51 protein-coding genes and 1 tRNA gene (2 of these 52 only partly in view) are annotated in these 57,671 nt (G+C 35.2%); 46 read left to right on the top strand and 6 right to left on the bottom strand.

The genetic code is table 11. The features are described from left to right. From mraZ to BXY82_RS01530, 15 genes are all read left to right on the top strand, one after another. Positions 1 to 70, top strand: the 3' end of a protein-coding gene (mraZ, locus tag BXY82_RS01600; protein ID WP_133756434.1) for a division/cell wall cluster transcriptional repressor MraZ. 401 nt of this gene lie to the left of the window's left edge; the window shows 70 of its 471 coding nt (coding positions 402–471); its start codon lies off the left edge, out of view; it ends in the stop codon at positions 68 to 70. Then, positions 57 to 953 (top strand): 16S rRNA (cytosine(1402)-N(4))-methyltransferase RsmH, encoded by an 897-nt coding sequence (rsmH, locus tag BXY82_RS01595; RefSeq protein WP_133756433.1) that lies wholly within the window; start codon positions 57 to 59, stop codon positions 951 to 953. Before mraZ ends, rsmH begins: the two co-directional genes overlap by 14 nt. A 55-nt stretch (positions 954 to 1,008) precedes the next feature. Continuing rightward, entirely contained in the window at positions 1,009 to 1,329 is a 321-nt protein-coding gene (locus BXY82_RS01590) for an FtsL-like putative cell division protein (RefSeq protein WP_133756432.1), read from the top strand. Between the two features lie 53 nt (positions 1,330 to 1,382). Then, entirely contained in the window at positions 1,383 to 3,329 is a 1,947-nt protein-coding gene (locus BXY82_RS01585; RefSeq protein ID WP_133757386.1) for a penicillin-binding protein, read from the top strand. Next, positions 3,329 to 4,792, top strand: coding sequence for a UDP-N-acetylmuramoyl-L-alanyl-D-glutamate--2,6-diaminopimelate ligase (locus tag BXY82_RS01580; RefSeq protein ID WP_133756431.1), 1,464 nt, complete (start codon positions 3,329 to 3,331; stop codon positions 4,790 to 4,792). Before BXY82_RS01585 ends, BXY82_RS01580 begins: the two co-directional genes overlap by 1 nt. Before the next feature lie 186 nt (positions 4,793 to 4,978). Beyond that, the gene (gene mraY, locus BXY82_RS01575) at positions 4,979 to 6,220 is read left to right on the top strand and encodes a phospho-N-acetylmuramoyl-pentapeptide-transferase (RefSeq protein WP_133756430.1); all 1,242 of its coding nucleotides are present in this window, start codon (positions 4,979 to 4,981) and stop codon (positions 6,218 to 6,220) included. A gap of 279 nt (positions 6,221 to 6,499) precedes the next feature. Continuing rightward, complete coding sequence (murD, locus tag BXY82_RS01570; RefSeq protein ID WP_133756429.1) at positions 6,500 to 7,831, top strand: UDP-N-acetylmuramoyl-L-alanine--D-glutamate ligase; 1,332 nt, start codon at positions 6,500 to 6,502, stop codon at positions 7,829 to 7,831. 33 nt (positions 7,832 to 7,864) lie between these two features. Continuing rightward, positions 7,865 to 9,058, top strand: a complete 1,194-nt coding sequence (locus tag BXY82_RS01565; protein ID WP_133756428.1) for an FtsW/RodA/SpoVE family cell cycle protein — start codon at positions 7,865 to 7,867, stop codon at positions 9,056 to 9,058. 69 nt (positions 9,059 to 9,127) lie between these two features. Beyond that, positions 9,128 to 10,243, top strand: coding sequence for an undecaprenyldiphospho-muramoylpentapeptide beta-N-acetylglucosaminyltransferase (murG, locus tag BXY82_RS01560; RefSeq protein ID WP_133756427.1), 1,116 nt, complete (start codon positions 9,128 to 9,130; stop codon positions 10,241 to 10,243). An 80-nt stretch (positions 10,244 to 10,323) separates the two neighbouring features. Continuing rightward, complete coding sequence (gene murC, locus BXY82_RS01555; RefSeq protein ID WP_133756426.1) at positions 10,324 to 11,676, top strand: UDP-N-acetylmuramate--L-alanine ligase; 1,353 nt, start codon at positions 10,324 to 10,326, stop codon at positions 11,674 to 11,676. Then, the gene (locus BXY82_RS01550) at positions 11,666 to 12,385 is read left to right on the top strand and encodes a cell division protein FtsQ/DivIB (protein WP_133756425.1); all 720 of its coding nucleotides are present in this window, start codon (positions 11,666 to 11,668) and stop codon (positions 12,383 to 12,385) included. Before murC ends, BXY82_RS01550 begins: the two co-directional genes overlap by 11 nt. A 3-nt stretch (positions 12,386 to 12,388) precedes the next feature. Then, positions 12,389 to 13,732, top strand: coding sequence for a cell division protein FtsA (gene ftsA, locus BXY82_RS01545; RefSeq protein WP_133756424.1), 1,344 nt, complete (start codon positions 12,389 to 12,391; stop codon positions 13,730 to 13,732). Between the two features lie 133 nt (positions 13,733 to 13,865). After that, positions 13,866 to 15,788, top strand: a complete 1,923-nt coding sequence (gene ftsZ, locus BXY82_RS01540) for a cell division protein FtsZ (protein ID WP_133756423.1) — start codon at positions 13,866 to 13,868, stop codon at positions 15,786 to 15,788. Between the two features lie 220 nt (positions 15,789 to 16,008). Continuing rightward, positions 16,009 to 16,458, top strand: coding sequence for a GatB/YqeY domain-containing protein (locus BXY82_RS01535; RefSeq protein WP_133756422.1), 450 nt, complete (start codon positions 16,009 to 16,011; stop codon positions 16,456 to 16,458). Between the two features lie 129 nt (positions 16,459 to 16,587). Next, a tRNA-Arg gene (locus BXY82_RS01530) sits at positions 16,588 to 16,661 on the top strand. 658 nt (positions 16,662 to 17,319) lie between these two features. On the opposite strand, the gene BXY82_RS01525 is transcribed toward BXY82_RS01530, so the two are convergent. The 6 genes from BXY82_RS01525 to BXY82_RS01500 all read right to left on the bottom strand — a co-directional run bounded on the left by BXY82_RS01525 (position 17,320) and on the right by BXY82_RS01500 (position 24,308). Next, complete coding sequence (locus BXY82_RS01525) at positions 17,320 to 17,850, bottom strand: hypothetical protein (RefSeq protein ID WP_133756421.1); 531 nt, start codon at positions 17,848 to 17,850, stop codon at positions 17,320 to 17,322. A gap of 111 nt (positions 17,851 to 17,961) precedes the next feature. Continuing rightward, positions 17,962 to 19,002, bottom strand: a complete 1,041-nt coding sequence (locus tag BXY82_RS01520; protein ID WP_133756420.1) for a nucleotidyltransferase family protein — start codon at positions 19,000 to 19,002, stop codon at positions 17,962 to 17,964. Positions 19,003 to 19,055: 53 nt separating this feature from the next. Next, on the bottom strand, positions 19,056 to 20,210 hold the full coding sequence (locus BXY82_RS01515) for a hypothetical protein (RefSeq protein ID WP_133756419.1): 1,155 nt from the start codon (positions 20,208 to 20,210) through the stop codon (positions 19,056 to 19,058). A gap of 55 nt (positions 20,211 to 20,265) precedes the next feature. Continuing rightward, positions 20,266 to 20,445 carry a hypothetical protein gene (locus tag BXY82_RS01510; protein WP_133756418.1) on the bottom strand — a complete coding sequence of 60 codons (180 nt, stop codon included), beginning with the start codon at positions 20,443 to 20,445 and terminating at the stop codon, positions 20,266 to 20,268. A 387-nt stretch (positions 20,446 to 20,832) separates the two neighbouring features. Continuing rightward, a complete protein-coding gene (locus BXY82_RS01505) occupies positions 20,833 to 23,097 on the bottom strand; it encodes a T9SS type A sorting domain-containing protein (RefSeq protein ID WP_133756417.1) in 2,265 nt (754 codons plus the stop codon). Positions 23,098 to 23,429: 332 nt separating this feature from the next. Further along, positions 23,430 to 24,308, bottom strand: coding sequence for a T9SS type A sorting domain-containing protein (locus BXY82_RS01500; RefSeq protein ID WP_133756416.1), 879 nt, complete (start codon positions 24,306 to 24,308; stop codon positions 23,430 to 23,432). A 944-nt stretch (positions 24,309 to 25,252) separates the two neighbouring features. Between BXY82_RS01500 and BXY82_RS01495 the strand changes: the two genes are divergently transcribed. The 31 genes from BXY82_RS01495 to BXY82_RS01350 all read left to right on the top strand — a co-directional run. After that, positions 25,253 to 26,650: a UDP-glucose 6-dehydrogenase gene (locus BXY82_RS01495; protein ID WP_133756415.1), complete on the top strand. Its 1,398-nt coding sequence runs from the start codon at positions 25,253 to 25,255 to the stop codon at positions 26,648 to 26,650. Next, a complete protein-coding gene (locus BXY82_RS01490) occupies positions 26,634 to 27,677 on the top strand; it encodes an NAD-dependent epimerase/dehydratase family protein (protein ID WP_133756414.1) in 1,044 nt (347 codons plus the stop codon). The genes BXY82_RS01495 and BXY82_RS01490 overlap by 17 nt, the downstream gene beginning before the upstream one ends. 208 nt (positions 27,678 to 27,885) lie before the next feature. Then, complete coding sequence (locus tag BXY82_RS01485) at positions 27,886 to 28,839, top strand: Gfo/Idh/MocA family oxidoreductase (protein ID WP_133756413.1); 954 nt, start codon at positions 27,886 to 27,888, stop codon at positions 28,837 to 28,839. 172 nt (positions 28,840 to 29,011) lie between these two features. Beyond that, entirely contained in the window at positions 29,012 to 29,584 is a 573-nt protein-coding gene (locus BXY82_RS01480; RefSeq protein ID WP_133756412.1) for an acyltransferase, read from the top strand. A gap of 318 nt (positions 29,585 to 29,902) precedes the next feature. After that, positions 29,903 to 30,952, top strand: a complete 1,050-nt coding sequence (rfbB, locus tag BXY82_RS01475; protein ID WP_133756411.1) for a dTDP-glucose 4,6-dehydratase — start codon at positions 29,903 to 29,905, stop codon at positions 30,950 to 30,952. Between the two features lie 38 nt (positions 30,953 to 30,990). Beyond that, the gene (locus BXY82_RS01470) at positions 30,991 to 31,224 is read left to right on the top strand and encodes a four helix bundle protein (protein WP_262711360.1); all 234 of its coding nucleotides are present in this window, start codon (positions 30,991 to 30,993) and stop codon (positions 31,222 to 31,224) included. Positions 31,225 to 31,419: 195 nt separating this feature from the next. Beyond that, positions 31,420 to 32,292 (top strand): glucose-1-phosphate thymidylyltransferase RfbA, encoded by an 873-nt coding sequence (rfbA, locus tag BXY82_RS01465; RefSeq protein WP_133756409.1) that lies wholly within the window; start codon positions 31,420 to 31,422, stop codon positions 32,290 to 32,292. 597 nt (positions 32,293 to 32,889) lie between these two features. Further along, positions 32,890 to 33,861, top strand: a complete 972-nt coding sequence (locus tag BXY82_RS01460; RefSeq protein WP_133756408.1) for an SDR family oxidoreductase — start codon at positions 32,890 to 32,892, stop codon at positions 33,859 to 33,861. Between the two features lie 54 nt (positions 33,862 to 33,915). Continuing rightward, positions 33,916 to 35,211 (top strand): nucleotide sugar dehydrogenase, encoded by a 1,296-nt coding sequence (locus BXY82_RS01455; protein ID WP_133756407.1) that lies wholly within the window; start codon positions 33,916 to 33,918, stop codon positions 35,209 to 35,211. Positions 35,212 to 35,468: 257 nt separating this feature from the next. Next, on the top strand, positions 35,469 to 36,524 hold the full coding sequence (rfbB, locus tag BXY82_RS01450; RefSeq protein WP_133756406.1) for a dTDP-glucose 4,6-dehydratase: 1,056 nt from the start codon (positions 35,469 to 35,471) through the stop codon (positions 36,522 to 36,524). 98 nt (positions 36,525 to 36,622) lie between these two features. After that, positions 36,623 to 36,859, top strand: coding sequence for a four helix bundle protein (locus BXY82_RS01445; RefSeq protein ID WP_243835647.1), 237 nt, complete (start codon positions 36,623 to 36,625; stop codon positions 36,857 to 36,859). 13 nt (positions 36,860 to 36,872) lie between these two features. Next, positions 36,873 to 36,986, top strand: a complete 114-nt coding sequence (locus tag BXY82_RS15560) for a hypothetical protein (RefSeq protein ID WP_317128571.1) — start codon at positions 36,873 to 36,875, stop codon at positions 36,984 to 36,986. A 44-nt stretch (positions 36,987 to 37,030) separates the two neighbouring features. Then, positions 37,031 to 37,903 carry a glucose-1-phosphate thymidylyltransferase RfbA gene (gene rfbA, locus BXY82_RS01440; RefSeq protein ID WP_133756405.1) on the top strand — a complete coding sequence of 291 codons (873 nt, stop codon included), beginning with the start codon at positions 37,031 to 37,033 and terminating at the stop codon, positions 37,901 to 37,903. Further along, a complete protein-coding gene (locus BXY82_RS01435) occupies positions 37,904 to 39,343 on the top strand; it encodes a lipopolysaccharide biosynthesis protein (protein ID WP_133756404.1) in 1,440 nt (479 codons plus the stop codon). Then, the gene (locus BXY82_RS01430; protein WP_133756403.1) at positions 39,340 to 40,422 is read left to right on the top strand and encodes a DegT/DnrJ/EryC1/StrS family aminotransferase; all 1,083 of its coding nucleotides are present in this window, start codon (positions 39,340 to 39,342) and stop codon (positions 40,420 to 40,422) included. The genes BXY82_RS01435 and BXY82_RS01430 overlap by 4 nt, the downstream gene beginning before the upstream one ends. Position 40,423: 1 nt before the next feature. After that, a complete protein-coding gene (locus BXY82_RS01425; protein ID WP_133756402.1) occupies positions 40,424 to 41,251 on the top strand; it encodes an aldolase/citrate lyase family protein in 828 nt (275 codons plus the stop codon). After that, positions 41,241 to 41,693 (top strand): MaoC family dehydratase, encoded by a 453-nt coding sequence (locus BXY82_RS01420; protein WP_133756401.1) that lies wholly within the window; start codon positions 41,241 to 41,243, stop codon positions 41,691 to 41,693. Before BXY82_RS01425 ends, BXY82_RS01420 begins: the two co-directional genes overlap by 11 nt. A 2-nt stretch (positions 41,694 to 41,695) precedes the next feature. Then, the gene (locus BXY82_RS01415; RefSeq protein WP_133756400.1) at positions 41,696 to 42,580 is read left to right on the top strand and encodes an HpcH/HpaI aldolase/citrate lyase family protein; all 885 of its coding nucleotides are present in this window, start codon (positions 41,696 to 41,698) and stop codon (positions 42,578 to 42,580) included. Beyond that, entirely contained in the window at positions 42,577 to 43,230 is a 654-nt protein-coding gene (locus tag BXY82_RS01410) for a NeuD/PglB/VioB family sugar acetyltransferase (protein WP_133756399.1), read from the top strand. Before BXY82_RS01415 ends, BXY82_RS01410 begins: the two co-directional genes overlap by 4 nt. 172 nt (positions 43,231 to 43,402) lie before the next feature. Continuing rightward, positions 43,403 to 44,536: a glycosyltransferase family protein gene (locus BXY82_RS01405; protein WP_133756398.1), complete on the top strand. Its 1,134-nt coding sequence runs from the start codon at positions 43,403 to 43,405 to the stop codon at positions 44,534 to 44,536. Beyond that, a complete protein-coding gene (locus BXY82_RS01400) occupies positions 44,520 to 45,950 on the top strand; it encodes an MOP flippase family protein (RefSeq protein ID WP_133756397.1) in 1,431 nt (476 codons plus the stop codon). Before BXY82_RS01405 ends, BXY82_RS01400 begins: the two co-directional genes overlap by 17 nt. Before the next feature lie 4 nt (positions 45,951 to 45,954). Further along, the gene (locus tag BXY82_RS01395; protein WP_133756396.1) at positions 45,955 to 46,788 is read left to right on the top strand and encodes a nucleotidyltransferase domain-containing protein; all 834 of its coding nucleotides are present in this window, start codon (positions 45,955 to 45,957) and stop codon (positions 46,786 to 46,788) included. Next, a complete protein-coding gene (locus BXY82_RS01390; protein WP_133756395.1) occupies positions 46,785 to 47,747 on the top strand; it encodes a hypothetical protein in 963 nt (320 codons plus the stop codon). The genes BXY82_RS01395 and BXY82_RS01390 overlap by 4 nt, the downstream gene beginning before the upstream one ends. 61 nt (positions 47,748 to 47,808) lie before the next feature. Continuing rightward, positions 47,809 to 48,894: a glycosyltransferase gene (locus BXY82_RS01385; RefSeq protein WP_133756394.1), complete on the top strand. Its 1,086-nt coding sequence runs from the start codon at positions 47,809 to 47,811 to the stop codon at positions 48,892 to 48,894. Next, on the top strand, positions 48,894 to 50,792 hold the full coding sequence (gene asnB / locus BXY82_RS01380; protein WP_133756393.1) for an asparagine synthase (glutamine-hydrolyzing): 1,899 nt from the start codon (positions 48,894 to 48,896) through the stop codon (positions 50,790 to 50,792). The genes BXY82_RS01385 and asnB overlap by 1 nt, the downstream gene beginning before the upstream one ends. Before the next feature lie 10 nt (positions 50,793 to 50,802). Beyond that, positions 50,803 to 52,074, top strand: coding sequence for an O-antigen ligase family protein (locus tag BXY82_RS01375; protein WP_133756392.1), 1,272 nt, complete (start codon positions 50,803 to 50,805; stop codon positions 52,072 to 52,074). Continuing rightward, complete coding sequence (locus BXY82_RS01370) at positions 52,071 to 53,165, top strand: glycosyltransferase family 4 protein (protein ID WP_133756391.1); 1,095 nt, start codon at positions 52,071 to 52,073, stop codon at positions 53,163 to 53,165. The genes BXY82_RS01375 and BXY82_RS01370 overlap by 4 nt, the downstream gene beginning before the upstream one ends. Beyond that, positions 53,158 to 54,324: a glycosyltransferase family 4 protein gene (locus BXY82_RS01365; protein ID WP_133756390.1), complete on the top strand. Its 1,167-nt coding sequence runs from the start codon at positions 53,158 to 53,160 to the stop codon at positions 54,322 to 54,324. The genes BXY82_RS01370 and BXY82_RS01365 overlap by 8 nt, the downstream gene beginning before the upstream one ends. Then, positions 54,321 to 54,779, top strand: coding sequence for an acyltransferase (locus tag BXY82_RS01360; RefSeq protein WP_133756389.1), 459 nt, complete (start codon positions 54,321 to 54,323; stop codon positions 54,777 to 54,779). The genes BXY82_RS01365 and BXY82_RS01360 overlap by 4 nt, the downstream gene beginning before the upstream one ends. Positions 54,780 to 54,782: 3 nt before the next feature. Beyond that, positions 54,783 to 56,921: a bi-domain-containing oxidoreductase gene (locus tag BXY82_RS01355; RefSeq protein ID WP_133756388.1), complete on the top strand. Its 2,139-nt coding sequence runs from the start codon at positions 54,783 to 54,785 to the stop codon at positions 56,919 to 56,921. Further along, positions 56,896 to 57,671 carry the 5' portion of a delta-aminolevulinic acid dehydratase gene (locus tag BXY82_RS01350; protein WP_208293680.1) on the top strand. 433 nt of this gene lie beyond the right edge of the window, so only the first 776 of its 1,209 coding nucleotides appear in the window; its start codon is at positions 56,896 to 56,898; its stop codon lies off the right edge, out of view. The genes BXY82_RS01355 and BXY82_RS01350 overlap by 26 nt, the downstream gene beginning before the upstream one ends.

Here is a 57,671-nt window from a genome sequence, read left to right as displayed (position 1 = left end):
GGCTGACGATTTTGCAGATTTGGCCGAAGAAGTTATGGGACAAGATGATGACACAGATGGAATATCATAATCCAGTTTTGCTTACTGAAACAGTGGATGGCTTAAATATTAAGCCCGATGGTGTGTATGTAGATGTCACATTTGGTGGTGGAGGTCATAGTAAGGAAATCTTACGACGCCTTGGACCAAATGGTAAATTGTTCGCATTTGATCAAGATAAAGATGCGCTCCAGAATACGATTGACGATGCGCGTTTTACGCTGATTAATGAGAATTTTAGATTCCTAAAACGGTTTTTGCGCTTTTATGGTGCGAAAGAAGTGGACGGGATTTTGGCTGATTTTGGAGTCTCTTCACATCAATTTGATGTGGCAGAGCGCGGATTTTCAACACGTTTTGAAGCAGATTTAGACATGCGTATGAATCAGGATAACAAACTGTCAGCTTACCATGTGATCAATAAATATGATGAAGCGCAAATTGCCGATGTGCTGTTGCAATATGGCGAATTACGTCAAGCTCCAGCAATGGCTCGAAAAATTGTGGAGGAGCGTACGCAAGAGACAATCAAATCTAGTGCGCAATTAAAAGAGGTTTTAAAAGCCTTTGTAAAACATAAAAACGAAAACAAAGTCTTGGCACAAATTTATCAAGCCATACGTATAGAGGTCAACCAAGAAATTGAAGTCTTAAAGGAGTTTTTGCTTCAAGCGCCAGAAGTTTTAAAAACAGACGGTCGTTTGTGCTGTATTTCATACCACTCTTTAGAGGATAGATTGGTTAAACGCTTTATCAGAAATGGATTGTTTGAAGGTGAGCCTGAACGGGATGTATTTGGGAATTTTGAAGTGCCTTTAAAAAAAGTTGGCGGATTAATTGTGCCATCAAAAACTGAAGTAAAACAAAATAGTAGAGCACGTAGTGCAAAATTGCGTATTGCTAAGAAATTATAAGTACAATACAAGTAAAGTGTAATTAATTGATATTCCTGCTTTCGCAGGTACTGCGATGAAAAACAACATTTATCACATACTAAGAGGCAAGTTTTTGGTCAGCGATGATTCCTTCAAAAATTGGAGAATCATCCTTTTTATTTCCTTTTTGGCTATTGTGATGATTGCAAGCTCCCATAGTGCCGATCAAAAAGTTCATGACATTGCACGGCTAAATAATGAAGTTAAAGAATGGCGCTCAGCTTTTGTAGATGGGAGATCAAAATTGATGCGTCTTAAAATGGAATCAGGTATCGTGCAAAAAATGGCAGAAAAAGGTATTGCGCCCTCCTCAAATCCACCTAAGAAAATAAAAGTGAAATCAGAAGATAACTAGTGGCAGATCCAGAAAAAAACATATTGAACCGATTGTATTTTGTTGCAGGCGTTATGTTTGTAATTGCCTTGGCGGTGGTGTTTAAATTGTTCACCATCCAAATGGTGCAGGGAGACAAATACCGCGAGTTAGCTGAGAAACGTACCGTTCAAAATGTGACTATTCCTGCCAATCGTGGAAATGTGTATGCTTCTGATGGTAGTTTATTGGCAACTTCAATCCCAAAATATGACATTCGGTTTGATGCCTTAACGCCAACGAACAAAACCTTCGAAAAATATCTGAAACCATTAAGTGATTCTTTATCTCGCTATACTGGAAAATCTTCTAGTTATTATCAAAAAGAACTTCGCAAAGCACGAGTGAACAGAAATAGGTATTTTTTACTGGCACGCAATATCAACTATACGGATTATACACGGCTACGAAATTTCCCATTGTTAAATCTTGGCGCTTATAGAGGCGGACTTATTGTTGAGCAAACTACCAAGCGTGAGCACCCAATGGGGGGTATTGCACAGCGATCTATTGGATATGAACGTATTGATGAAGATGGGTATGTTACCCGGGCAGGTATTGATGGCGCTTTTGGAGAAAAATATTTGAGAGGTACTAATGGACATCGCATGAAGCAAAAAATTGGTAAAGGCCAATGGAAGCCTATTGCAGATTACAATGAAATTGAGCCTAAAGATGGTTATGATGTTTATACGACCATTGATGTTAATATTCAAGACATTGCCCATCATGCCTTATTGGAGCAGCTCGAAAAGTATAAGGCTGATCATGGTAGTGTGATTGTTATGGAAACTAAAACAGGCGAAATCAAAGCAATCTCCAATTTGGGCCGGAATGCCAATGGACATTATTATGAACGGTTAAACTATGCGGTAGGGGAAAGTAATGAGCCTGGGTCAACTTTCAAGATTATGGCTATAACTGCCGCATTGGAAGATAAGGTTATAGATACTAGTGATGTGGTGGATACCCAAAAAGGTGTGTTAAGCTTTTACGGAAAAAAAGTAAGAGATTCCAAACATGGTGGTTATGGAAAAATATCTGTGGCTAGAGGGATTGAAGTGTCCTCCAACACCGCAATTGTGGCGGCCATAGATAGAGCATATAAGGATAATCCGAGCAAATTTATTGATCGGCTTTATGCAATGAATTTAAATAATAGTTTAGACCTGGCCATTGTTGGAGAGCCTGAACCTATCATTCCAGATCCGAGAATTAAGAATGGGCGGTGGAGTGGTATTGCGTTACAATGGATGGCGTATGGTTATGGAGTGTCATTCACACCTTTGCAAACATTAACATTCTACAACGCTATTGCTAACAATGGCGAAATGGTTAAACCACAATTTTTGCGTGAAGTACGTGAGTTTGATCAAACCATTGTACCATTTAAAAAGGAAGTTATAAATCCGAGAATCTGTTCTCAAGAAACGGTAGATAAAGTAAAGAAATTGTTAGAAAATGTAGTGGAACGTGGTACTGGCAGCAAGCTGTACTCGCCTAATTTCTCAATGGCGGGTAAAACCGGTACATGTCAAAAAGATTATGCCAATAAAGATAAGTTAAGTTACATCTCCTCTTTTGCAGGGTTTTTTCCGGCTGATAACCCCAAGTACTCTTGCATCGTGGTCATCCATGAGCCAGATAAAAGCGTAGGCTATTATGGTGCAGATGTATCTGGACCTGTATTTAAGAAAATTGCTCAAAAAATATTTACGGACACCCCAATTACTGATGAAGTTGAAACCTTAAAAATTCAGAACACCATTGTTGAAAAGGATTTTGAAGCATACTATGACGTCGCTCAAACCTATAAGACCATCATGCCAGATGTTACAGGAATGCCAACCATGGATGCTGTAGCCTTATTGGAAAATATGGGTCTAACGGTAAAACTTGAAGGGGTGGGCGTCGTTAAAAAACAATCCATAGAAAAAGGAAATAAAATAAAAAGAAATCAAGAAGTTTTTCTCAATATCTAATGGCGCAGTTAAAGGACATATTATATAAGGTAACCATCAATGTCGTTGTTGGGGATACGGGTGTAGAAGTCAATGCTATCCATTTCGATTCGCGCAACATATCTCAAGGTGACGTATTTGTGGCCATCAAGGGCAGTGTTACAGATGGACATCAATATATAGACTTGGCTATCCAAAAAGGTGCTATAGCGGTAGTTTGTGAAAATTTACCAGAGCAAACGCAAAATGGTATAACGTATATCGCTGTAGAAAGTGCCAGTAGGGCTTTGGCATTTATGGCGGCTAACTATTATCAGAATCCTTCAGAAAATTTAAAGCTGGTAGGTGTAACAGGAACCAATGGTAAAACAACGGTGGCAACACTCTTGTACCATTTGTTTAAAAAAGCGGGATTTAAGGTGGGTTTACTCTCTACAGTAAAAGTGATGGTAGACGTTACTGAGCATAAGGCGACACATACCACGCCAGATTCGTTAACCATTAATAGATATTTAAGGTTGATGAGTGAGGCGGGTGTAGAATATTGTTTTATGGAGGTGAGTTCGCATGGCATCCATCAATATAGAACGGAAGGCTTGCACTTTGAAGGTGGTATTTTTACCAACTTGTCTCATGATCATTTAGACTATCATGCTTCGTTTGCGGAATACCGGGATGTGAAAAAATCATTTTTTGACAATCTTCCAAAAAGCGCATTTGCCTTGGTCAATATTGATGACAAGAATGGCTTGGTCATGCTTCAAAATACAAAAGCTAAGAAATATACATATGCTTTAAAAACTTATGCAGACTATAAAGCGCAGATTTTAGAAAATCAACTGACAGGACTATTGTTGAAAATCAATGATCAAGAGGTGTGGACCCGATTGATTGGCAATTTTAATGCCTATAATATGTTGGCCATATACGCTACCGCAGAATTGTTGGGACTAGAAAAAACAGAAAATTTACGGTTAATAAGCGAGTTGGAAAGTGTTTCAGGACGTTTTCAATATTTGATATCTGACGAAAAGATTACCGCTATTGTAGATTATGCACATACTCCAGATGCCTTGCAAAATGTATTGGAAACGATAAATGCGATTCGTACAAAAAACGAAGAATTGATAACGGTTGTAGGCTGTGGTGGAGATAGAGATAAAACGAAGCGTCCTAAAATGGGGCATATTGCTTCTGCCCTAAGTACTAAAGTGATTTTTACTAGTGATAACCCCAGAAGTGAAGTTCCTGAAACCATCATAGAAGATATTGAGAAAGGCGTAGAACCTCAAAATTATAGAAAGATAGTATCTATTACAGATAGAAAGCAGGCTATTAAAACGGCTTGCCAAATGGCCCGGCCTAATGATATTATCCTTATTGCCGGTAAAGGGCATGAAACCTATCAAGAAATAAAGGGGGTTCGAACGGATTTTGATGATTACAAAATTGTCCATGAAGTGCTAAAGCAATTGGGGAAATAGAATAGCGAACAGCGAATAAAGAATAAAGAATAAAGAATAAAGAATAAAGAATAAAGAATAAAGAATAAAGAATAAAGAATAAAGAATAAAGAATAAAGAATAAAGAATAAACTGTTCTTAACCAACAAATTACCTCTCCTAGATTAACGTCCGGGCGAGTCAATAACCAACCATTAAAACTAAAAAATGCTTTTTTACCTCTTTGAATTTTTAAAACAACACTTTGATTTTCCTGGTTCTTCCCTGCTCGGGTTTATCACCTTTAGAGCGGCCATGACCATCATTTTGTCGTTACTAATTTCATTGATATATGGAAAGCGCATTATTAGATTTTTACAAAAACAGCAAGTAGGAGAAACCATTAGAGATTTAGGGTTGGAAGGTCAAGTGGAAAAGGCGGGAACGCCAACCATGGGCGGAATCATTATAATAATTGCGACCCTTATTCCTGTTTTGCTATTTGCTAAAATTGATAATATCTATATCATCTTATTGGTAGTGACCACGCTTTGGATGGGAACCATCGGTTTTATTGATGATTACATAAAGAAATTTAAACAGGATAAAGAAGGATTAAAAGGGAAGTTTAAGGTATTGGGGCAAGTTGGTTTGGGAATTATAGTGGGTGCAACCTTGTATTTTAATGATAATGTCACCATAAAAGAAAAACTGCCAATTGCGCAGCAAAAAGTAATCTTAGCCGAGAATCCTAATGTGGAACCTTCAAAACTGTTTATGGCAGAAGAAAAATCGACTAAAACTACCATTCCTTTTGTTAAGGAAAATGAGTTTGACTATGCGAATTTAATTACCTGGATTCATTCTGGTCTAGAAAAATACGCCTGGGTCATTTTTATTTTGGTCACCATTTTTATCATCACGGCCGTTTCGAATGGCGCGAATCTGACGGATGGCATTGATGGTTTAGCCGCAGGGACATCGGCCATCATTGTGCTCACGCTGGGCATATTTGCTTGGCTTTCAGGGAATATTATCTTTTCTGAATATCTGAATATAATGTTTATCCCCAGGGTGGAAGAAATTACCATATATATAGCGGCTTTTGTGGGTGCATTGATTGGATTTTTATGGTATAATACTTATCCGGCCCAAGTTTTTATGGGAGATACGGGTAGTTTAACCATTGGAGGAATTATTGCTGTAATTGCTATTGCAGTTCGTAAAGAATGGTTGATTCCTGTATTGTGTGGAATTTTCTTAGCTGAAAATTTATCAGTGGTCATGCAGGTGAGTTGGTTTAAATATACCAAACGGAAATATGGAGAAGGAAGACGGATTTTTAAAATGTCGCCCTTGCATCATCATTATCAAAAATCGGGGTATCATGAAAGTAAAATTGTAACCCGATTCTGGATTATTGGAATTTTACTGGCTATTGTGTCCATAGTAACCTTGAAAATTAGATAGAGTGAATTTACGAAGTATATATTAAAAATTGGGATTGTCATTGTAGCGTAAAAAGTAATGCAAACTTTATTAATAAGTTAAAAATTGTAGAGGACGAAACTGATGAGAGTAAGTTTTTTTGAAGTTGTTTTTAGATGTTTCTGAAAAAGAGGGTGCAGAGTTAAAACAATTGCATGCAGAAGCAAATGAGATTTTGTCAATTATAGTTACCTCTATCAAAACAATCCGAAATCGTAAATCGTAAATCAAAAGTCGTATATCTAAAATCGTAAATCGAAAATGAAAAGGCTGGTAATTCTAGGAGGAGGAGAAAGTGGAGTAGGAACTGCGCTTTTAGGGAAAGCAAAGGGTTACGACGTGTTTCTTTCAGATAAGGGAAAAATTAAAGAAAAGTACAAAGACGTTCTTAAACATAATGAGATTGAATTTGAAGATGGGTCGCATACGGAATCAAAAATTCTGAGTGCTGACCTCGTGATGAAAAGTCCGGGTATTCCTGATAAAGCGCCGTTGGTAAAGCAGATCAGGGAAAACGGAATTTTAGTCGTTTCTGAAATTGAGTTTGCAGCAAATTACACTAACGCTACTATTGTTGGGGTAACGGGTAGTAATGGAAAAACAACTACAGCAAGCTTGATTTATCATATTTTAAAACAGGAATTGGAAGTTGGCTTGTCCGGAAATATCGGGAAAAGTTTCGCCCAACAGGTGCTGGAGCAGGATTACCCCAACTACGTACTCGAAATCAGTAGTTTTCAATTGGATGATATCGTCAATTTCAAACCGCATATCGCCATTTTATTGAACATCACGCCAGACCATTTAGACAGATATGATTATAAGTTTGAAAACTACATCGCCTCAAAATTTAGAATCGCTTTAAACCAAACCAAAGATGATTACCTGATTTACGATGCAGATGATGAGGTCATTTCAGAATGGCTTAAATCAAATAAAGTTCAGTCCACATTATTGCCGTTTTCATTAACTAAAATCATTGAAAATGGTGCCTATTTAGATAAAGAAGAAATAAAAATAACGATAGATAATAATCAAATAATTATGCCAACAAACAATTTAACCTTAGAGGGTAAGCACAACATTAAAAACCAAATGGCAGCATCAACAGTTGCACATCTATTAAAAATTAGAAAGCAGACCATTAGAGAAAGCTTAGAAAATTTTCAGGGTGTAGAGCACCGATTGGAGCATGTCTTAAAAATTAATAAAGTTCAATACATCAATGATAGCAAGGCAACCAATGTAAACGCTACGTATTATGCTTTAGAGTCTATGGAGTCTCCAACAATTTGGATTGTAGGCGGAGTTGACAAAGGCAATAATTATAAAGAATTGTTTCAGTTTGTAAATGAAAAGGTAAAAGCGATTATCTGTCTTGGCGTAGATAATGCGAAATTGATGGAAACCTTTGGAGGTATGGTAGATACTATTGTGGAAACTCAATATATGAGTGAAGCCGTGAAAATTGCCTACAAATTGGCTGAAACAGGTGATGCGGTATTGTTGTCTCCAGCATGTGCAAGCTTTGATTTGTTTGAGAGTTATGAGGATAGAGGACGTCAATTTAAAGATGCCGTAAGAAGTTTGTAAAATTGATAGTACCCCTTAGGTGGAAGTTAAACTATGAGTAATTTGTTATCACATATAAAAGGAGATCGATTGATTTGGGCAATTGTTGCATTGTTGGCAATATTCTCATTTCTTCCGGTGTACAGTGCCTCTAGTAATTTGGCATATACTACGAGTTCTGGCAGTACCTTTTCTTTTTTTGTAAAGCATTTTATGCATTTAATTCTCGGGTTTGCAATTATGTACGGTGTGCATCGCGTGCCGTATCGTTATTTTAAAGGCTTGTCTATTGTAATGTTGCCTATAGTGTTCATTCTTTTGGTGCTTACCATGTTTCAAGGCACAACCATTGATGGCGCTAATGCCAGTAGATGGATTCAAATACCCATTGTAGGGATGTCATTTCAAACATCCACATTGGCCGCTGTAGTACTCATGGTTTATGTGGCACGCTACCTGTCAAAAATTCATGGTAAGCCTATCACATTTAAGGAATCTATATTGCCGTTATGGCTCCCGGTATTTTTTGTCCTGATCTTAATTTTGCCTGCTAATTTTTCAACAGCTGCCATCATGTTCGCCATGGTAATGATGCTGACTTTTATTGGCGGTTACCCTATTCGTTACTTGGCGGTAATCATTGGTACTGGTATGGTGGTCTTGGCATTGTTTGTGTTGACAGCAAAAGCCTTTCCTGAAGTTATGCCCAACCGTGTTGATACGTGGATGAGTCGTATTGAGAACTTTTCGAATGGTGAAGATACTGAAGCCGATTATCAAATTGAAAAAGCAAAAATTGCCATTGCAACAGGAGAAATTACAGGATTGGGACCGGGAAAGAGTATGCAGAAAAACTTTTTGCCACAATCGTCGTCTGATTTCATATTCGCCATAATCGTTGAAGAATATGGTCTTATTGGTGGTTTGGTTATTTTGACGGTTTATTGTTGGATGTTATTCAGAATTGTTATTATTTCTCAAAAATCAGAAACGGTATTTGGCAAATTAGTGGTCTTAGGTGTTGGGTTGCCCATCGTGTTTCAAGCCTTTATCAATATGGCAGTTGCGGTGGAGCTGTTTCCAGTTACAGGTCAAACCTTACCGCTAATTAGTAGTGGAGGAACCTCCATTTGGATGACTTGTTTGGCAATTGGCATCATTTTAAGTGTAAGTGCGAAACGAGAGGAGTTAAAAGAACAAGAAGAAGGATTGGACAATCCGTTGGAAATATTGAGTGAAGCGATTTAAGGTGTTGAATTGAGAAGAGAGAAGAGAGAATAGAGAAAAGAGATTATTTGTAAAAGATTAAAAACAGAAGTGACAGAAAAGAAACCATATCATATCATTCTCTCAGGAGGCGGCACAGGAGGTCATATCTATCCTGCAATTGCTATAGCTAACGAGTTGAAATCGCGTTTTCCGGAAGCGAAGTTTCTTTTTGTGGGCGCTCTAGACCGGATGGAAATGGAAAAGGTACCACAAGCCGGATATGAGATAGAGGGATTATGGATTTCTGGCATTCAGCGTAAATTAACCTTAAAGAATTTGGCTTTTCCAGCGAAATTGGTGGTGAGTTTGCTTCGCGCGAGAAAAATCATAATGAAGTTTAAGCCTGATGTGGCTATAGGTACGGGGGGCTTTGCTAGCGGTCCTTTATTACAAATGGCGGTTTCAAAAGGAATTCCAAGCTTGATACAAGAACAGAATTCATTTCCAGGCATAACTAATAAATTGTTGGGAAAAAAAGTAGATAGAATTTGTGTGGCCTATGATGGCTTGGAACGTTTTTTTCCTAAGGATAAACTGATTAAGACAGGAAATCCAATCCGCCAAGATTTGTTGCAAATTGATGCAAAATTAGTTTTAGGAAAGGAAACCTTTAATCAAAAGCATGGGAAATACACCCTATTGGTTTTAGGTGGAAGTTTGGGAGCCAGACGAATCAATCAATTAATTGAGCAGGAATTGGAATTTTTTCAATCCCAAAATGTTCAGGTTATTTGGCAATGTGGCAAGTTGTATTTTGACACTTATAAAAAGTATAATGGTTATGAAAATGTACAAGTGCATGCTTTTTTAAATAACATGGATTTGGCCTATGCTGCGGCAGATTTTATAATTTCTAGAGCAGGGGCAAGTTCAGTTTCAGAATTATGTGTGGTTGGGAAACCCGTTATTTTTATTCCGTCACCAAATGTGGCCGAAGATCATCAAACTAAAAATGCTATGGCTGTAGTTGAAAAAGATGCAGCACTAATGATAAAAGAAGCCGATTTGGAAGTCGATTTCAAAAATAAGTTTTCCCAATTGGTGGCCTCTTCAGAAAAGCAACAGCAATTACGTGCCAATATAAAAAAATTGGCATTGGTAAATGCGACCAAAGATATTGTTGATGAGGTGGAGAAGTTGTTGAGGACGGGGAATGGAGCGTAGGGAGGATAGAGTGAAGAGAATAGAGAGAAGAGAATAGAGAGAAGATTATAGAGAGAAGATAAAAAGAATAGAGAAGAAACTTGGATTTAAAAGCAGTACATAACGTTTATTTCATCGGCATCGGAGGCATCGGGATGAGTGCGCTTGCGCGTTATTTTGTAGCGGAAGGCAAATTGGTGGCGGGTTATGATAGAACTAAAACTGAAATTAGTGAGGCTTTGGAGAATCTTGGGGTGGAGGTTCATTTTGAAGATTCTGTGAGTAAGATTCCGTCAGTATTTTTTGATAAACACGATACATTAATCGTATATACGCCAGCAATTCCTAAAAACCATACACAATATAATTATTTTAAGAATCAAGGTTTTGAGGTGTGTAAACGTTCTGCTGTACTTGGAGAAATCACCAATAACACATTTTGTTTGGCGGTGGCGGGCACGCACGGAAAAACCACCACTACGAGTATATTAGGACATCTGTTATATGCATGTAATGTTCCAGTTACTGCTTTTTTGGGCGGTGTCAGTGAGAATTATAATTCAAATTTCATATCAAATGGTACTGAGGTTACCGTAGTAGAGGCTGATGAATTTGACCGTTCTTTCTTAACGCTTTCTCCAGATATGGCGGGCATTACCTCTATGGATGCTGATCATCTTGATATCTATGGGGAAGCAGAGGAGTTAACCAAATCTTTTATAGAATTTACCAAGAAATTAAAACCTACTGGAAAACTCTTTGTTAAAAATGGATTGCCCTTAGAAGGTATTACTTACGGAATTGAAGATGATGCGGACTATTCCGCTCAAAATATAGAGATTACCAATGGCAGTTATGTGTTTGACGTGAAAACGCCAACCGGAACACTGCACAACTTTACATTTAACCTACCTGGAAGACATAACCTGTCGAATGCTATAATGGCCTTGGCGATGACTGTAGAATACGGTATCCCTCACCATCAGCTCGCCAACGCTTTAGCATCTTTTAAAGGGGTAAAAAGGCGCTTTACCTATCATATTAAAACTGACCATTTGGTGTATATAGATGATTATGCCCATCATCCAGAAGAAATTAACGCAGTGCATCACGCGGTTAGAGAAATGTATCCAGGAAAAAAGGTTTTGGCGGTATTTCAGCCACATCTGTTTAGTAGAACTCGAGATTTTGCTGATGATTTTGCCAAAAGCTTGTCGCAGTTTGATGACGTTAAGTTGCTCGATATTTATCCGGCAAGAGAATTGCCTATGGAAGGAATTAGCTCAGAATGGTTATTGAACAAGATAGAAAATAGTACTAAAAAATTAGTCCAGAAATCAGCGTTGATTTCAGAAATTGTGGCTTCAGATGCATTCGTGATTCTGACCATTGGAGCCGGAGATATAGGTGAACAAGTCAAACATATTAAACAGGCGTTGCAACTTGAAAATTAATTATAACTATATAAAAGTCATAGGATTGCTTGTATTGGTAGCATTTCTCTTTGCGTTTTCCTCTATCAGGAATTCTGCAAGAAAGGTGAGTGAGCCAAACATAAAATTTTTGGGCGATGAAAATTTATTTGTAACTCATGAAACTGTTAGTAAGTTGTTAATACAAAATCATGAGAGTGTTTCTAATATGCCCAAAGAAATTATAGATTTGAACGACTTGGAATCTGCCCTGAACGCCAATGTCATGATTAAGCAGGCACAAGTGTACATCAATGTTGACGGCACATTGACTGCAGAAATAGAACAAAAGAAACCCATTGCAAGAGTCAGCACAAATGCCTCTTACTACATTGATGATGAAGGTTCCTACATGCCGTTATCAACAAATTACAGTTCTAGAGTACCTTTGGTTACAGGTTATGTGACCAAAAATGAGCTGTACAATGTGTTTCATGTGGCTAAAAAAGTTCAAAGTGACGACTTTTTAAGAAAACACGTTACAGAAATTCATCAGAATGAAAATAAAAGTATTGATCTACAATTTAGATTGAATGACTTTAAAGTGCAGTTAGGATCGACAGATAAACTGGATAAAAAGATAAATAATCTTAAGGCTTTCTATCAAAAGGCATTGAAAGATGGAACGTTAAATAATTACAGCGCCGTCAATCTCAGATTTGATAAACAGGTGATATGTACCAAAAAGTAAAGGATGGAGAATAATAAAATTTCAGTAGGATTAGACGTAGGAACAACAAAGATTGTTGCTATGATCGGTCGTAAAAATGACTATGGCAAAGCCGAAATTTTAGGGATTGGTAGAGCTAAAAGTTTAGGCGTACATAGAGGGGTGGTTAATAATATAACCCAGACTATTCAATCTATTCAACAGGCTATTCAAGAAGCTGAAGCTGAAAGTGGGCAGAAAATTGAAGAAGTAACTGTTGGCATAGCGGGACAGCACATCAGAAGTTTGCAGCATAGTGATTATATCACTCGCGCCAATTCTGAATTAGTTATTGATGAAGAAGATATTGACCGCCTTATCAATCAAGTGCATAAATTGGTGATGCTTCCAGGAGAAGAAATTATTCATGTGTTACCGCAAGAATACAAGATTGATGGACAGGCCGAAATTAAGGAACCAATTGGAATGTATGGCGGACGTTTGGAAGCTAATTTCCATGTGGTGGTTGGCCAGGTATCATCCATCAGAAATATTGGACGTTGTGTAAAAAGCTCCGGATTAGAACTTGAAGGCATCACCCTAGAACCTTTGGCATCAGCCAACGCGGTATTGAGTCAAGAAGAAAAAGAAGCGGGTGTGGCTTTAATTGACATAGGTGGAGGAACGACAGACTTAGCGGTATTTAAAGACGGCATCATCCGTCATACAGCAGTCATTCCATTTGGCGGGAACGTCATCACTGAAGACATCAAAGAAGGTTGTTCAATAATTGAAAAGCAGGCGGAATTATTAAAAATTAAATTTGGATCAGCGTGGCCAGGAGAAAACAAGGATAATGAGATTGTTTCCATTCCAGGATTGCGAGGCAGAGAACCTAAGGAAATCACTCTTAAAAATCTGTCCAAAATCATTCACGCCCGTGTGGTGGAGATTGTTGAGCAGGTGTATGTAGAAATAAAGAACTACGGTCATGAAGAGCAAAAGAAGAAATTAATTGCAGGTATCGTATTGACTGGTGGTGGCGCACAACTTAAACATTTAAAGCAGTTGGTAGAATACATTACCGGTATGGACACCAGAATAGGTTTCCCTAATGAGCATCTGGCAGGAGATAGTGATGAAGAAATCGCGAGTCCACTTTATGCCACTGCAGTAGGCTTGGTAATGGACGGCCTAAAGCGTCAGGAACGCAAACGAATAGAAAAGGCTGCGGCTGAAGTAGAAGAGGAGAACCTTGAGAATATGGAAGCGCCTGATCCAACAATTGAAGAAGAGCCAGGGTTGACGCCTCCATTAAAAAAAGAGCGTCGCACATTTTTAGACAAATTAACTGAGCGTGTTAAAGATTTTTTAGATAACGCCGAATAGAGGCAGATAATTATCTGTCTTAAGTGTAGGATGATTAGCGGTCTCAACAGAAAAATAAAAAAAGCGGCAGATAGTAATCTGCGAAAAAGGAATTACAATTATTAATTAAGAATCCAGAAAAACCCAAAACATTATGAGCAATAAAAATGAATTTGGAAATATCGCATTCGACTTGCCAAAAAACCAATCCAACGTCATCAAAGTGATAGGAGTTGGTGGTGGCGGAAGCAATGCAATAAACCATATGTTTCAACAAGGAATCAAAGGCGTTGATTTCGTGATCTGTAATACAGATTCCCAAGCACTTCACAATAGTGGGGTTCCAAATAAAATTCAATTAGGTGTTAATTTAACTGAAGGTCTAGGTGCTGGTGCCAATCCAGAAGTGGGTGAGCAGGCAGCGCTAGAAAGTTTGGAAGATATTCGTCGCATGTTGGATACCAATACTAAAATGGTATTTATTACGGCCGGTATGGGTGGAGGTACCGGTACTGGAGCCGCTCCCGTTATTGCAAAAATGGCTAAAGAGTTGGAAATCTTAACTGTTGGAATCGTTACTATGCCATTCCAATTTGAAGGTAAGACCAGAAATGAACAAGCACAAAAAGGTATCGAAACCTTGAGAAGTCATTGTGATTCATTGGTGGTAATCAACAATAACAAACTTCGTGAAGTATATGGTAATTTAGGTTTTAAAGCAGGCTTCTCTAAAGCTGATGAAGTACTTTCCACCGCATCTCGAGGTATTGCTGAAGTGATTACCCACCACTACACGCAAAATATCGATTTGCGCGATGCTAAGACCGTTTTAAGTAATAGTGGAACCGCAATTATGGGCTCTGCAACAGCATCTGGTAAAACACGTGCACAGGAAGCTATAATGAAAGCCTTAGATTCTCCATTATTAAATGATAATAAGATTACTGGAGCCAAAAACGTATTATTGCTCATCGTTTCTGGTGCTCAGGAAATTACTATTGATGAAATTGGCGAGATCAACGATCACATTCAAAATGAAGCAGGACATGGTGCCAATATCATCATGGGTGTAGGAGAAGACGAATCATTGCAAGAATCAATTTCTGTAACTATCATTGCTACGGGATTCGACATTGAACAGCAAGATGAGATTTCAAACACAGAAGCCAAGAAAGTCATTCACGCCTTAGAAGACGACAGTAACGATGTTAAAGTTAAGGAACGTGAGCCAGCTATCATTAAGCCAGAAATTGTTTTGGAGAAGGAAGTAGAGAAGGTTGTGGTTCATAAATTAGTCGAGGAAGATAAGATTGAAGAGGAAAAAAAGGAAAATTTAAATATGAGCCTCATTCCTACCACTGAGTTTATCAAAAACCTTAATGTGGTTTATGACGAAGTTTTGGATCGTACAGAGGAAGAAGACGAAGATGATTTTATTATCACACCTATTGAACCCGTTAAAGCCGAGGCTCCAAAGGAAAGCTTTGAAGAAGAGCAGCAAATTACTTTAACGTTCGACTTGCCACTCTTTAACCAAAATATTGAAGAAACGCCGAAAGAAGAGAAAAAGGTTTTATTTGATTTAGACGAGACGACAAAAGATATTAATGTGAATGATCATGTGGAAATTATTCCTGTAACAAGAGCCGATGAAAATGGTGAAAAACGTTATGCGCTAGAAGATTTTACCACATATGAATCCTCATTGAACAAAACGAGAACCAAGCAAAAACCTGAGGTTGAAGAAGACATCGTTTTTGAAAGAAAAGTGATTAAAAATGATGAAGAAACGTCTGCTCCTGAAGAAATTGATCCAATGAACAGTCCAATTTCAGACATGTTAAAAGATCGCGCTGATGAACGAAGACGTAAAATGAAAGATTTCAACTATAAATTCAATTCTGCAAAGGTTGAGGAAATAGAGAAGGAACCAGCCTATAAAAGACAGGGCGTACATTTGGATGAGCGAAGACATTCAACAGAGCTCAATGCTTCAAGAATGTCGGTTGGCACTGATGATAATGACGATATTCAATTAAGAAGTAACAATTCTTTTTTGCATGATAACGTAGATTAATAGCAATCTTGTTTTCAAATTAAGAACCCGAAAAGCAATATGTTTTTCGGGTTTTTTTCATAATATATTTATGGTCTGCTACTGATCTGATTCTCACAAAGCCGTGTAGTAACATTGCAATTGAATTTTTTTTTTGCTATAAATTGAAATTATCCCATCCCGCTTAGTCTAAAGACTACATAGTTTTTATTATCTTCGCAGCATTAAAAGTTGATCAACTATGAGTTTACAAGAAGATTTAATGACAGCAATGAAAGCGGCGATGAAGAGTAAGGACCAAGAGGCATTGGCGGCTCTAAGAGCAGTTAAATCTGAAATTTTATTGGCTCAAACCGAGTCGGGATCTAAAGAGGGGATCTCTGAGGAACAGGAAATCAAAATTTTGTCAAAGTTGGTAAAGCAACGTAAGGATAGTGCTGCTATATTTACAGAGCAAAATAGATCAGATTTGGCAGAACCTGAATTGGCTCAAGCTGAGATCATCAGTCAGTTTTTACCAGCACAATTAAGTGAAGCTGAGATTGAAGAAGTGGTTGTGGCTACTATTGCTAGCACAGGTGCTGAAGGAATGAAAGATATGGGAAAAGTGATGGGCATTGTCAACCAGAAATTAGCTGGTCAAGCTGATGGAAAGACAATATCTAATATCGTAAGAGCCAAATTGGCTTAGATTAACAGTTTACTGTGTATTCTATCGGAATATCAGAAGTAGAAGTTTAGGTCAGCAAAGACGAAAATATAATATAAAAGTTTAAGCTGGTTAGCTTTAAAGAGATCCCCGCTTTCGCGGGGATATATTGGCCACGTAGCTCAGCTGAATAGAGCACTGGATTTCGGCTCCAGCGGTCGTGGGTTTGAATCCCTCCGTGGTCACGAATAAGTAGTTTAATAAGAAAAAACGCCAAGCTTGCTTGAGCGTTTTTTCGTTTAAACTACTTTCAAAGCGGAACGCTTTGGGATCTACAATCCCTTGCCAAGCTTGCTTGAGCGTTTTTTCGTTTAAACTACTTTCAAAGCGGAACGCTTTGGGATCTACAATCCCTTGCCAAGCTTGCTTGAGCGTTTTTTCGTTTAAACTACTTTCAAAGCGGAACGCTTTGGGATCTACAATCCCTTGCCAAGCTTGCTTGAGCGTTTTTTCGTTTGAACTACTTTCATCCCGATAGCCATCGGGAGGAACGCTTTGGGATCTACAATCCCTTGCCAAGTTTACTTGAGCGTTTTTTGTTTTATTAGTAGTAGCTTATGGCGTCTATAAGCTCTTTTATGTTAGTTTCATAGCCAACATCTTTAAATGCAATCAAGAAGCTATACAAAAGCATAGCTATCTAAAGTCACATATAAGTTAAGCATAAAAAAATAGAGAACGAATAGCTTTATAAACCTAAAAGTCTTAATCAGAATCTAATTTATATAATAAGTTAATTTTTGTTATACAAAGTGGAATAGTATTAAAAAAAACGGGCCTTAGAATTTTTTTCTAAGGCCCGTTTAACTTTAAATAGTCTAAGCTTAAAATATACTTATGTAATTATAAACGGAATACTGCTGCAAGCACATATTGAAAGTGATTATTAGCATAGCGGTGATTCTTTGGGTTGGCTGCAAATTTTCCAGTTGATTGAAGTTTTACTCCAAAATTTTGGTTGAACCAATATTGAGCACCTGCACTTAGATTTGCAGAGGTATTAAAATCATCCATATAAAAGAGACCGACACCGCCACCTACATATAAATCTAGCCATTCTGCATCAAATAGATAATCCGTAAAATACCATTTAAGAGTTGTGTTAGTTGAAAAATAAGCTATTTTTTTATCGGATGCTACATTGTCGAATATTTGTCCAGATTTAAATCCGTTAAATGTTATGTCTTGTTCCAAGGCCAATTCTTTTGACCATTGACGCTCAACAGCAAAAGCTAATGGAAATCGAAATCCAAATTCGTCAAGTCTCTCTACAGGATTTCTAGTACCTAAACTACCAACTGCATTTAAACCTGCACTTATCTTCCAATTATTCTCATAACTGTTGAATCTCTGAGCCTGAACTGTATACGCCATTATCGAAATGAGTAAACATATAAATACCTTTTTCATAAAAAAAATCTTTGGGGACAAAAGTAATCCATTACTTCCAAAATACCAAGTAGGACATGTAAGTTTTTAAGATTATTAATTTTCCCTCACAAGAAATAATTTTAGAACGTAGCTTCTATAACTTTTATTCGTCAAAAATCGCAATAGACTTGCAGTATAGGTGTTATAAGTTTTTAAGATATGGTTAATTCTATAACCTAATTTAGGTCGCTGAAGTTTGAAACGGAAGTATCCTCTTAAAAATTTTGAAGTATAAAATGGCCTTCTGGCGTATAGTTCTTTAAAAAACAGGTTAGAAATATGTAGAAAGGAATTGGCATGTTTTTCTTTTGATAGGATATGAAGTAATTTTTTGTTTTGAGGAAGTTTTAAATTTATACAGTCAAATATAGATTTGAGATGCATATTTCCTAAATAATGAGCATTATCATTAACTTGGAGTGCAAGGATGCTAATTTTTATTGAGTCGTCAATAGAGGGCACGGAAATGCCATTAATAATACGTTTGTTTTTTAGGACCTCAACGGGATTAATAAGATGTTTAAATTTAAATCTAAGAATTTCTCGATGTAGTTCGATGGCCCCAAAATTATGTTCAGAAATCTGTCTTGGTAAATGACGTAAATTTTTGTTGTCGTAATTGTAGGTGATGGTTTTTGTATACCCAAGCTTATTAATCAAGTCAAATGCATGTTCTATGTGATTGTCAGCGACAAGAATGTCAATATCGCCAATCATACGTTCTCCCATATCTTCATAAGTTGAACTGGCAATTAAGGCAATGCCTTTGATGAAAACGTGGTCTATATTTTCCTTGCTAAGGATATCTGAAATTATATAAGTTTCCTTTAATAGTTTTTCATTTCTAGCTCTATTGATATCAGTAATTTCTTCTAAATAATTTTGAAGATCTGTTGGAATATATGGGAGTAGACCTTTAGATTTTAGTCTACAATAGAGGGCTGGAAGCATCAAGTGATTACTGCTGATAACCACTACGGCGTCCCAATTGATCTTGGTATTTTGTAACTGTTCTGAGAGTATCTGCTGAGGAGTATTAAAACTTAAAATATCTGCAATAATCTGTAACGTAGTAAAAGGAGTTGATCTTGCCAATTGTGTATAATTATTCTTGTTTCAAAGATAGAAGAATTCACGTTAATTGGTGTTTAAGAACCGAATAACTCATTAAATTTAGAAACCGCCATCTCATTATCTGAATAGATAAGCTCATAGCATTGTAAATCCTTAATCCAGTCCAAAAAGAGTTCCACGTTTGAAGTCAATGGGGACAGCCATGATTCGGTAATTAGGGTTTCCAGGATTCTCGCTGTGCTAATTTTTTCCATGCTGGAAATTGCGGTAGGGTTATAATGTACGTATACAATTTTTTTACAAGGTAGGTGGCTAGTGCCAGACTCAAGGTTTTTTATGGGAGGAATATATCGTATAGGTACATTTTTAGAAGTACTTACATCCAATGGGTACTCCTCAAAATCTGGATAGAGCTCTTTTAACATGTTAAATGCGCCTACTTTAACTGAAATTCCTGACGGAAACCGATAGACTTCTTTGTTCTCAGCTAAAAGTGGCGTAAAATCATCAGCTAAAACATCTATTCCAGACGCCATAAGTACTGCTGAAAGTGTACTCTTTCCATTGCCTGATGCGCCTATTATCATGATAGCTTCCTGGTCATTACAAACCGTTGAGGCATGAAAGGTGGCCATCCAGTCTGATTCTTCTTTAGCATATAAGGCATTTATAATTTGTAAATTAATTTGCCCAGCTAAAACATGCGATTCATTTGCATGGTAATGCTTAATATATTTTTTATTGACAAAAAGAAAATTGTGGTCTTGTACTTTAAACACATCAAAAGTAGTAGTATGATCACAATTTTTCTTTTTAGTTAATGCATGCGCCCATTGCGGATGTATAAATTTTTCGAGCTCTAATGTTCCGTAGTTTATGATGACTGAAGAAGTTTTTAAAAGATATTGTTTTATAACAATAGGCGTAGCAATCTTTGGTATGAGGACACTTGCTGAGTTCTGATCTGCAGATGTATTGGCTTGTTTGATGAGCTTATGTATATCATCGTAGATAGTATGGGCCTCCTCTAGCGAGATATTTTGATCAATACATGCCGTTAAAAAAGAAGATTTGTTAGTAGTTTCAAAGAACAAGCCTAACAAATCATTTATAGTTTTAGAAACAACGAGGTATTGATTAGATCTTTCAAACCAAAATATAAAACTGTCGTTAATTTGGACAATAAATCTCGGAGAACAAATTTCGCTCAATGTATTTTCTTTAAACATTGATTAACCCAATAGGCTTCTCAGGTCAACCCAGTGTACTAGATTATATATTTACTCACGGTGTATCTATAGGAAAAGTATCATCACCTGTTCCGCCTGGTGGTAATGATGTCTCTTGAGCTTTTAAAGGTTGTAGAATCGCAAACGTGCCTATGGCTGTTAATGCCGCATATTTGCCCATGCGAGACAACGCTTCCTTCCTTGTGATTTCGTTTTTAATAGGTTCCTTTTTCATACTATAAATATATACTGCAAATATAAGCATGTTTATGAATTATAACAATTTTACACTAAGATTTAGTACCCATGATGTGATAACATTATAATTTATTGACTAGATTCTCAGTAATATACAAAATTAATAGTTTAACATTAAGAAATGTATATTGATGTTGTGCTTTAGAGTGCATAGCGCAAAAATCGTCTGTAATTTTTCATACGATAACTCTTTGTTGAAAAATCTTATGTTAATACACCACTTCTAATTCTAAAAAGAAGCATATATTGTTAATTGCAGAAAAAATTTTAAACTAATAGGTGTGGGGCAAAATTTATTCAAAAAAAAGTCCAATCTACATTTTATGTAAATTGGACTTTTTTAGAATATTAGTAAATAAGTATCTTATTTTATGATCACTTTCTGTGATTTTTCTTGACTCTTACTTGTTAATTTCACGATATAAACACCAGATGTAACTTGAGGTAAATTTATTTGATTATCATTTGAACCAGCTTTTAAAGTTGTAGAACTTATTACTCTGCCTTGAATGTCATAGATGGTTGCATTAGTTGGCTCTAATAATACGCCTTTAATGTAAACCGTCTTCAATTTAGAATAAATCTGTAAGCCGTTACTCATAAACGTTTCCTCCTCACTTAAGGTTCTATTTGATATTCTTAGAAAGAAACGCCCCGTACCTTTAAGAGTAGAATTCACTGTAAATTTATAATCTGAATTCGTTAATAATGTGAATGTATCAGTTACGTTGTCCTCTAAATACACTTCGGTTCCTTCTGGAAAAACTGTTTCTTGTAAGCTTACTGTAACCTGTTGTCCTTTTGTAGCATTGATGCCGATTGGAATCACTATTTCATTGGACAAATCTTCATAAGCCAAAGACTGAATTGTCATATCCAAACCTTTATTGTCTTCTACAAGGTGGGAGTAAATTGAGAAACTTGGTGCCTTCTCTCCAAAAATTACAGCATCATACCCGACATCCATAGCTTTAGTGGATTTATCGTTAAAATAAAGTTCAGTCTTGAATGAGTTGGTACCATTACTGATCTTTAGCTCCGTATGTGCAAGCTTTGAGTTTCCTGGTCTACCTAATATAAAATCGTCATCTTTACCATCTGTATAACCCTCTGCGGTACGTCTCCAAGCTGCCATAAAATCGACTGTTCCGCCATTAGATTGTGCAGCCACATAAAAAGCTTGACCTGGAGTTAAGGAAGGGTTCCCTTTTATTGGTAAGTTGGCCAAATTCCAGACAGTCCAAGTATTAGTAGTGGCGGTACCAGCATTATATCCATAGATTGCCGCCACATCCGGATCCAATTGATCAAGATTGTGATCTAAAAATTCATAAGCCTTTAAATAGGACGGAAATGGATTCCCAATTAAGTTCCATCTCGAAGAAGCTGAACCTGCACTATAAAGTATAGGTCTTGGAAGGTCTCCTGTATTAACTGTACCCTTGAAGGTAAAAGTGCCGTTGTCTGTTGATCCCGCTCTATAGCCCTGAGCTGATAGTAGCTGAGTTTTAGTGGTTGGGGTCCAAAACTCATATGTGCCAGGATTTTTTTTGTAAGGCCCGAAAAGTAATAATGAACCATCGGTTGAGCTTTTTATGTTCGTATTTACCTCTACAAACTTATCGAAACGTTGTCCAACGACAGGTGCAGAAATTAAATCGTTCCCTGAACTATTTACATGTCTTTTATAGGTTACTTCGCCATCAACCCCGTCTTCTACAATAAGGCTAGAATACTTTGTAGAGGAAGAATTAAGTATAAATTCACCGCCTTGGAGGTATAGACTTTCATTTACTATAACACTTGCAGTATCTGGTACAATAACCTGAGTGCCTGGAAACAACCTCATGTTTTTAACTTGAATATCTTTATTGATACCTGTTAATCCCCCTACAATATAAGTACCTGATTTGATGATTACATTTTTATCGCCTGTTGAACTGCTTGGTCCATTTGAAGTAAGTGGCGTCCAAACCCCATCATTATATTCCAAGCCATCAAAATTGACTGTGCCCCTCATTAAAATGCCTGGGTTTTGCATTAAATTATTAGTGTCAAATAAAGTATTAAGTTTTCCAATACCGTAAGGGCCATCCTCTCCATTGCCTTTCTGTTCATCATAAGCATATAAACGAAAATGAACTGTTCCACCAAAAGTAGATGTTATGGATGTGCTGAATATAAATCTTTCATTTGTTAGTTGAGACCCATGCGATCCATTACCAAGAAGATTCCAGGTTGACTGATTATCGGTGCTGTATTCGATTGTGAAATTGGTTGCGACATCTGTATTGCCTCTCGTTAGGGCCAATCTAATATCAGAAATAGTTATCGAATAATCAGCAGCTGTCGCTCCCACCGACCATTTAATAAATTTATTTTGAGCAATAGTTGGTGACAATCCCTTTTTGTCAAAGCCTTTGGACATAAAACCATCATGTGAACCATCAGTTGTACGTGTAACGCCTGAGCCGCGCTGAAATCCGGTTGCAGTTACATTACCTGCTGTGTTAGTAGATGTTGGGCCTATAATGTTAATGGCCTCTATCGCTGCAAGATCGACAGGTATTTGAGCGTATCCTAAATTTACAGTTAATAACGCTAATAAAATGAAGTAGAGTTTTTTCATAGTAGGTATTTTAATTTGTTAATGTATTTATTGTTTATTGAGCAACTCATCGGTATAACATTGATCAGTGAAAAAGATTTTAATTTGAGGGATAATAATCCAATCGGTTGTGTTGAAGGGATTTGGGGTTTCTTTTAAGTTGTTTATTGTAACACGATGTCAAATGCTCACAACAAAAGTACTAACACATATAAATCTAATGAACTATTAAAGTCCTACGGAATAAATACTCGTTGAAATACATTTTTTTATAAAATACAGACTGTTTTAAACGAAAAATCCAGTCATTTATAACAAAATGACTGGATTTTTGAATGGATAAATTGGTGGGCTTAATTTAGAATTACTTTTTTGGTAATTCTATTAGAATTTTCCTGAAGTATAATAATATAAATGCCAGGTTTTAAATTTGATACATTGATTCTATTCATTTTCTTACCCTGCAATACAGCATCTAAGACAGGTCTGCCCTGTAGGTCAGTAAGCTTTAGAGTTGTATTTTGTACAACGTCTCCTTTTATAGTTATTGCTTTCTCATTTTTCGAAAGAAATATTTTAAGTGCTGTTAAAGAGTTTTCAGGGTCAGGTACTAGTTCTTCTTCGGTGGGAGTCGTTTCTTCTTCAACTGTTGTAGTGTTTCGGATTATAATATTAAAGCGACCTACACCTAACAGTGCAGTATCAGCAGTAAATGTATAAGAACCTTCAGTAAGCAGCGTTTGGGTGTTCAGTTGTGTGTCTTCCAATATAATTTCAATTTCAGATTGAATATATTGGTTAGAAATTTTAATACTTGCAGAGAGGCCTTGAGCCATATTAACGCCTAATGGAATAATAGTTTCTTCACTTAAACATTTAAAAGGTAATGATTGAATAGCAAGATCAACATGGGCATAGTCTCCAGGATCCAATAGCTTTGAATAGATGGCGAAAGAAGACGCCGCTTTGCCCATCACTCCGGCATCATAACCAGGATCTAAACCGTAAGTTGATTGTTCATAAAAGTAGAATTCCGTAACGTCACGCTTAGCATCACTTTCTAAGGTCAATTCAAAGTACCCGAAATTAATTGGGTCTTCACTATTAAATGTTGTGTTTGATGTACTAAGGTTGTCATCAAAAGTGTTTGCACGTAATGCATTTTCTGGGTTTTTGCCATAGCTAGTTGCCACAACAAAACACGCCGCAATTTGTAGGTAGAATTGCTTCATAATGTAGGTTTTAGGGTTAAAAAAATAGTAAATTTGGTCTTCAAATATAGAAATCTGTTTGTATTTTTTACCTTAAACTATTGAATAATAATGTTAAAGTTTAATGCTGTTTATCGAACGAAAATGTAACTTTCTAGGAGTAAAAGATTTATAAAATTTAAATTTCAGAAATGCGACTAGTTTTAAGCTATTTATTATTTAAAACGTAATATAAACCTTACATTATTATGTCGATTAACAATTTTCTGACGCTGTTTACAGACAGGAGGACGTCTTATACCTTTTTTTTTAGGGAAATTTTCCAAATGTTTTTATCCGATTTGACTCCGGAGATAAATGTGTCTAAAATGAAAATGGATATCTAAACATAGTATCGTACAAAAAATCTAAAAATAACATTTAACACTTAGTTATAGACTCAAATTGTTTTGTGGGATGTAACTATGATATAATATAGGTTTGGCCTTTATATCACACAACTTTGAAATGTTTTATCCAAAATTTTACTAATGGCTTCTATAAGATGATTACCGTAAAGTTGTTTTTCGCATAATTCGTGTTGCCACGTATCACTATTACAAATCTTTCGAGTTATTAATTACTATTAATATAATTGACCATAACAGTGTTATTAAATGTGATTTGTTATATTTCACCTGTCAAAACCTAGATGTCCAATGGGTCCTAATAGTGTTTATAGTTAACATTCCTTGTAAACAGTCAATACGTTTTTTTAATTCTTCGTACTTTTGCTCCCTTTTAATGGAAGCCTATAATGTTGGATAATAATTTTTACATATAAATATTAACGCATAAGAATCAGTCTATTTGATTATTTTGCGTTAGTAATAGTGGAATAGAAAATCTAATAGTGTTTAAGGAAGATATCATAATACATTGTAATTTTCAGTATTTTAATATTAATAAAAGAGTTTAATCATATTATGAAAACTAAAGTAAAAAACATTTGTTGTATTGGCGCTGGTTACGTTGGTGGGCCAACTATGGCCGTCATTGCGCAAAAGAATCCGGACATAAAAGTGACGGTGGTAGATATTAATGCTGAGCGTATTGCCGCGTGGAATCATAATGATTTGGATCAATTGCCTATTTATGAGCCTGGTTTGGATGATGTGGTTTTAGAAGCTCGCAACCGAAATTTGTTCTTCAGTACAGATGTTGATGCTGCTATTGATGCTGCTGATATGATTTTTATTTCAGTCAACACCCCTACCAAAACTTATGGAAAAGGAAAAGGAATGGCCGCTGATCTAAAGTATATAGAGTTGTGTGCACGGCAGATTGCGAAAGTAGCAAAGACTGATAAAATTGTTGTAGAAAAATCAACCCTTCCTGTAAGAACTGCGCAGACCATTAAGAGTATTTTACAGAATACAGGCAATGGTGTTAAATTTCAAATTCTTTCCAATCCTGAGTTTTTGGCAGAAGGAACTGCAGTTCAGGATTTAATGGCCCCTGACCGTGTGCTCATAGGAGGCGAGCAAACCGAACTAGGAATGAAGGCCATTGCAGCATTAGTGGATGTATATTCAAGTTGGGTGCCCATTGAAAATATATTGACAACTAATTTATGGTCTTCAGAATTATCAAAATTAACAGCTAATGCTTTTTTGGCGCAGCGTGTTTCTTCTATCAATGCGCTTTCTGAACTTTGTGAAGTTACTGGGGCTGATGTTGATGAAGTTGCAAATGCCATTGGAAAAGATAGCAGAATAGGACCTAAATTTTTAAAATCGTCTGTCGGTTTTGGGGGATCATGTTTCCAGAAGGATATATTAAATTTGGTTTATATCGCTAAATCATATGGTTTAAATGAGGTAGCCGACTATTGGGAGCAGGTCATCATTATGAATGATTATCAAAAACACCGTTTTGCGGCAAAAATCATTCAGACCTTATATAATACCATTTCAGGTAAGAAAATTGCATTTTTAGGATGGGCTTTTAAAAAGGATACCAATGATACTCGAGAATCGGCTGCTATATATGTTGCAGATCAACTTATAGAAGAACAGGCTAATATTGTTGTCTATGACCCTAAAGTGACGGCGCAACAAATGCAAAGTGACCTTAATTACCTCAATACGCGTTCAGAAACAGAAAATGAAACGTTTTTAACTACAATAGTAGATCCTTACGAAACATGTAAAGACGCCCATGCCATTGCTGTGTTAACAGAATGGGATGAATTTAAGGCCTATGATTGGCAGCGTATTTATGAGGCTATGCAAAAACCAGCATTTGTGTTTGATGGCCGTGGGGTTTTAGATCATGAACAATTACGAACTATAGGATTTCAAGTGTATGCCATTGGAAAATAGAAACAGATCAAATACTATATTAGTAACAGGCGCTGCAGGGTTTATTGGGTTTCACGTATCCAAGGCGCTGTTGAACTTAGGGTATACAGTAATAGGTATCGATAACCTTAATGATTATTATGATGTCAATTTAAAGTTGGCGCGGCTAGAGGAATTGGGTATTGATAAAACTCAAGCGCTTCAAGATCTTAACGAAACTTCCAGCAGCACTTTTGGTAGCCGTATGATTTTTGTTAAGATGAATTTGGAAGATAGAGAGTCCTTGCCAAAACTTTTTGAAAACTTCGCGGTAGATCGTGTTTGTAATTTGGCAGCCCAGGCAGGCGTTCGGTACTCTTTAGAAAATCCTGAGGCCTATGCAGATAGTAATTTGACTGGATTTTTAAATATTCTCGAGTGTTGCCGTAACTTTAAAGTGACTAAATTAGTATATGCTAGCAGCTCTAGTATTTACGGAAATAGTGATAATGTTCCCTTTGAGGAAACAGCCAATGTAGACCACCCGGTCAGTTTATATGCTGCTACCAAGAAAGCAAATGAATTAATGGCTCATGCCTATACGCATTTGTATGGTTTTGAATCTATTGGTTTAAGGTTTTTCACGGTTTACGGACCATGGGGAAGACCTGATATGGCTATGTTCCTATTTACTGAGGCTATTGTGAATGAGAAACCACTTAAAGTGTTTAATAACGGCGATCTTTCTCGTGATTTTACATATATAGACGATATCGTTGCAGGTGTTTTAGCAACGCTTCTACACACTTCAAAAAACGCGTCGCCCTATAAACTTTATAATATAGGCAACAGTAAGCCGGTACAGCTATTGGAGTATATTGAAGCAATAGAGAGTGCATTAAATAAAAAGGCGATACGACAAATGTTGCCAATGCAACCGGGTGATGTTAAGCAGACCTATGCAGATGTTAGTGCGCTGCAAAACGATTATAATTATCAACCTAAAACTGAAGTAAGAGAAGGTATTGCAGCTTTTGTAGCCTGGTATAAATCGTTTTATATGATATAGAGGATGGATTTGTGAGGATTTAGATATAAGAAAAGAGAAAAGAGAAAAGAGAAAAGAGAATCAGGAATCAAGACTTGCATCCATCCGGGTTTTTATAAAATTAGTTCGTTTATACAATTTTAAATAATGATTACCGAATAATCATTTAACATTCAACATTCAACATTCAACAATCAACAATCAACAATCCCATGAGCATTTACTACTTATGAAAAATTTCGCATTAATTGGGGCTGCCGGTTATATCGCACCTCGTCATATGAAAGCGATTAAGGATACAAGCAACACTTTGGTGGCCGCACTAGATCCTTATGACGGGATTGGGGTAATGGATAGTTATTTTCCCCATGCCAGTTTCTTTACGGAATTTGAACGTTTTGACCGGTTCGTGGATAAGTGGCGAAGAAATAGTGGTCATAAAATTGATTATGTTTCTATCTGTTCTCCAAATTACTTGCATGATTCCCATATCCGTTTTGCTCTGCGTAGTGGTGCCCACGCCATATCTGAAAAACCTTTAGTTTTAAATCCATGGAATGTGGATCAGTTGAAAGTTATTGAAAACGAAACGGGAAAACGGATTTATAATATCCTTCAGTTGCGCCATCACCCAATCATAATTGCTTTAAAAGAAAAAATCGCTAAAGAATTGAAAAGCAATCCGGATAAGGTATATGAAATAGATCTGACCTATTTAACTTCAAGAGGAAAATGGTATTTTGTATCCTGGAAGGGCGATGAAGCAAAATCGGGCGGTATTGCTTCTAATATAGGAGTTCATTTTTTTGACATGCTCTGTTGGATTTTTGGCAATGTTCAAGAAAGCATAACTCACCTAAAAACTGCAGATACCAATGCCGGATATTTGAAATTAAAGCACGCTAATGTCAGATGGTTTTTATCCGTAAATTATAATCATATTCCTGATGCGATTAAAGCTAAGGGAGCAACTACCTATCGCTCCATTACCGTAGATGGTGAAGACATTGAATTTAGTGGTGGGTTTACTGATCTGCATACTAAAAGTTATGAAGAAATATTGAAAGGCAATGGTTTTGGGTTAGACGACGCCTATGGCTCCATCAACACAGTGTCGGCCATAAGAACCTTGGATCCCATCGGACTAAAAGGCGACTACCATCCATTATGTAAAAGAATCTGATGATGTGCATAATAATTAACTATCCAAATTTTTTTTTATTTTGCACCTAACACCTAACACCTAACACCTAACACCTAACACCTAACACCTAACACCTAACACCTAACACCTAACACCTAACACCTAACACCTAACACCTAACACCTAACACCTAACACCTAACACCTAACAAATGAGCGATTATTTTATTCATGAATCCAGTTATATAGATGACGATGTGCGGATTGGGAAAGGTACCAAAATCTGGCATTTTAGTCATATCTTATCCCATACTAATATAGGTGAGAACTGTTCATTTGGACAAAATTGTGTCGTTGGTCCAAAGGTGAAGATTGGCAATAATGTAAAAGTCCAAAATAACATTTCCATTTATGAAGGTGTAGTGGTGGAAGATGATGTGTTTATCGGTCCGTCAGTTGTATTTACAAATGTTGTCAATCCTAGAAGTTTTATCGTCCGAAAGCAGGAGTATAAAAATACCTTACTAAAAAAGGGTGTTTCTATTGGTGCGAATGCTACCATTGTTTGCGGGAATGTTCTAGGCGCGTATGCCTTTATTGGCGCAGGTGCTGTGGTAACTAAGGATGTTCCTGATTTCGCATTGGTGGTTGGGAACCCTGCGCGTCAAATGGGTTGGGTTAGTAAAGCAGGTCATAAATTAGAGTTAAATGTTAACAATATCGCTACATGCCCTGAAACAGGGGAGAGGTATCAGTTAATTGGCAACCTTCTTACTGTAATTTGAGTTTTTTGTATGAGAAAAAAGAATAAAGAAAAGAGAAGAGAGAGAGAGAGAGAAGAGCGTGAGGAAGGATGAAGTGTGAACTGCTATGTTAAGGTTGAAATATTGTAGTGATTTCAGTAGGTGAGACTAAAATCTGACGTTAACAAATAGTATGATATCCATTTTTAGATTACTAATTGTTCATGTAATTCACGAATCATTAAGGTGTCTAGCTGATTAAAAATTAAATCTGTAATTGTAAGTGCCTGCTCCTAGAAATCTTGTATAAAACGAGCAGTACGTGATATCAAATGTTTTTAAGGGAATTAAAAAATAGAAATGCAAGAAAAAATTTTAATTACAGGTGGCGCCGGGTTTATTGGAAGTCATGTTGTTAGGCGCTTTGTAAATCAGTATCCAAATTATCACATCTACAATTTAGATGCTTTAACCTATGCGGGCAACTTGGAAAATTTACGAGACATTGAAAATGCATCAAACTATACCTTTGTTTTTGGTGATATCACAGATGAAGTCTTTATAAATGACCTATTTGCAAAATATCAATTTGATAGCGTTATTCATTTAGCAGCGGAATCTCATGTTGACCGTTCCATTGCCGAGCCTTTGACCTTTACAAAAACGAACATTTTAGGGACAATGATTTTGCTTAATGCTTTTAAAAAATTATGGCAAGATAAGTGGGAAGACAAGCGTTTTTACCATGTGAGTACGGATGAGGTGTATGGTTCATTAGAAGAAACTGGGCAGTTTACTGAAAAGACTTCTTACGCCCCAAATTCACCGTATGCAGCATCAAAAGCAAGTTCAGATCATTTTGTTAGAGCGTATGGTGAAACTTATGGAATGCCTTATGTCATATCTAATTGTTCCAATAATTATGGACCAAACCATTTTCCTGAAAAATTAATTCCTTTATTTATAAATAATATCATTAATGAAAAAGCATTGCCTCTATATGGCGATGGTAATTATACTAGAGACTGGTTGTATGTTATCGACCACGCAATAGCAATTGATGTCGTTTATCATAATGGGGTGAATCATGAAACCTATAATATTGGAGGTTTTAATGAGTGGAAAAATATTGACTTAGTAAAATTGCTATGTCAACAAATGGATGAGAAGCTGGGAAGAAAAGTTGGCGAAAGTGAAAAGTTAATCACCTTTGTTAAAAATCGCCCTGGGCACGACTTGCGTTATGCTATAGATGCCTCTAAAATCAACAAAGAATTAGGATGGACACCTTCCGTTACATTTGAAGAAGGCTTATCACAAACTATTGATTGGTATTTAGAGAACAAGAAATGGATGGATAATATAACAAATGGGGCTTATCAGGAGTATTATAAGGAGCAGTATAAGTAAATTGTTGATTTGTAAATTGTAGATGCGTTAATTTGTGAATCGCGACATTAAGTAGTTCTGCAAACATTGCAGAAGGGATGTCCCGAAATACAAACAAAGATAAATCTAGGTTTATCAATCAAAGTTTCAGCTCATCTATTGAAGTTTTAAACTTTTTAATTATCACCAGAGATTTAGAACTGATTACTGAAGAAGAGTATGTTAAGATACGTGAGAACGTTGAAAGGATCACAAATCAACTCAATGCTTTAAATAATAAATTAAAAGAATAAACTGAAGAAAAGATTTGTACTAAATCTAGATTTATAATAATTCAGAGAATTCAAACCATAGAATCCATACCCAGATTTATAAATCAACAAATGGATCCTACAAGGACATAGTTACAATATAATTAGTGAAATAGTAAATTAACAGAATATCAAAGCAAATTTACGAATCATCGAATTTACAAAATTACAAACAGCATGAAAGGAATAATACTAGCAGGAGGTACTGGTACGCGTTTGCACCCCTTGACATTGGCAGTTAGTAAGCAGTTGCTTCCAATCTACGATAAGCCTATGATATATTATCCACTTTCGGTTTTAATGTTGGCTGAAATAAAGGAAATCTTAATCATTTCTACACCACATGATCTTCCAAATTTTAAAAAACTTTTTGGAGATGGTTCGCAATTTGGAATTCAATTAAGTTATATAGAACAACCGAGTCCAGATGGCTTAGCTCAAGCTTTTGTATTAGGTGAAGCGTTTATTGGTAATGACGATGTCTGTTTGGTTTTAGGAGATAACATTTTTTATGGTGCCGGTTTACAAAACATATTATCTAATGCCGTCAAGACTGTTAAGGATGAAGGTAAAGCCATAATTTTTGGTAATTATGTCAAAGATCCGCAACGTTATGGAGTTGTAGATTTTGATGCTGATGGAAATGTCATTAGCATTGAGGAGAAACCAAAAACGCCAAAATCAAATTATGCTGTAGTGGGCTTGTATTTTTATCCTAATTCAGTAATTGAGATTGCCAAACAAGTCACACCGTCTAAGCGTGGAGAGTTAGAAATCACAACGGTGAATCAAATGTATTTGGAACAAAGCAATTTAGTAGTTCAAATTCTTAGTAGAGGCTTTGCTTGGCTTGATACTGGAACCCATGAGGCCTTAACTGAAGCTACAGAATTTGTAAAGTCCGTGGAGAAGCGTACTGGACTAAAAATTGCGTGTTTAGAAGAAATTGCGATTCGACATAAATGGGTTGGCGTAGATGAAATTGCCAGAAAAGTTGAAAACTTAAAAGGCGATTATTATGATTATTTAAAAAAAATAATTGAGACATAATTGTTTTAATTATGGCAGTGTATGTGAATTCATCTAGACTCTAGAGTTAATGATGGTCTTAGCTTTAATATCTGACGGTGTATAGTGGCATTGATTAGTCTTTTCTGTAAAAGTAATGCTACAGTATGGTTATGGTGCTTATAAGTTGTGTCAGCTATTAAATGTGATTTTTATGTTACTAAAAGATTATTTCATCGCGTAGAGTTATTGGTGACGATACAAATTTTGGTGTCCGCAGTAAAAGTTTAAATCAAAGTTCATACTAAACCCACTCATAACTTCTAAATAACTCGTATGGGTAGAGTCAATTTGTATTTTTAAATTAATCAGTCTCAGTCATTACAACCATAGCTTCACACTATTTTAGAGATGAATCTCTCCAAGAATATATAGTCAGTTTGTAATAAAATTGTAATTTTGCAAGTTCGAAAAAATGATTTTTTAAATTTTTCAATCAAATTTGATGCTGTGTCGAGCATTTAAATTAATTATATACCTAATGGGATCAAGTTGAACTATTGAACCTATTAAAACGTTGGTGTAGTCAATTTATAATGAGGCTTGTTGTGCATATTTGAGTGACAAATAAACATAGAAATGCAAGAAAAAATTTTAATTACCGGTGGCGCAGGGTTTATCGGATCCAACCTCACAGAGCACTTTCTTGATAAGGGATACCAGGTTACTGTTTTAGACAATTTTGCGACCGGGCACCATCATAATTTAACCGTTTTTAAAAATGATTCCAATTTCACTTTAATTGAAGGTGATATTCGTAATTTGGAGGATTGTCAAAAGGCTGTGGAAGGAGCGCATTATGTGTTACATCAAGCTGCATTGGGCTCGGTACCACGTTCCATTAATGACCCGATAACTACTAACGACGTTAATGTGTCAGGGTTTTTAAATATGCTTACAGCGTCTAGAGACGCCAAAGTAAAACGATTTGTTTATGCAGCTAGTTCATCTACGTATGGAGATTCTCAAGGATTACCTAAGGTCGAAGATGTAATTGGTAAACCTCTGTCGCCCTATGCTATCACTAAATATGTCAACGAATTGTACGCTGATATCTTTTCTAAAACGTACGGGATGGAGTGTATTGGTTTGCGATATTTTAATGTGTTTGGAAGAAAACAGGATCCTAATGGCGCCTATGCAGCAGTCATACCAAAATTTGTCATGCAATTTATGGCCTATGAAAGTCCAGTGATTAATGGTGGTGGTGATTACTCGCGTGATTTTACCTATATCGATAATGTCATTCAAATGAATGAACGTGCCATGCTAACCAATGATTCAGATGCTGTCAATACTGTATATAATACTGCAGTTGGCGATCGTACAACGCTGAATCAGTTGGTAGGATACATAAAAGACGGACTCAGTGCTTACGATACTAAAATTGCAGATGTTGAAGTTGTACATGGACCTAATAGGGCAGGAGATATTCCTCATTCTTTAGCAAGTATCGAAAAAGCACAAACATTGTTGGGGTATCAGCCTACGCATACCATTCAAGCGGGTATAAAGGAAGCATTAGCTTGGTATTGGAATAATTTAAAATAATAAATGCTAATCCTTAGGACAAATAAGGATCATCACACAATATAAAATAAAAGTATGAACACAATTGATACAAATGCAAAAATAGCCATTATTGGTCTTGGATATGTTGGCTTGCCATTAGCACGACTGTTTGCTACCAAATACCCAGTTGTCGGTTTCGACATCAATCAAGGAAGAATTGATGGCTTAAATTCTGGTACAGACTCCACTTTAGAGGTTGAGGATGCTATTTTACAAGCTGTTTTGGTTGATCAACCCTCTGACGCTAATGGTTTATATTGTTCTTCTAATTTAGAGGATATCAAAGATTGTAACATCTATATTGTTACAGTACCTACGCCTGTAGATAAAAATAACCGCCCAGACTTGACGCCGCTTTATAAATCGAGCGAGACGGTTGGAAAGGTGTTGAAGAAAGGAGATATTGTTATTTATGAATCTACCGTATATCCTGGGGTTACTGAAGACGAATGTGTCCCAGTATTAGAAAAAGTGTCAGGGTTAAGATTTAATGTGGATTTCTTTGCAGGCTATTCACCTGAACGTATCAATCCAGGAGATAAAGAGCATACCGTGGAAAAAATCCTAAAGGTTACTGCAGGATCAACGCCGGAAATAGGTGAGAAAGTAGATCTATTGTACAAATCCGTAATTACAGCAGGCACGCATTTAGCACCAAGTATTAAGGTTGCGGAAGCAGCTAAAGTAATTGAAAACTCGCAGCGGGATATCAACATCGCTTTTGTCAATGAATTAGCCAAGATATTCAATATTTTAGATATTGATACCCATGCTGTCTTGGAAGCGGCTGGAACCAAATGGAACTTTCTGCCGTTTAAACCAGGTTTAGTTGGAGGGCATTGTATTGGTGTAGATCCTTACTATCTGGCTCAAAAGGCACAAGAACATGGTTACCATCCTGAAATCATCTTGGCAGGACGGCGTTTAAATGACTCAATGGGGAGCTATGTGGCTTCAGAAGTGGTAAAGAGCATGATCAAAAAAGGGATCTATGTGAGTGAGGCCGAGGTATTGATATTGGGAATTACGTTTAAGGAAAATTGTCCAGATGTAAGGAATACCAGAATTGTGGATGTCATAAGTGCATTAAAGGAATATGGTGTTAAAGTAAGCACGTACGACCCATGGGCAAACCCGGAAGAAGTTAAAAGTGAGTATAATTTAGACATGACGGATCAGTTGCCAAAAGAGCGTTATGACGCTGTTGTTTTAGGAGTGGCCCATAAGGAATTTCTATCTTTAGATTTAACTAGCCTAAAAAAGGAGAAAGCAATTGTCTATGATGTAAAAGGGGTGTTGCCAGAAGGAGATTGTGACGGCAAATTGTAGATTATTAAATGCTGAAAATTTTAATGGGGAATTGGGTATGTCGCTTAAATGACGATTTTAATCCATTGTTTCTCTTTAAATTTAAGATATCTTTGCTGAAGATTAATCTATATAAAACGCTATGATTTATATAGATTTTTCTTTGTTTAAACCTAGGTGAAAATAAACGCGTATTAAAAGGGATGTCCAGTTTTTTAAGATCCCTTTAATCTTATTAAAGAAATTCAGGAATGTTTTTTTAGAATTAGTTATTAATTATGGAAACAAATAAAAAAATATTAATTACAGGCGGCGCTGGTTTCATCGGAAGTCATGTTGTGAGACGTTTTGTTACCCAATATCCAAATTATCATATTTATAATTTAGATGCGTTAACCTATGCGGGGAATCTAGAGAATCTTAGAGATGTTGAATATGCTTCCAACTACACATTCCTACATGGAGACATTACAGATGAAGATTTTATTAACGGCATATTTTCAGAATATCAATTTGATGGTGTTGTTCATTTAGCGGCTGAGTCTCATGTGGATCGTTCGATTACAGATCCGTTGGCCTTTGCAAAGACTAATATCTTAGGAACCATGATTTTGCTAAATGCTTTTAAAGAATTATGGAAAGATAATTGGGAAGAAAAGCGTTTTTATCATGTGAGTACAGATGAGGTCTATGGTTCTTTAGGAGAAACAGGTTTGTTTACTGAAACAACGTCTTATGATCCGAATTCACCGTATTCGGCATCTAAAGCGAGTTCCGACCATTTTGTTAGAGCTTATGGTGAAACTTACGGAATGCCTTATGTGATTTCCAATTGTTCCAATAATTATGGGCCGAATCATTTTCCGGAAAAATTAATTCCTCTATTTATCAATAATATCATCAATAAAAAAGCATTACCTGTATATGGTGATGGCAATTATACCAGAGATTGGTTATATGTTATTGATCACGCTATCGCTATTGACTTAGTATATCATAAAGGGGAAAACCATGAAACGTATAATATTGGTGGTTTTAATGAATGGAAGAATATTGACTTAGTGAAATTATTGTGTCAACAAATGGATGATAAGCTCGGTAGAACAACAGGAGAGAGCGAAAAACTAATCACATATGTAAAAGACCGTCCAGGTCATGATTTACGCTATGCCATAGACGCGTCTAAAATCAACAAAGAATTAGGATGGTCACCTTCTGTAACATTTGAAGAAGGCCTGTCAAAAACCATCGATTGGTTTTTAGAGAATAAAGAATGGATGGATAATGTCACAAGTGGGGCTTATCAGGAGTATTATAAGGAGCAGTATAAATAAGTTATCAAGTTAAGAAGTGATCTTATGACGTAGTTATGTAAGTTCGTAATCACACATTATATTAAACACCATAACACTATAACTGAGCAGAATCCATCATGACAATACCATCCCATAAAGATTTTACCCTTTGGAAAGAAAGTATGGCTCTAGTTGAGGATATATATCGATTGATTGGAGCTTTCCCAAAAGAAGAATTATATGGACTAACTAGCCAAATTAGAAGGGCAGCAGTTTCAATACCTTCGAATATTGCTGAAGGAACTGGTAGAAATGGTGAGAAAGAGTTTTCAAGATTCTTGTATATCACGTTAGGGAGCTTTAGCAGAACTTGAAACACAATTTGAGATAGCTATTCGTTTTAAATATCTTGTACCAGATGAACAAACAGAAAGAATTTTTGATAAGATTATTTTCATTAGAAGAATGCTGTCTAAGCTTATAACATTTCTAAAGATTTAAACCTCATAACAAGATTACTACATAACAGCATAACACTAAAAAAAATGAAAGGAATCATTCTAGCAGGAGGCTCAGGAACGCGCTTACATCCACTAACACTCGCAGTCAGTAAGCAGCTATTACCAATTTACGATAAGCCAATGATATATTATCCGTTATCTGTATTGATGTTAGCTGGTATTCGAGAGATTTTAATAATATCCACTCCTCATGATCTCCCAAATTTCAAACAATTATTAGGTGATGGTAAACGACTTGGTATTAACCTAAGTTATAAAGAACAACCGAGTCCTGATGGTTTAGCGCAAGCATTTATCTTGGGGGAGGAGTTTATAGGTAGTGATGATGTATGTTTAGTCTTGGGCGATAATATATTCTACGGTGCAGGCTTACAAAAAATACTAAAGGATACTGTAAACACTGTTGAGACAGAAAGCACAGCAATTGTGTTTGGTAATTTTGTGAATGATCCAGAACGTTACGGAGTGGCCGAATTCGATGCGGATAGAAATGTTATCAGTATTGAAGAAAAGCCAAAAGACCCGAAATCAAATTACGCTGTGGTAGGCTTATATTTCTACCCGAACTCAGTAATCAATATTGCTAAAAATGTCAAACCGTCACATCGAGGTGAATTAGAAATAACTTCCATAAATCAATCGTATTTAAGGGAAGATAATTTAAAACTTCAAATCTTAAGTAGGGGTTTTGCCTGGCTAGACACGGGCACTCATGAAGCCTTAACAGAAGCTACGGAGTTTGTAAAAGCAGTTGAAAAACGTACAGGACTAAAAATTGGATGTTTAGAAGAAATTGCGATGAATTATGGATGGATTACTAAAGACAATATTTTTGAAGAAGTAAGGGAGCTTAAAGGCGACTATTATGACTATTTAAAAAAAATAATTAAGAAATAAATGTCTTTAAGAAATACGGCAACCAAGGGTGCTTTTTGGACGTTTCTTCAGCAATTTAGCACCCAATTAATTGGGTTTGGAGTCTCAATAGTATTAGCAAGACTATTGATGCCTGAAGAGTTTGGCCTAATAGGAATGATATCTATTTTTATGGGAATTGGTAGTATACTCATAAGTGGAGGCCTTACACAGTCTTTAATTAGGACTGAAAATCCAGACCAAGAAGACTATTCAACGGTGTTTTTTTTTAATTTAATAGGAAGTATTTTCATTTATTTTCTTGTTTTTGTTACAGCACCGTTAATTGCTGATTTTTACGGCGAGCCTATTCTAATAAATATAATTAGGGTCTACTGTTTGTCTTTTATTATAACGGCATTCTCGGCCGTTCAGTCTACAAGATTAACAAAGATAATGGATTTCAAAACCCAGATGTTAGTCGCAATCCCATCTTTAATAGTCTCCGGGTTATTAGGTGTTTATTTAGCGTTTACAAGTCATGGTGTTTGGAGTTTAGTGTGGATGGGACTCTCTCAAAGTTTTCTAAGTACAGTTCAGCTTTGGGTTCGATCAAAATGGAAACCATCTTTGATATTTAATGTGAATAAGTTTAAATTTCACTTCCAATTTGGATATAAACTTACTTTGTCAGGTTTGCTTGATACTATTTTCTTAAATATTTATCAAATAATAATTGGGAAATACTTTTTGACATCTCAAGTGGGGTTTTATACTCGTGCTGATTCGTTAAAACAATTACCTGTTAAAAATATTTCAAGTGCTTTGAATAGGGTCACGTATCCTTTATTCGCGAGCATCAATAATGATGACTTAAGACTTAAGCGTGTATATAAAGAAATTATGCAATTAGTGGTTTTTGTAATAGCTCCCATATTGGTAATAATGGGTGTATTGGCAGAACCTCTTTTTCGGTTTTTGTTTACAGAGAAGTGGTTGCCAGCTGTTCCGTACTTTCAAGTGTTATGTTTGGCGGGTATACTTTATCCTATCCATTCCTATAATTTAAATATTCTAAATGTAAAAGGTAGGAGTGATTTGTTTTTAAGGTTAGAAATCATGAAAAAAATACTAGTATTAGCTGTGGTGGCTATAAGTTTTAATTTTGGAGTTTTAGGTCTTGTTTGGGGACAGTTGATCACATCAATTTTAGCTTTTTTTATCAATACACATTATACAGGAAAATTCATTAACTATAAACCCTTAGAACAAGCCCTAGACGTCTTGCCAATTTTGGCGCTTGCTTTTTTTGTAGGCGCTAGTTTATGGTTTGCGGATACTTATCTGCACATAAATGAACTAAAAGATTTTTTTAGAATAACTATATTAGCTTTAGGAGGCTCAGTTATATATCTTACTTTTGCCTATATTTTTAAAATGACGGCCCTTACAAGCATCAAAAAAATAATTTTAAAACAATGATACCAATTACAAAACCCTTTCTTCCGCCTCAAGAAGATTATAAAAAATACCTGTCTGGTATTTGGAAGCGACAGTGGCTAACTAATATGGGGCCGTTGGCAAGTGAACTAGAGATGAAGTTGAAAGACCATTTACATGTAAAACATTTACTGTTCGTGACTAATGGTACTATTGCCTTACAAATGGCCATAAAGGCGTTGGATTTAAAAAGTGAAATTATAACGACGCCATTTTCGTTTGTGGCGACCACGAGCAGTATTGTTTGGGAAGGTTGTAAACCGGTTTTTGTGGATATTGATAAAGAGTCATTGAATATAGACCCAACAAAAATAGAAGCTGCCATTACTGATGAAACATCAGCTATTTTGGCAACCCACGTTTATGGTAACCCGTGCGATGTGTTGGCTATCGAGAAAATTGCAAAAAAACACAACCTTAAGGTGATATATGATGGCGCCCATGCTTTTGGTGTTGAAGTGTATGGGAAGTCTGTTTTTGAATATGGCGATATAAGTACTTGCAGCTTACATGCCACAAAATTGTACCATTCTATTGAAGGTGGCCTAATTGTTACTAAAGATCCAGCTTTATTAAAAAGGCTTGCATATATTCGAAATTTTGGATTTTCGGGGACAGAAAGCTTTGCGGAGTTAGGAATAAACGGTAAAAATTCAGAATATCATGCTGCTATGGGATTGGCAAATATTCCACATATAGAGGCTGTACATAATAAAAGAAGGGAGCTAACGGAACTTTATAATTTAAAACTAAAGGGGCTTAAAGTAAAAACACCCTCTTGGCACAATGATGGAACAAAGAATTATGCCTATTATCCACTAGTTTTTGAAAGTGAAGAGTTAATGCTAGAATGTATGAAACGGTTAGCTGCTAGTGAAATATTTACAAGACGTTATTTTTATCCGTCACTAGCTAATACATTACCATATTTAGACCCTCAAAATTTTGAAATCACAGACGATATAGCAAAAAGGGTATTATGCTTACCATTGTACTTCGACTTGACAGTTGAGGAGGTTGAGTTGATAAGTAGGTTGTTACTTCGAATTCAAAATAATTAATATGAAATCTTACTTTTTCATACCGGCATCAAGACTTAGGAAGTTGAAAGATATCAAAAAATCCTCAGCAGACGAGATTATTATTGACTTTGAGGATGCTATAATTAATTCAGAATTAGAAACTTATTTTGAAGAAATAAAAACTAACGAAAGTATTGAATCATATTGGTTTAGAATTCCTTTAAGAAATGGTTTCGATGACTTATTGAATTTAAATTACATTAGTAAATTCTATCAGATAGGTGTGAAGCAAATGATTTTGCCGAAAATTAAATCAGCAGCTGAATTATTAGAAATAATTGATAAATTTCAGAGTATAGAATATATTATCTTAATAGAGCACCCTAGATTGCTGTTAGAAATTCAAGATGTATTAATGCGTCATCCGAGAGTTTTTAAGTCAATTATGGGGATTGGAATGGGATCTCATGATTTAATGACTTTTTTGAATGCCGAGCACACTAAACTCCAATTAGATTATCCTCGAAAAAAAGTTTTGTATTTAGCAAAAGCTTATAATCTTCAAGCCATCGATATTGCTTCTATGGATATTTATAATAAAGAATCTTTTATAGATGAGGTTAGGTATGCTGAAGATAATGGGTATGACGCTAAGTTTCTAATACATCCAACCCAATTAGAGTGGTTTAAACAAGAAACAGGGCAAGATAAAGAATTGGTTGGATGGGCTAGGAATGTTGTAGCTCATTTGCCAGAAAATTATAATGGTGAAAGTTTGGAGCCCTTTATATTAAATGAGGAAATTATTGAAAAGCCACACGCTTTAAGAGCTCTTGAAATATTAAAAAATAAAAAATATGGAAAGTAAATTTGGGAATTACTATGAGGACTTTGTCGTTGGAGATACAATTCATCATGCTTTAACAAAAACTATTTTTGAAAGTGATAATAATTTATTTAGTCTATTAACGATGAATCATCATCCTGTTCATCTCAATTTAGATTATGCACAACAAAAACAACATGGCAAAATTCTAGTTGTAGGTACTTTAGTGTTTAGTGTCGTTGTTGGTATAACGGTTGGCGATATAAGTGGAAAAGCTATTGCTAATTTAGAATATGAATCTGTAAAACATTTACATCCTGTGCATATAAATGATACACTTTATGCGCGTACCACTATTATAGACAAATGGGAAACTTCTAAAAACGATAGAGGAATTGTATATGTAGAGACCATAGCAAAGAATCAATTAAATATGGATGTGTTGTCTTTTAGACGTAAAGTGTTAATTTCTAAAAAACAGTAATTATGAATGATGTATTACTAAGAAGTTTAATGTTTGTGCCAAGTCATAATAAAAAATTGATGATTAGTGCTTCAAAATCTAATGCTGATGTGTTGCTCCTAGATGTAGAAGATTCCGTTCAGCCCTTTGCCAATAAACAAGTAGCACGAGACACAATAATTAAGTATGTTAAATCTAAAACGTTTGCAGGAAAAAAGATATTCCCTAGGGTGAATGATAGAGAAAGTGGGGAGTTGTTAAAGGATATCCTGCAATTAACAATTGACGGAATAGATGGTTTTATGTACCCTAAAGCAAAACGGGGAGAAGATGTATACTTTTTTGATAAATTATTAGAAACGATTGAGTATGAAAAAGGATTATCAATTGGTACATTTAAAATAATTCCTTTAATAGAAACAGCTTCAGCAGTAATGAATGTTCAGGAAATATGCTTAGCATCGCCAAGAGTGATTGCCATTGCTTATGGATCAGAAGATTTTATTACCGATTTAGAAGGAGTTCATGATTTAGAGCATCAAAGTTTGTTTACTCCTAGAGCCATGATTGCAATGGGTGCTAGAGCTACAGGAGTAATTCCTATAGATACAGTACATGTAAGAGTACATGATTTGGAGGATTTAGAAAAGAATTTAAAGGTTTCCAAGAATCTTGGTTTTGAGGGTATGTTGGTCTTAAACCCAAAAGAAATACCTTTAGTACATCAATATTACTCCCCAACAGAACAAGAAATTAAAGATGCTGATGCCATGCTCATAATGGCAGAACAGGCAAAAATTGCAGGAGAAGGAGTTGCCATTATAAACGGAAAATTTATAGGGCCACCTATGATAAAAGCGGCGAAAAAAATATTATTAAAGCAAAAAATGATAGATAAAAAAGAATGAAAAAACTAGTTATACTTGGAGGAAGAGGAATTGGTATGATAGCTGCTTCAGTAGCACAAGATTTAGGCTACTATGAGATTCTTGGGTTTTTGAATGACTTTGTTCCAGTTGGAGATACCGTGGGTGTTTATAAAAAACATAAAGTTATAGGTACCTCTAAAGATGTAGATAAATATTTAAAAGATGAAGATGTATATTTCTTTATTGGATATATTGGGATGAAAAATGAAAAGGAAGTCTTTGAAAAGATTTCCAATTTAAACATTCCTAGAGAGCGATTTGCAACATTAATACATCCATCTGCCATAATTCCAAAAGGATATTGTAAGATTGGTAATGGAGTTTTAATTTCACCATTGGCTCAATTATCACCAGATACGACTATAGAAGATAACTGTATCTTACTGCCTAATTCTTTTTTAGGTCATGACAGTACAATGAAAAGATTTTCGCATATAACCGCTAATTCTGTTGTTGGAGGTAATGTAGTTCTAGGGCGCGGAGCTCACGTAGGTACGAATGCAACAATCAGGGAGAATATCAACATAGGGGATTTTGCTATCATCGGATCTGGAGCCGTTGTTTTAAATGATGTCCCGGAAAATTCCATTTACGTAGGGAATCCCGCTAGAATGTTAAAGTCTAAGTAACCAAATAGGCTGTTCATATTAGAAAGGATTAATATTAGTTACTTAGGAAAAATTTATAGGACAACAAACGATTTTTGTTATAACCATAAATAAAATTGGAATACAATTTCAATTTTATTCACATTTAGATTAAAATATGTTTAAAAGACTACTTTACATTTCACCAAGAGACATGAGAAAAAACAGATCTGATGCGGTCCATATAATGAACAGTTGCTCTGGGTTCTCACAACTTGGTATAAATGTTGATTTAATTACTCCTAAAGTGGAGAGGGAAAATTACCAAATAGAATACAGTGAAATATTTAATCTTTATAATATTAAACCTAATTTTAATATTATAGAATTACCAACTAAATTTAAAGAGGATGGAGCAAACAAAGATTCGAATTTAAAATTTGGTTTGCAAAAGTTTAAAGAGAGTGCGAAGTTTGCTTTTAAAAATAGAAATCCATTTAAATATGATATTGTATACAGTAAATGTTTCATCTCATCTGTGCCCATTTTAATTTTGAAAAAGCTTGGAATAATTAAAACAACTTTTATTTTTGAAGCTCCGTATTTAAAGAATTCATTTTTACACAACTTTATTGTTAATAATTCAGACTATATAGTTGTTGGCTCTTCTTATTTAGAAAGTAAATTAAAATCAGATATAAAGTTAAAGAACAAGATTATTAAAACTCCACGTCGCTATTATTTTAATGAAAATGACCAGTCGTTTGATAAAATGAAACTAAGAGAGAAATTTGGATTTTTAAAAGACTATAAATATATTCTGTATGCGGGTAAAGTCGCTAAAAATTCGAATGAGATTAATCATATAATCTATGCAGCAAAAAAATTACCTGAATTTAAATTTGTTCTTGTGGGTGTTAATAAGGAGACACGAGCTTTTTATGAATCATTTGGTATAACTAATTTAATATTATTTCCTTTTCAAACAATTGAAAATTATGAAGATATTATTAGAGCGGCGGATGTGTTAGTAGGTTATTATACCGATAATGAATATAATAGATATTATTTAGGGCCAGGTAAGACCAGTTCTTACTTTAAGAGTAAAAATCCAGTAATTTACTCAGATTTACCATCGTTAAGGGATAGATACACTGACGAAATGGTTTACTTCTTAAAACCAGATGAACCCGATTTGTTAGTCGACAAAATAAAATTCATTGTTAATAGTCCAAAATTGAACGAAAAGAAAACTGCATTAGCTTATGATCATATCGTAGAGAATACCTATGCAATGTCTAAAACAAAAATTTTAGAAGAAATTCAGCGTCGTGAGCAAGAAAAATAAAATCATTAAAGGTGGTTTTTATTTAACTATTGTTAATGTACTGTCTCAACTTTTAGCTATTGTTGTCAATATTGTCTTGGCACGTCTGTTGTTGCCAGAGGATTTTGGTTTGGTAGCATTGACTCTGACGTATATTGGCTTTATAACCTTATTTACCAACATGGGTTTTGGGTCGTCAATTATTCATGAAAGTAAAACTAGCGAAGAACAATTGTCTTCTATATATTGGTTAAATTACGGTTTATCTATTTTTTCGTTTCTAATAATTATTTCCACCTCCCAGTTTGCAGCCAGTTTTTATAATGAACCTAAGCTTACAACTATAGTCATTGTAGCAGCCCTAAACATATTGCTTAATCCGTTTTATATTATACATTATAAACTTCTAGAACGCGATTTAGAGTTTAAATCTATAAGCAAAATTAATTTATCAGGTACACTAATAGGTTCTGTTGCGGCTATAATTGGTGCGTTCATAGGCTTGGGAGTGTATGCATTAATTCTGCAATCTTTGGTGTCCTCTGCGGTTAGACTGGTCATGATTATGCTTTATAAACGGTGGAGACCCAAGTTTTACTTTAATTTTAAGGAAATAAAACACATGGTATGGTATTCCTTAAAATTTAAAGCATCGAATATGGTTATGTACTTTGAGAGAAATGTCGATTACTTAATCTTAGGTAAATTTTTTACTAGTGTTGTTTTAGGGTATTATGCTTTTGCTTATAATATTATGTATACCCCTGTAAAACGCATTTCTTATATCTTTAGCGAAGTGTTATTTCCTTCATTCTCATCGTTTAAAAACGATAAAGAAAAAATTATGAAAGGGTATTATAAGTCACTGCAGCTGATTGCTATGATTTCATTACCTAGCATGGCGATAATAGCATTTAATGCAGAATTAATTATTCAGTTTGTGTTTGGAGGAAAATGGGATGCAGCAATTCCTATTGTAAAAATCCTTTGCTTTGCTGGAGCTATACAATCTATCTCTCAATTTGGAGGTGTTATTTTTTCTAGCATTGGAAAGCCTGAGGTTTCGTTATATGTTTCAATAGGGAGAACAATATTAACAGTTTTGGCAATAGTTATAGGTGTACAATATGGAGTATTATGGGTGGCTTATTTTCTGGTAATTTCCAAAGCCTTATCATTCATGCTTTTTTTAATTGTGCTAAATCATCATATACCTGTGTCCATGACAAAATTATTTGATAATTTAAAAGTGTCCTTATTAATAATTGCAATTCTCAGTATTATGTATTACTTCGTAGAAAATCATTTCTTAACGATTAATGCATGGCTTGTTTTAATAATGATGGGACTTAGTGCATTGTCTCTTATATATGTGTTTCAAAAACAGATAATTTTGGAAATTGTTTCGGTAATTAAGTCAAAAGCTAAATCTTAGTAGTTTGGAAGAAGTAAAATGTATAATAAGTGGATTTGATACCAAGATAGAAGTTGTAGACAAACTACAACGTCTAATTGAGACTAAATATAATGATCTATTTTATGCCGTATTAGTTCATGGTAGTGTGGCTACCAACGAGATTATTCCGTACAGTGATTTTGACGGCTTACTGATTGTAAAAGATAGTTTTGTAGATTCCAAACAATTGAAATCCTTTAAGAAGGAATCTATGAAAATTATTTATAGTTTTGATCCGCTGCAACATCATGGATGGTTTCAAATATTAGAAAGTGATTTATATAAATATCCGGAGAGTTATTTACCAGTCACAATTTTAGAACATGCTAAACTGATTTTTCCCAAGGATGATTGTTTAGAGTTGCGATTAAGGGTGCCTCTAAATATTGATTATAAAAGTACTTTAATTAATATGCTCAATCAATTTGAGAAAAGAGAAGAAGAACACTGGAGACCAAACAATATTTTTCAACTCAAGAGTGTCCTTAGCCAAATAATGCTAGTGCCATGCTTATATTATTCTGCAATGTACAGTGAAGGGATTTTTAAAAGAGAGAGTTTCTTAGCAGTAAAATCTAAGTTTACAGAAGACGAATGGATGCCAATTGAAACAGCTACTGAAATTAGAGGAAATTGGAATTATAGTTTAACTGGATTACAAAGGTCATTGTTAGTTCAATCGAATCCAAAATTTAGAAAAATAGCAACGCGCTTATTTGCTCCTAAAATACCGACAACTATAACTGAACAGTTAGATCAAAATTTTTATAATAATTTAATGCTTTTAACGAAGGCAATAAAATCAGAAGTGCTATGAAGTTAAAATTAATTGATTATCCAGTAGAAATATCAAATCAAGAATATCAATACCTTAAAAATAAATTGATAAGTGAGTTGTTGGCTGAAGATTCCGTTATAAGTGTTTATCAGATGGGGTCAGTGAAACATCCAGGGATATCAGATTTAGATATCATTTGTGTGTTCAAAAATAATTCACAATGTTTAGGAAACTATCGCGTAAATTTGAATGCAGACGAAAAAAACATTCTCACACATGCAATTTTTGGCATTGAAGAAAAAGACTTGCCAAAGAGCATGTCTTATAACCTTATTTCCAATTTGAATCATCTAGGAGGAGCGGATTTAGGTTTAAATAATTATAAAATAGAAACTAGCGATGATTTAAAAACCCAAATTGCTTTTGAGTATATGCTTAAAATGCTTATCACCATTGATGCTCAAGTGACCTTGAAGATTATTAAATTACGCGCATTTTTATTGCTCGCTAAAGCTATAGAATTTGATTTACAATTATTAAATGTGAATACTGGTAAGCTTTATGATTTGGTACAATGTGTAATAGAGTATAGGGCAAAATGGTACATAAGTAAGCCCAGTGACAAAGAGATAAGATCTTTAGTTCTAAATTTTAATGATGAACTTAGATTGTTTTTAAAAGAAAGGTTATCGGTTTCTAACTTTTATCTCCCAGCAGAAAGGTTTAATCTTCCAGGTAATTTTACCATTCAAAAAGATAATAAGCTTTCTATTAATCACAAAGGAATTGTCTTGCCTAACCAATTTAGTTTTCTTGGAAAAAAATATATTAACCTTCAGTTTAGACTTAATAACTTTACTTATAGAGTACCCTTTGAAACGCCTTCTAAAAACTCCGAACATTATAATAGGTTCCTGTTTAGTAAAAATTTAGTTAGTACAAACAAGAATAACTTCCCTAATTTCATCCCATTAACCACTAGTTTATCAATCTTTTAATTAATTTAATTATTTAAATGATAAATACCTCTATTTTTGCGGATCAGAATTATAACGATTAATGAGAGTTATCCATTATATAGGAAGTTTAAGGTTTGGGGGTATCGAGCGTTTAGTTTTTGATTTGGTATCTCAGCAAATAAAGAGAGAAGACACTATTGTTGCTATTGGTGTAGGAAAAAGACTGGGAGAATTTAGTTCTAATTTCGAAAGTCTAGGAATAGAAATAGTAAATTTTGAATTAAACTCCGGATTTGATTTAAACCCTTTAAAGATTATTAACATAGTTAGATGTTTTAAGGATTATGATATAATTCATCTACATGGATTTCATTTAAGTGTCGCTGTGGCTTCCATTTTAGCTAGGAGGAAGTTAATTTATACTGAGCATGGTAATTTTGGATTTGGCCGACAGATTACAAATACGGATAGATTGAGTTTCCTATTAAGGCGATTATTTTATAAATATTGTCCTGTACAGATATGTTGTAATTCAAAATTTACTTTAAATTATGTAAAAAGCAATTTTTATAATGGGAAACGACTTACGTTAATTTATAACGGAAGTGCTTTATTTAATAGCGTTAATGAAGATTTGAAACATAAGTTGAATCAGAAATATCTAGGAAAATTCATATTAGGTACAACCTCTAGATTGGCAGGATTTAAGAGAGTAGATAGATTAATTACTGCTTTTTCCGATTACATTAAGTTGAATTCTAATGCAGTGTTAGTTGTTGTAGGTGATGGTATAAAACGAGAAAAATTAGAACAACAAGTACTAGATTTAAAAATTAGGGATTATGTTGTCTTTGAAGGATATCAGCAAGAGGTGGCAACATTTCAATCCATATTCGACGTATGTGTATTTCCTTCAGAGAACGAACCGTTCGGTCTAGTTGCCGTAGAATGCTACAGTAAAAGAAAACCTGTTTTAGTATTTCGAGATGGTGGTGGAATCACCGAAATTGTAGATGTTTTTCAACCAGAAGATGTGTGTCAAGACTCTAAAGATTTGCTGACAAGACTTGAGTATTATAAGACTAATCGTTTTATATGGAAGAATGATTACAATGCACGTTTAAAATATTTCAGTCTTGAGCGTATGGAAGAGGATTATTATAAAAAATATAAAGAGATAGTATAATGTGTGGTATTAATGGAGTGTTTCAATTAGCATCAGGCAGTACACATTTAGGAGATGCGGTAGCTGCTATGAACAAAAAGCTGGCGCATAGAGGACCAGATGATAATGGTATATGGATTAACGAAACTCATGGCTTGGGTTTGGGACAAACGCGTTTAAGTATATTAGATTTATCTAGTGCCGGACATCAACCTATGCACGATTTTGAAGCCAAAAACACCATAGTTTTTAATGGTGAAATCTTTAACTTTCAGATATTAAATCAAAAGTTTTTAAAGGATGAGGCATTTAATTCACATTCGGATACCGAAACTATTTTAAAACTCTATAGAAAGTTTGGGTTGGACATGTTGCAGCATTTAAATGGCATGTTTGCCTTTGCGCTGTGGGACGCATCAAAGGAAGAGCTAATACTTGCAAGGGATCGTTCAGGTAAAAAACCGTTGTATTTTACGGAAATGAATGGAAACTTTTCTTTTTCCTCTGAGCTAAAAGCACTATTTGAGTTGCCATGGATTAAAAAGGAAATAGACGATAAGGTTCTATATGATTTTTTAACGTACAATACTGTAGCGACTCCAAATACCATGTTTAAAGGTATAGAAAAGTTTAAACCTGGTCATTATATGATTGTTACTAAAGATGGCGTAAAAGCATACGAGTCTTTTAATGATTTGAAGCATAAGAACCTTAAGTTTTCTTCAGAGAAGGAGCTGGAAGATTTAGTCTTTAATAAGTTAGAGGAATCTGTACGATTACGAATGATTTCTGATGTGCCAGTAGGTGCTTTTTTGAGTGGAGGGGTGGATTCTTCTGCTATAGTGGCTTTGATGAGAGATAATACGCCAAATGAAATTAAAACATTTACTGTGGGCTTTGAAAATCAGCCAAATTATAACGAATTGCAATATGCCGATAAAATAGCTAAAAGATATAATACAAATCATTTTATTAAGGAGGTTACACCAAAAGACTTACTAGATTTTATACCAAAAATCACAGACATCTATGATGAACCCCAGGCAGACACCACAGCTATTCCCATTTATTTTATTTCTCAGCTAGCAAAAGAAGAGAATATCAAAGTGGTTTTAAATGGAGATGGACCAGATGAATTATTTAGTGGATACAGCAACTATGAGCGTTATGTAAAGACCTATCAATATTTTAAACTGGCCAAAAAGGCACCAAAGTTTGCTAAAGGTCTTGCAAATTCGTTTGTCGATAAAATTAAACCGGATAGTCCATTATCCGAAATGACAAATAGATTGTATAATCAACAGGATTTTTACTGGCCAGGAGCAGGTGGGATGAAAGAAGGTGTAAAAAATAAAATTATCTCAAGCCACTTTAAAAATAGAGTGTATGGTCATTCTTCTTATAATTACGTCAAACAGTTAAAACAAGATTATCATCAGTTTTTAGACGGTCACCCATTCGATTATATCAATTGGTTATGCTATTCTGGTTATAGGCAAGCCGTAACAGAGAAGTTTTTGTTTAGGGCGGATCGTTTAGGTATGGCGCACTCAATTGAGGCTAGAAGTCCTTTTTTAAATCACGAAATGGTGCAATTAGCATTATCTATTCCAGGAGAGTATAAAATTAAAAATGGAGTTAATAAGTATATTCTTAAGAAATCATTAGAACGGATTCTTCCCAATGATATTTTGTATAGAAACAAAATGGGATTTAATTTACCAATTAGAGAATGGGCAAAAGAAACGATATATAATGGAGTAAAAGATAATATAGTTCAGTTTAATAGAGATACAAACTTATTTAATCTTGCTGAAGTAAACGCTCAATTAAAATCATTAAAAGAAGGAAATGATCAATATACCAACACGATTTGGACCATTTATTTTTTGATTAATTGGTATAAAAAATGGTTTTAAAATTACATAAGTGCATAAAGCAGTAAATAATATAGATTGGAACTGGAAAGTTTATAAGAAATGGTTTAGGACAAGACCGATGAATCTTAAATGGATGTTATTGGTTATTATTGCTTTTCCTTTTTTTGCAACAACTTGGGAGATGAAAAAATCAGGATTTTCTCCACTTCAAGTGTTAGGTCTAATGGTGTTTGTATTTGGTTTTATGTCCACTATTAGGAAAAAATCTACAACACCTACTTTAACACTTCTCTTTTATTTTTTCCTCTTTCTTTTAACAGTAAACCTACTGCTTGTTTTTGGTTATGAAGGGTCGTTTTCTCAGTTTGGGGACACCATTAGAACGCTTCTGCCTTTTATTTTATTCTTTTATTTTAGAAGGCACCTAAATTCAGTTTCAGATTTGGAAGGATTTTTAATAACTTTTTTAATTGCTTCCATTTTTCCTATTGGAACTCTTTTTTATGAAATTTTATTTAGTCCAATACGAGAGGTTTATAATACAGAATCTAGGGGTGGTGGCTTGAGGCTAAGTGGCTTTTATGCTGATCTGTTTGGATATATGAGCCATTTAATCTGTGGCTATATTGCATATTGTTATTTTTATATAAAAAATATAGATAAAAAGAATAAACATTTTGCTTTTGGTAATATGGGGTTTGTGGTTGTGCTTATAATCACCTTAATAGGTATTTATAATTTGCGGCATCAAGCCTCTTGGGCAGTGTCTTTAACAATCTTATTGATCTTTGTCTATTATATTCGTAAAAAAGTTTCAGTTTTACAATTGTTCGTATTCTTTATAGTATTACTTGGTGTTGGGTTTTATTTTTATATAGAGATATTCAATACCTTATTTGCTAAAGATATAGCAGTATATGAAGGTGGAGCTAAAGATACAGCGGCATTAAATGGCAGGGTTTATATTTGGAAGAAATACTTTGCATACTGGGAGAATTTTTCGATTTTTGCCCAATATTTTGGTTCCGGATTTTCATTCCACGAAAGTTCAAGTGTTATGATGAGCGGAGGTATGCATAATGATTATGTTCGACTCTTTTTTTCTACAGGAATTATTGGCATTATATGTTATGTCTTTTTCCTTTTCCAATTATTAAAAAATGCTGTAAAAATAAGAACTGTTGAATTGAAATTTTTAATGTTAGGTTCGGTCATGGTAGTTATAATGTACAGTATTAGCGCTCTACCTCTTCTTGCATCTGGAGCAATGATGTATTTTATAATGGCTGTTATATCTCAAACAAATAAAAAATTGTTATGATAAAAATACTATGGTTAGCACCAAATTTTAATCATTACAAGGCACGCTTTTTAAATCATTTGGCTTTAGAACAAGAGATTGAACTTACAATCATGTCAGGTGCTGGTCGAAATAAAATGGGCGATCAAGAATTAAATGAGGATTGGAGTTTTAAACATATTAAACTTAATGTTCTTAAGAAGGATTTTGGGAAATCAAAAATAGTAAAAGAAGTAATAAAACCAATATTTAAAGAATTTGATTGGATTCTGTTACCGGCAGAAAAAAAGAATCTTCCACTTTTTTTATTTTGTATAAAATTGAGAAGAGCGCATAAAGGAGTGCGCCTATTTTCATATAATCATGCACAGCTTAAATCTGACAATCTTATTTATTCATTTATTGATGTTCATTTAACTAAATTCTTTTATAAAAATTTAGATCGTGTAATTTTCTACACAGAAGATTCATGTAAAAAGGCTATAAATAATAATTTAATACTTTCCCAAAAAGCATTTTGGGCTAATAATACGGTGGATAATACAGAAATTGAAAAGTACTATTCTTTTCAAATACCTCCTAAAGAACCCCAAACGATTCTTTTTATTGGGCGATTAATAACTTCGAAACGTATTTCAGATTTAATTGAATATTATAAATGTTTAAAACAAGACCATCAAAATCTTAAATTAGAAATTATTGGTGATGGCCCGGATAGGCATATAGTAGAAACGGCAAGAAGAGAGAATCTTGATATTAAGTGGCATGGTACATTAGTCGATGAATCTGATATTGCACCAATTATGGAACGTGTCTCTCTAGTATTTATACCAGGCCTTTCGGGTCTATCTATCAACCATGCATTCGCATATGGGAAACCATACATTACTTTAAAAGCAGATAAACATGGTCCTGAGATAAGTTATTTAATTGATGGAGAAAATGGCTATATTTTAAATGGTAATAAAGAAGAAAATATAAAGAGAATTTTTAACCTGTTAGAAAACCGGGCTTTATTGGTTGAGTTTTCGAAAAACGCGAAAACAAAGAGTGAATATTTATCAGTTCAAAATTGGGTAGAACAAATAAAATCGAGTCTTTTACATGAGTAAGAAAAAGCCTAAAATATTATTTATTGGCCCAACGCCACCCCCGTACTCTGGTCCTGAATTAAGCATGCAACAGTTTTTAGAGTCTGAAATCCTTAACACAGACTTTGAAATTAGCTTTCTCAAAACAAATTTTAGAACCGATAATACGAAAAAAGGAAAGCTAGATCTTTCCATGCTCTCTAATTTTTTTGTTTTCTTTTCAAAACTATTGCGGATATTATTTCAAGTAAGACCAAATTGTGTATACTATCCTATTACTCCAACACAAATTGGTTGGGTGGGAAGAGATGTGTGGACAATTCTGTTCAGTAAGGTAATGGGGGCAAAGGTTATCATTCATTTAAGGGGAAGTCATTTTAAGCTAAACTTCCAAGAATTTAATGGAGTAATTAAAAAGCTGGTTGGTTATAGTTTAAATAAAGTCGATTGTGGGATAGTGCAAGCAGCATATTTAAAAGATCAATTTGAGCCTTATATTAAATCTCATAAGATAAAAGTGCTTTATCAGGCTATGGATGTAGAGGAGTATGCTTATAACCCTAATTACAAAATAGAAAAAGGAAAAGTCTTAGTGATGGGGCATATGACTAAAGCTAAAGGTTATACTGATATATTGAAAATAATTCCTGACATTTGCAAAGAGTTTCCTAATGCAAAATTTTATTTTGCTGGAAATATTAGAAGAGGTGAACGAGGCGTATTTTACAATCAATTTACAGGTGAAAAGATAACATACGAGGACCCTTTTGTAGCTGAAGAAAGAATATTGAATTCAGAGTTCAAGGATAACTATGTGAACTTAGGGATTATTAGTGGAGATGACAAAATGGCACATATACAAACGGCAGATATTTTTTTAACGGCCTCCTATTCAGAAGGCTTTTCAAGATCTTTGTTGGAGGCTATGTCTATTGGGAAGCCAACGGTGTTCACTCCAGTTGGTGCTCATCGTGAGGTTTTTAAGAATGGTGTTCATGGCTTTTCTTTTATTCCAGGCAACTTAAAGGATATGAAATTAGCCTTATATAAACTCTTAGATAATGATGAAAAATGTGTTGAAATAGGAATGAATAATAGAAAACATGTCGTATCGAACTTTTCAATTGATAAGATTTCTGATGATTTTAGAATAATTATTCAAAATACTTTAGAATCATGAAAATAATTATACGAAAAATAGTACATTATTTGGGCAATTTACTACGGTTTTTTCACATGAATTTCTTGAGAGCCTCTGGAGCCAAAATAGGAGAAAACACGATGATTAGCCTAGGAGCAAAAATTGATGTACGCAGGGGAAAGATATCAATTGGAGATCATTGCCTAATAACACATGGTTGCTACATCTTATCACATGACGGAGCAGCACATGTGCTCAATCCAGAAGATAATGGTTCGGGATTTGTTACTATTGGTGATCACGTCTTTATAGGGGTGAATACCGTGGTGATGCGAAATGTTACTATCGGTAACCATGCAATTATAGGAGCAGGTTCTGTAGTTAATAAGGATATTCCAGAGGGTGCCGTAGCAGCTGGTAATCCAGTGAAGATAATTAAACAAATAGAGAAACCTTATAGGTCTTTACCTAAGGTACATAAAAAAATAGATTAAATAATGCAACAACTCACACAAAAGCTAGGTTCTGGCGATATGATTATACAAGACGTACCTTATCCGCAATTAGGAAAAGGTATGGTCATTGTTAAAAATCACTATTCCATCATAAGCGCAGGTACAGAAGGCTCAACAGTCGTAGCGGCTCGTAAAAGTTTAATTGGTAAGGCAAAAGAGCGTCCGCAACAAGTCGCGCAAGTGATTGATACCTTAAAAAAACAAGGGCCAATTCAAACCTATAGAGCGGTGATGAAAAAATTAGATGCTTATTCACCTTTAGGTTATAGTTGTGCTGGTGAGGTGATTGAAGTGGGTGAAGGCGTCACAGAATTTGAAGTGGGGGATAAAGTGGCTTGTGCGGGTGCTGGATATGCCAATCATGCAGAAATTGTGGCTGTACCTATCAATCTTTGCGTGAAATTAGATAAAGAGGCCAACCTAAAAGATGCAGCCTATAACACCGTTGGAGCTATCTCTATGCAAGGGGTGCGCCAAGCAGATTTACGTTTGGGTGAGTCTTGTGTGATTATTGGTTTGGGGTTATTAGGACAATTAGCAGCATTAATATTAAAAGCTTCTGGGGTTACCGTTATAGGAATCGATGTGTCTGAGGCTGCCGTTAAACAAGCCGTGGATCATAACGTTGTAGATTTAGGATTAACCAGAAACGCAGCTGGCGTAGAAGAACAAATACAAGCCGCAACTAACGGTTATGGCGCGGATGCGGTGATTATTGCAGCTGCAACACCAAGTCTAGATCCTATAAATTTCGCAGGCGCTATTGCACGTAAAAAAGGTTCTGTGGTGGTTTTAGGGGCTGTACCAACAGGTTTTGACCGTGATCCTCATTGGTATCGCAAAGAGTTAGAATTAAAAATGGCTTGCTCGTACGGCCCAGGACGTTATGATTTGAATTATGAGGAAAAAGGAATCGATTACCCTTTACCTTATGTGCGTTGGACAGAAAAGCGTAATATGGAAGCCTTTCAGAATTTGATCGCAACCAATAAAATTGATATTGCTTATCTCACCACCCACGAGTTTGAGTTTGATAATGCCAAAGCGGCTTTTGATCTAGTGGTATCTAAATCTGAACCATTTACCGGGATTGCTTTAAAATACGATACAAAGAAAACAGCTCATAAATCTAAAATTCCAACGGGTGAAACGGAGCAATTAGGAAAAATAAATATCTCCTTTATTGGAGCTGGTAGTTATGCTCAAGGGAACTTATTACCAAATATTCCTGAAACCAATGATGTTGGACGTGTAGGAGTGTTAACCAATACAGGGACGACATCAAAACGTGTTGCTGAAAAATTTAAGTTTCAATTCTGTGCCACAAAAGAGGAAGATGTATTAGATGATAAAACGAATACCGTTTTTGTCGCTACTCGTCACGATTCGCACGGCCCTTATGTTTTAAAAAGTTTAAAAGCCAACAAAAATGTATTTGTAGAAAAGCCATTATGCCTTTTAGAATCTGAATTGGAAGACATTATTAAGGCGCAATCGGATGCTAATAAAGCCGTGATGGTAGGTTTTAATAGACGTTTTTCACCTTTAACAGCAAAATTAAAAAAGGCAATAGGTAATAATCCTATGACCATGTTGTATCGAATTAATGCAGGTGCTATTCCTAGCGATAATTGGATTCAAGATTTAGAAATTGGTGGTGGTCGTGTATTGGGTGAAGTATGTCACTTTATAGATTACTTAACCTATCTCAATGGTAGTCTTCCGGTTAAAGTATCGGCAACAGCACTTCCAGATGCGAATAAGCTTAATGATACCTTGAATATTTTAATTCAATTTGAAAACGGATCTTCAGGTGTGGTAGCCTACTATGCCAATGGTTCAAAATCTATGACCAAGGAGTATGTTGAGGTGTTTTCAGCAGGAATGTCTGCGACCTTGAATGATTTTAAAGAATTAAAGCTATACGGAAAAGGAAAACCTAAAAAAGACAAATTGTTTAATCAGAACAAAGGTCAAAAAGAAATGGTGGAAGCCTTTGTCAATGGTTTGTTAACCGATGGCAAAGCACCCATACCTTTTGATGAAGTGGTAGCTGTGACAAAAGCATCGTTTAAAGTTTTAGAATCTGTAAAACGTGGAGGAGAACAAGTTGAAGTCTAAAGTCGCATCCAGTTTTTTAAAGCTTAAAAACTATTGTGAAGCTGAAAATTTTAAAGGTTGGGACCCTTATGATGGACTCAATTCTAAGATTTTTCAAGCTTTACCTCTTAAGCATTGGGATATTGCGCGATTAGCTTGGATCCAAGGTTTTAAAAGAAGCCCCATAAATTTTAGGAAGCTTCTCTTAGTGCCTAAAGAGCATAATGCTAAGGGGGTTGCTTTATTTTTATTGGGGTACTGCCGTTTATATAAATTGGCTATAAAGGGAAATGAAGAATTTGGGACGCCCGATGAATTATTAGTGAAGATTAACGAGGTTACGGATTTATTATTAAGCCTAAAATCTAAAGGTTATTCTGGAGCCGCATGGGGTTATAATTTCGACTGGCAAGCTAGACGTTTATTCTTGTTTAAGAAGTATACACCTACAGTCGTGGCCACGTGTTTTAGTGTAGAAGCCTTATTGGAAAGTTACGAAATCACCAAAAATGAATCGGTCTTAAAAGAAACCCTAACGGCTGCTGATTTTGTAATTAATGATTTGTCGAGAACGCCACACGGAAAAGGGATTATATTTTCATACAGCGTTCAGGATGGGAATAATACGGTGATTAATGCATCTTTATTAGGGGCTAAAATTCTAAGTTATTCTTATAAATACACGAAAAACCAAGAGCATGCTGACTTAGCGAAAAAAGCGGTGATTGCTGCTTGCGATTTGCAAAACGAAGATGGCTCATGGATTTATGG

The sequence above is a fragment of the Gelidibacter sediminis genome, assembly GCF_004364975.1.
In the GTDB taxonomy this organism is placed as follows: Bacteria; Bacteroidota; Bacteroidia; order Flavobacteriales; family Flavobacteriaceae; genus Gelidibacter; species Gelidibacter sediminis.
This window is presented reverse-complemented; position numbering and strand designations above follow the sequence as displayed.

Bases quoted from the DNA above. Each gene is read 5' to 3' on its own strand.
- BXY82_RS01535 (WP_133756422.1), top strand. From the start codon at position 16,009: ATGAGTTTACAAGAAGATTTAATGACAGCAATGAAAGCGGCGATGAAG.
- BXY82_RS01505 (WP_133756417.1), bottom strand. From the start codon at position 23,097: ATGAAAAAACTCTACTTCATTTTATTAGCGTTATTAACTGTAAATTTA.
- BXY82_RS01525 (WP_133756421.1), bottom strand. From the start codon at position 17,850: ATGGCGTATACAGTTCAGGCTCAGAGATTCAACAGTTATGAGAATAAT.
- BXY82_RS01580 (WP_133756431.1), top strand. From the start codon at position 3,329: ATGGCGCAGTTAAAGGACATATTATATAAGGTAACCATCAATGTCGTT.
- BXY82_RS01500 (WP_133756416.1), bottom strand. From the start codon at position 24,308: ATGAAGCAATTCTACCTACAAATTGCGGCGTGTTTTGTTGTGGCAACT.
- rfbA (WP_133756405.1), top strand. From the start codon at position 37,031: ATGAAAGGAATCATTCTAGCAGGAGGCTCAGGAACGCGCTTACATCCA.
- asnB (WP_133756393.1), top strand. From the start codon at position 48,894: ATGTGTGGTATTAATGGAGTGTTTCAATTAGCATCAGGCAGTACACAT.
- BXY82_RS01565 (WP_133756428.1), top strand. From the start codon at position 7,865: ATGAGTAATTTGTTATCACATATAAAAGGAGATCGATTGATTTGGGCA.
- BXY82_RS01385 (WP_133756394.1), top strand. From the start codon at position 47,809: ATGAGAGTTATCCATTATATAGGAAGTTTAAGGTTTGGGGGTATCGAG.
- BXY82_RS01425 (WP_133756402.1), top strand. From the start codon at position 40,424: ATGAAATCTTACTTTTTCATACCGGCATCAAGACTTAGGAAGTTGAAA.
- BXY82_RS01480 (WP_133756412.1), top strand. From the start codon at position 29,012: ATGAGCGATTATTTTATTCATGAATCCAGTTATATAGATGACGATGTG.
- rfbA (WP_133756409.1), top strand. From the start codon at position 31,420: ATGAAAGGAATAATACTAGCAGGAGGTACTGGTACGCGTTTGCACCCC.
- BXY82_RS01435 (WP_133756404.1), top strand. From the start codon at position 37,904: ATGTCTTTAAGAAATACGGCAACCAAGGGTGCTTTTTGGACGTTTCTT.
- BXY82_RS01585 (WP_133757386.1), top strand. From the start codon at position 1,383: ATGTTTGTAATTGCCTTGGCGGTGGTGTTTAAATTGTTCACCATCCAA.
- BXY82_RS01455 (WP_133756407.1), top strand. From the start codon at position 33,916: ATGAACACAATTGATACAAATGCAAAAATAGCCATTATTGGTCTTGGA.
- ftsA (WP_133756424.1), top strand. From the start codon at position 12,389: ATGGAGAATAATAAAATTTCAGTAGGATTAGACGTAGGAACAACAAAG.
- murD (WP_133756429.1), top strand. From the start codon at position 6,500: ATGAAAAGGCTGGTAATTCTAGGAGGAGGAGAAAGTGGAGTAGGAACT.
- BXY82_RS01390 (WP_133756395.1), top strand. From the start codon at position 46,785: ATGAAGTTAAAATTAATTGATTATCCAGTAGAAATATCAAATCAAGAA.
- BXY82_RS01360 (WP_133756389.1), top strand. From the start codon at position 54,321: ATGAAAATAATTATACGAAAAATAGTACATTATTTGGGCAATTTACTA.
- BXY82_RS01490 (WP_133756414.1), top strand. From the start codon at position 26,634: ATGCCATTGGAAAATAGAAACAGATCAAATACTATATTAGTAACAGGC.
- BXY82_RS01445 (WP_243835647.1), top strand. From the start codon at position 36,623: ATGACAATACCATCCCATAAAGATTTTACCCTTTGGAAAGAAAGTATG.
- BXY82_RS01415 (WP_133756400.1), top strand. From the start codon at position 41,696: ATGAATGATGTATTACTAAGAAGTTTAATGTTTGTGCCAAGTCATAAT.
- BXY82_RS01515 (WP_133756419.1), bottom strand. From the start codon at position 20,210: ATGTTTAAAGAAAATACATTGAGCGAAATTTGTTCTCCGAGATTTATT.
- BXY82_RS01460 (WP_133756408.1), top strand. From the start codon at position 32,890: ATGCAAGAAAAAATTTTAATTACCGGTGGCGCAGGGTTTATCGGATCC.
- BXY82_RS01510 (WP_133756418.1), bottom strand. From the start codon at position 20,445: ATGAAAAAGGAACCTATTAAAAACGAAATCACAAGGAAGGAAGCGTTG.
- BXY82_RS01365 (WP_133756390.1), top strand. From the start codon at position 53,158: ATGAGTAAGAAAAAGCCTAAAATATTATTTATTGGCCCAACGCCACCC.
- mraY (WP_133756430.1), top strand. From the start codon at position 4,979: ATGCTTTTTTACCTCTTTGAATTTTTAAAACAACACTTTGATTTTCCT.
- rfbB (WP_133756411.1), top strand. From the start codon at position 29,903: ATGCAAGAAAAAATTTTAATTACAGGTGGCGCCGGGTTTATTGGAAGT.
- BXY82_RS01420 (WP_133756401.1), top strand. From the start codon at position 41,241: ATGGAAAGTAAATTTGGGAATTACTATGAGGACTTTGTCGTTGGAGAT.
- rfbB (WP_133756406.1), top strand. From the start codon at position 35,469: ATGGAAACAAATAAAAAAATATTAATTACAGGCGGCGCTGGTTTCATC.
- BXY82_RS01410 (WP_133756399.1), top strand. From the start codon at position 42,577: ATGAAAAAACTAGTTATACTTGGAGGAAGAGGAATTGGTATGATAGCT.
- BXY82_RS01370 (WP_133756391.1), top strand. From the start codon at position 52,071: ATGATAAAAATACTATGGTTAGCACCAAATTTTAATCATTACAAGGCA.
- rsmH (WP_133756433.1), top strand. From the start codon at position 57: ATGGAATATCATAATCCAGTTTTGCTTACTGAAACAGTGGATGGCTTA.
- BXY82_RS01355 (WP_133756388.1), top strand. From the start codon at position 54,783: ATGCAACAACTCACACAAAAGCTAGGTTCTGGCGATATGATTATACAA.
- BXY82_RS01590 (WP_133756432.1), top strand. From the start codon at position 1,009: ATGAAAAACAACATTTATCACATACTAAGAGGCAAGTTTTTGGTCAGC.
- BXY82_RS01405 (WP_133756398.1), top strand. From the start codon at position 43,403: ATGAGAAAAAACAGATCTGATGCGGTCCATATAATGAACAGTTGCTCT.
- BXY82_RS01495 (WP_133756415.1), top strand. From the start codon at position 25,253: ATGAAAACTAAAGTAAAAAACATTTGTTGTATTGGCGCTGGTTACGTT.
- BXY82_RS01430 (WP_133756403.1), top strand. From the start codon at position 39,340: ATGATACCAATTACAAAACCCTTTCTTCCGCCTCAAGAAGATTATAAA.
- BXY82_RS01485 (WP_133756413.1), top strand. From the start codon at position 27,886: ATGAAAAATTTCGCATTAATTGGGGCTGCCGGTTATATCGCACCTCGT.
- ftsZ (WP_133756423.1), top strand. From the start codon at position 13,866: ATGAGCAATAAAAATGAATTTGGAAATATCGCATTCGACTTGCCAAAA.